We start from the raw sequence: 56972 nt of genomic DNA on the forward strand, positions 1-56972 counted from the left end.
TCACCGCAAACCACCCACGAGGGGCTGCGCCGTTGGCGGGAATCCCCCACGGATTCGTTAGCCGGAAGTTAAAGATCCGTAAGCATTCTGCTGCGATCCCGCAGTCATCTGCATGCAACCGATCGTCATTAGCCTTCGTGACGTTCCAGTCAGGTTCGACGCGGTAAGCTCTCCCTCGATGAGCTCGCAGCATCGCTCATCGAGTGCAGTACGCAGTAGCAATTTGGAGGAATACATCACATGGCAATCGTTCTCTATGTCGGTGGTAGCAAGGATGGCGAGAAGGGCGTGGTGCCCTACGGCTTCAGCAAATCCCGCGCCGACACCGCGCTGGGGCCGGAGTTCTACACGGAGCGGTTCATGGAACTGCAGGGTGTCGGCAAGGTCCGCCTGATGGCCCTGGAAAGCATGCGTGACGACATCGTCATGCAGCGCGCCGCCCGCCACTACCGCTGACCTTCGCAACACGCGGCAGGGCGCGCCCACCATCGTGCGCCCGCGCCGGCATCCCAGCCCAGGGCCGGTCCGAGCCCTCTCTCCGCCAGGATGCCGGCGTCCACTCCGGGTACGCCGCTGAACCTCGCCGCCTGTCAATGCCTTGTCCGGCTCCGTCGTCGGTTGCCAGAATGGGGTCTTCCCGTAACGCGGCACAGACCTGAAGCAATGCACGACGCCAAGAACGCCCAGAGCGCGCTCGCCCAGCAGATCGCCCAGACCATCGCCGACGAGATCGGTGCCCAGTCCGCCCAGGTACGTGCCGCCGTCAGCCTGCTCGACGAGGGCGCCAGCGTTCCGTTCATCGCGCGCTACCGAAAGGAAGTGACCGGGGGCCTGGACGACACCCAGCTGCGCAACCTGGAAGTGCGCCTGACCTACCTGCGCGAACTGGAAGACCGGCGCGCGGCGGTGCTGGCCAGCATCGGCGAGCAGGGCAAGCTCAGCGACGAACTGCGCAACGACATCCTGGCGGCCGATACCAAGAGCCGGCTGGAAGACCTGTACCTGCCGTACAAGCCCAAGCGCCGCACCCGCGCGCAGATCGCCCGCGAGGCGGGGCTGGAGCCGCTGGCCGATGGCCTGCTGGCCGACCCGACGCAGGACCCGCAGGTGTTTGCTGCCACCTTCGTCGATACCGAAAAGGGCGTGGCCGATACCAAGGCAGCGCTGGAGGGCGCGCGCGCGATCCTGATGGAGCGCTGGGGCGAAGACGCCGCGCTGGTGGGTGAGCTGCGCACCTGGCTGGGCGAAACCGGGGTGATCCGCGCCCGCGTGGCCGAGGGCAAGGAAACCGAGGGCGCCAAGTACCGCGACTATTTCGAGCATGCCGAGGCACTGGCGAAGATCCCGTCGCACCGGTTGCTGGCGCTGTTCCGTGCGCGGCGCGAGGAAATCCTGTTCCTGGAGCTGGACCCGGGCAACGATGCCGAGGCCGGCCACCAGTACGCCGAGGGGCGCGTGGCGCGCAAGGCCGGCATCGCCGACCAGGGCCGAGCCGCCGACCGCTGGCTGCTGGATGCCTGCCGCCTGACCTGGCGCGCCAAGCTGCACACCCACCTGTTGCTGGACCTGTTCAACCAGGCCCGCGAGAAGGCCGAAGCCGAGGCCATCGCAGTATTCGGCGACAACCTCAAGGATCTGCTGCTGGCCGCGCCGGCGGGTCCGAAGACCGTGCTCGGCCTGGACCCGGGCATCCGCACCGGCTGCAAGATCGCCGTGGTCGACGCCACCGGCAAGCTGGTCGCGACCGACACCATCTATCCACACGAGCCGCGCCGGCAGTGGGAGCAGTCGCTGCAGACGATCAAGCAGCTGTGTGCCAAGCACAACGTTGAGTTGATCGCGATCGGCAACGGCACTGCCAGCCGCGAGACCGACAAGCTGGCCGGTGAAGCAATCACGGCCGTCGCCAACCCGAAGCTGCAGAAGGTGGTGGTCAGCGAGGCCGGCGCGTCGGTGTACTCGGCGTCCGAGTTCGCGGCCAAGGAATTCCCGGGGCTGGACGTGTCGCTGCGTGGCGCGGTGTCGATTGCACGCCGCCTGCAGGATCCGCTGGCCGAACTGGTCAAGATCGAACCCAAGGCGATCGGCGTCGGCCAGTACCAGCATGACGTGGACCAGTACCGCCTGGCGCGGGCGCTGGATGCGCGGGTCGAGGACTGCGTGAACGCGGTCGGCGTCTACGTGAACACTGCCTCGGCGGCGCTGCTGTCACGCGTGTCCGGGCTGTCAGCCACGGTCGCCGAGAACATCGTGCGCCATCGTGACGACAACGGCCCGTTCAAGCGCCGCAAGGACCTGCTGAAGGTCGCGCGCCTGGGCGAAAAGACCTTCGAGCAGTGCGCCGGCTTCCTGCGCATCGCCGATGGCGACCAGCCGCTGGATGCCTCAGCGGTGCACCCGGAAGCCTATCCGGTCGTCGAACGCATCGTGGCCAGCACCGCGCGCCCGATCAAGGCGCTGATCGGCGACGGCAGTTTCCTGCGCGGGCTGAAGGCAGAGCAGTTCACTGATGCGACCTTCGGCGTGCCGACCGTGCGCGACATCCTCAAAGAACTGGAGAAGCCGGGTCGTGACCCGCGCCCCGAGTTCAAGGCGGCGCGTTTCGCCGAGGGCGTGGAGGACATCAAGGACCTGCGCGAGGGCATGGTGCTGGAAGGCGTGGTCAGCAACGTGGCGGCCTTTGGGGCCTTTGTCGATATCGGCGTGCACCAGGACGGCCTGATCCACATTTCCGCACTGTCCGATACGTTCGTGAAAGACCCGCGTGAGGTGGTCAAGGCCGGCGACATCGTCAAGGTGAAGGTGCTGGAGGTGGACGTGGCGCGCAAGCGCATCGCCCTGACCCGGCGCCTGGACGACACCCCCGGCCAGGCCACCAGCCGCCCGGGCCAGCGCGACGAGCGCGGCCAGGGGCAGGGGCCGCGCCGCGACGCGGGCGGCCAGAACCGTGGGCCGAACCGCGGCCAGGGCAATGGCGGCCGCCCCGGCCCGTCGGCAGCGCCGGCCAACAATGCCCTGGCCGAAGCGTTCGCCCGCGCCAAGCGCAGTTGAGGATCGTGGCCCCCGTCACGGTTGATCCGGGGCGGGGGGCTTGTCGGTTTTCCCCGTGATTGCGCACACTGGCGCTTGAGGGGAGGCGTTCGCCCCCCCCGCTGTCGCTGGGGAGGGCCATGACGCCAGCACGACCCGCCGTCTTCGTTGCAGGCTGCAGCGCGCCGCTGCGGCAGACGCGTGCCTGCGCGGGCCGGGGAACGGGTTGATGGTGGGCCAGGTAAACAACGGCAACGGGCTGCTTGAACGACGCCTGCAGGAGTTGGCCGAAGAGCGCCGCCGGCTGGCGATGATCATCGACGGCACGGCGGCCGGTACCTGGGAATGGAACGTGCAGACGGGCCAGATGCGGGTCAATGCACGCTGGGCCGAGATCGTTGGCTACCGCCTGGAAGAGCTGCAGCCGATCTGCCAGGAGACCTTCCTGAAGCTGGTGCATCCGGATGACATCGCGTTGTCTGATGCCGCGCTGGAGGATCATTTCGCGGGCCGCAGCGACAACTACGCCTGCCTGCTGCGCATGCGGCACAGGAACGGCCAGTGGATCTGGATCCAGGACCGCGGCCGGGTCTTCGAATGGGACGGGCAGGGCCGGCCGCTGTGGATGGCCGGCGCACATGCCGACGTGACCGAGCTGCAGCAGGCGCGGCAGGATGCGGCCGAGACCCGCCAGCGCCTGCAGGCGGTGGTCGATGCGTCCGATGAGGTGGCGGTGATCGCCACCGATATCGATGGCACCATCACGCTGTTCAATACCGGTGCGCAGCGGCTGCTGGGCTACAGCGCTCCGGAGGTGGTCGGCCAGCGCCGGCTCGACGCCTTCCATGATCCGGCCGAGCTGAAGGCCTGGCTGCAGCCGCTGGCCGATGCCGAGGGCAATCTTCCGGGCGTGTTCGAGGCGCTGAGTGCGCGCGCCGACGGGCAGACCTACTCGCGGCAGTGGACGCTGCTGCGCAAGGATGGCCAGCCACGGCAGGTGCGCCTTTCGATCAGCCGCATGGATGGGGCCAACGGGGTGCGCATCGGCTATGTCGGCATGGCCATCGACATCACCGAGATCCTGCAGGCTCGCGCCGAGGCCCGCCTGTCGGCGGAGAAGTTCGCCGGTGCGTTCACGTCCGCCGCGCTGGGCATGGCCCTGGTTTCGCTGGAAGGGCGTTGGCTGGACGTCAACGACGCGCTGTGCCGGATCCTGGGTTACCCGCGCGAAGAGCTGTTGCAGGTCGATTTCCAGCGCCTGACCCACCCTGACGACCTGCAGGCCGATCTGGCGCTGGTGCACGACCTGCTGGCCGGGCGGCGCAGCCACTACCATCTGGAAAAACGCTATCTCGATCGCGATGGCCGGGTGATCTGGACTCGGTTGTCGGTGTCGCTGGTGCGCAACGAGCATGGCCAGCCGGTGCATTTCGTGTCGCAGATCCAGGACATCACCGCCCAGCGCAGCAGCGAGCAGCGCTTGTTCGAGAGCGAGCAGCGCAGCCGGCTCACCCTTGATGCGGTGGCTGACCTGGTGCTCAGCGTCAACCTGGATGGCCGTATCGACTATGCCAATGCCGCGGCCGTGCGCATGCTGGCCGGCGATGGCGCACTGTCGCTGGCCGGGCACAAGGTGCAGGACGTGCTGGAGCTGACCACCGAATACGCACCGGGCTCGGTGCTGGACGTCTCGGTGCTGCTGGACCCGGAAAGCAATGCCGTGGACCTGCATGCCGATCTGCTGCTGCGGCTGGGGGCGGCAACGGTACCGGTGGACCTGACCCGCGCGTGGCTGCGCGATGACGAAGGCCATGTGCGCGGCGCGGTCTGGGTGCTGCGCGACGACACCCAGCAGCGTGCGCGCCAGCGCGAGGCGCGACACCTGGCCGAGATCGACCCGCTGACCGAACTGAGCAACCGCCGTGGTTTCGAAGTACACCTGCAGCAGGCCATCACCCGCGTCGAGCGCACCGGCCAGGCGGCCTCGCTGATGTACATCGACCTGGACCGGTTCAAGCCGGTCAACGACACCTGGGGCCATCTGGCTGGTGATGCCGTGCTGTGGGCGGTGGCCAGTGTGCTGCGCCACGGCGTGCGTGACTCGGACGTGGTGGCGCGGCTGGGCGGCGACGAATTCGCCGTGATCCTGTCCGGCTGCACGCCGCGCCGCGCCGCGCGCATCGGTGGTGAACTGCTGCATACGCTGGCATCGCTGTCCATTCCCTGGGACCAGGACCGGCTGCGGGTCGGCGCCAGTATCGGTGTCGCGCCGCTGGCCGGCGGCATGAGCGTGGACCAGGCGGTGGCCGCGGCCGACGCCCAGTGCTACCGGGCCAAGGCGATGGGCCGCAACAACGTGCAGGTGCAGGGCGAGCTGTCCGAGCTGCCGGGTGACGACGGCGAAACGGGCTGAACCGGCCCGCACCCGCGGGCGCGGATGAAGGATGTTTCATTTGCCCGCGCCGGCTGATTTGGCGAGCATGGGCCAGTCTCGACTCCAGCGGTGCCCATGTCGCGCGTATTGACCATCGAGGATGACGCCATCACTGCCCAGGAAATCGTGGCCGAGCTGAGCAGCCATGGCCTGCAGGTGGACTGGGTGGCCGATGGTCGTGAAGGCCTGGTGCGCGCGGCCAGCGGCGACTATGACGTGATCACGCTGGACCGCATGCTGCCTGGCCTGGACGGCCTCGCCATCGTCACCACGCTGCGGCGGATCGGCGTTGCCACGCCGGTGCTGATGCTCAGCGCGTTGTCCGACGTGGATGAGCGCGTGCGCGGCCTGCGCGCCGGGGGCGATGACTACCTGACCAAGCCGTTCGCCTCCGACGAGATGGCGGCGCGGGTGGAAGTGCTGCTGCGTCGCCGCCAGCAGCCGGCCAGCAACGAGACCGTGCTGCGGGTGGGCGACCTGCAGCTGGACCTGCTGGCGCGCACCGCCCACCGTGGCGGGCGCAGCCTGAGCCTGCTGCCGACCGAGTTCAAGCTGCTGGAGTACCTGATGCGCAACGCCGGGCAGGTGCTGACCCGGATGATGTTGTTCGAGGAAGTGTGGGGCTATCACTTCGACCCCGGAACCAACCTCATCGACGTGCATATCGGTCGCCTGCGGCGCAAGCTGGACCAGGCCGATGCGCCGTCGCTGATCCGAACCGTGCGCGGCAGTGGCTATGTCCTCAGCGAAACTCTCTGACGGCTGGCGTTCGTCCAGCAGCCGACTGCTGGGCCTGTACAGCCTGCTGTTCGTGGCCTGGTCGTGCGTGCTGCTGGGCGTGCTGTACTGGCGGGTATCGTTGTACCTGGACGAGTTGGCACAGTCGGCAGTGTTGCAACGTGCGCACCTGTTCGAGCACTTCACCGGCGATGGGTTGACCGCAGCGCTGCGCGAGAATCGCCGCTACGATCTGCACGGCATCGATGCCTATGGGTTGTTCACGCCCGATGGAAAACCGCTCGCGGGCATGCTGAAGTCACTGCCGGCGCAGCTGCCGCTGGATGGCAGCGCGCACCCTGTATCCGGTTTGCCGATCACCGACGCCTACGCACGTGGCAAGCGCGGCTTCGGCCTGGCGATGCCGACCCGCGACGGCCGCATCCTGGTGCTGGTGCGCTACAGCGGGCCGTTGAACGAGGTCAATCATCTGATTCTCGACGCGCTGCTGTGGGGTGTTTCGCTGACCCTGTTGCCAGGCCTGCTGGGATGGCAGTTGTTGCGGCGCAGGCCATTGCGCCGCATCCAGGCCATCGAGCAGGCCACTGCGCGCATCGTCGCCGGTGATCTGGGCCAGCGCCTGCCGTTGGCCAACCGCCGCGATGAACTGGACATGCTGGCGACCATCGTCAACGCCATGCTCGACCGCATCGAGCAGCTGATGACCGAGGTCAAAGGAGTGTGTGACAACATCGCCCACGACCTGCGCACCCCGTTGACGCGCGTGCGCGCGCAGCTGTACCGCATGCGCCAGCAGGTGGCCGATGGCGATCCACAGTCGCTGCCGCTGGAGCAGGTACTGGAGGAGACCGATACCCTGATGGCACGCTTCCGCGCGTTGCTGCGGATTTCCGAGCTGGAAGACCATCAGCGTCGTTCCGGGTTCAGCATGCTGGCGCCGGACACGCTGCTGCAGGAGATCCACGCCTTCTATGCACCGCTGGCGGAGGAGAAAGGGCAGGTGTTGCTGCTGGAGTTGGCTGCCGATCTGCCGGGCGTGATGGGGGATCGCGGCCTGCTGTTCGAAGCGATCGGCAACCTGCTCGACAACGCGATCCGGTTCGCACCGGAGGGCGGCCGCGTGCAGCTGTCGGCGCGGGTGGAAGACGGCGCGACCTGCATTGCGGTGGAGGATTCCGGGCCGGGCATACCCGAGACGGAGCGCAGCCTGGTGTTCCAGCGTTTCCATCGGGCGGAGGCCAGCAAGGGCGGTGGCTTCGGCCTGGGCCTGTCGATCGTGGCCGCCATTGCGGGGCTGCATGGGTTCCGCCTGCAGGTGACGTCGTCCGCGCTGGGCGGCGCACGCTTCAGCCTGCTGTGCCGGCCGCAGGTGCTGTAGGGGTGTTTTTCTGCAGGGCTTGCAGCCCTGCACCTGCCGCAATCAACGTCAACGTCAAAAGCGGGCAGTCCGTGGGTTGGCGGGGTGGGTCCGGTTGCGGGGGACGCCGTGAACCCGTCCCTGGGGGCTTGGCCGCGGCATCCATGCCGCGGACACCCCCGCAACCGGACCCACCCCGCCTTCGACAGATTTCTGCGATCTGTCGGAATGGCGCTCTGCTCTGGTGGGTGTCGACCTTGGTCGACACGGTAGATCTGATCAAAGTTTGACTATCGATATCTGATGGATGTGTCGACCCAGGTCGACATCCACCAACAGCCACGGGAATCTGTCAGAGGTGGGGCGGTGTCGGAGTGCGGGGTGTCAGCCGCATGGATGCGGCTGCCAAGCCCCCATGGACGGGTTCACGGCGTCCCCGCACTCCGACACCGCCCCACCATCCCACGGAATGCTGCTGTTGCTGTTGCTTGAAGGCCTCGGCAGGTGCAGGGCGCAGCCCTGCCGAACCCACTCCCTTCATGAAATATGTTTCATCTGCGGCACAGCCTTGTTTTAGCCGGCAGCCACGATACTTGGCGGCCTGCGCTGCCCGCGGTGGGCAGTGGCACCGTTGGAGAGCCGCATGCTCGGGTTGGTCAGGACCGCGCTCAACAAGCCTTACACCTTCGTGGTGATGGCCATTTTCATCTGCATCGTCGGTCCGCTCAGCGCGCTGCGCACCCCCACCGATGTATTCCCCGATATAGGCATCCCCGTCATCGCCGTGGTCTGGCAGTACACCGGCCTGTCGCCGGATGCGATGGCCGGGCGGGTGATCTCGCCCTACGAGCGTGCGCTCAGCACCACCGTCAACGACATCGAGCACATCGAATCGCAGTCGCTGGCCGGTATGGGCGTGGTCAAGGTGTTCTTCCAGCCCGGCGTGGACATCCGCACTGCCAATGCGCAGATCACCGCAATCTCGCAGACCATCGTCAAGCAGATGCCGGCCGGCATGACCCCGCCGCTGATCCTCAACTACAGCGCCTCCACCGTGCCGGTGCTGCAGATGGCGTTCTCCAGCCCGACGCTGGGTGAATCGCAGATCCGTGACCTGGCGCAGAACACCGTGCGTCCACCGTTGACCTCGATTCCGGGCCTGGCCATTCCGGCGCCCTATGGTGGCAGGCAGCGCCAGATCACCCTCGACCTGGACCCGCAGGCAATGGCGGCCAAGGGGCTGTCCGCGCAGGACGTGGGCAACGCGCTGGCCGCGCAGAACCAGATCACCCCGGTCGGCACCGCCAAGCTGGGCAGCAACGAATTCACCGTGCTGCTCAACAACAGCCCCAGCGAGATCGAAGCGCTCAATGACCTGCCGATCCGCACCGTCAACGGTGCGGTGGTGACCATCGGCCAGGTCGCCCATGTACGCGATGGCTCGCCGCCGCAGACCAACATCGTGCGGGTCAACGGTGGCCACTCGGTGCTGATGGCCGCGCTGAAGAATGGCGACGCCTCGACCCTGACCCTGGTCAGCCGCATCCGCGCCATGCTGCCGCAGATCGGCGAAACCCTGCCGCCGTCGCTGAAGATCTCGTTGCTCGGCGATGCGTCCACCTTCGTACGAGAATCGATCAGCAGCGTCGCCCGCGAGGGCATCATTGCCGCGCTGCTGACCAGCGTGATGATCCTGGTGTTCCTCGGCAGCTGGCGCTCGACCGTGATCATCGCCGCCTCGATTCCGTTGGCGGTGCTGTCGGCCATCGCGCTGCTGTCCGCCGCCGGGCAGACCCTCAACGTGATGACCCTGGGCGGCCTGGCACTGGCGGTGGGCATCCTGGTCGACGATGCCACCGTCACCATCGAGAACGTCAACTGGCACCTGGAGCAGGGCAAGGGCGTACGCGAGGCGATCCTTGATGGCGCCGCGCAGATCGTCGGCCCGGCATTCGTGTCGCTGCTGTGCATCTGCATCGTGTTCGTGCCGATGTTCCTGCTCGACGGCATCGCCGGTTATCTGTTCCGACCGATGGCGCTGGCGGTGATCTTCGCCATGGCCAGCTCGTTCGTGCTGTCGCGCACGCTGGTGCCGACCATGGCGTTGTACCTGTTGCGTCCGCACCGGGTGGAGGGCGGGGTAGGCCATCATCCCGAGGACGCGTTCCTCAACCATCACGAGGGCGATCACCCGCAACCGCGTCGCGCGCGGATGGCGGCCACGCTGGTGCGCTGGCAGCAGCGCTTCGAGGCCGGATTCTCCGCCACCCGCGACCGCTACCACGCGCTGCTGGGCCTGGCACTGGCGCACCGGGGCCGCTTCCTGCTGGGTTTCATGGCCTGCGTGCTGGTGTCCTTCGCGCTGCTGCCAACCCTGGGCCAGGACTTCTTCCCGGCCACCGAGGCGAGCGCGTTGTCGCTGCATGTGCGCCTGCCCTTGGGCACGCGCATCGAGGAAACCGCTGCAGCGTTCGACCGTATCGAAGCGCGCATCCGCCAGGAACTGCCGCCACAGGAGATCGATGCCATCGTCGACAACCTCGGCCTGCCAATGACCGGCATCAACATGGCTTACAGCGCTACCGGCACCATCGGTCCGCAGGATGGTGACATCCAGGTCTCGCTGAAACCGGGTCACGGCGATGCCGCCGAGTACGCGCGACGCCTGCGTGAGGTACTACCGTCGGCCTTCCCGGGCGCCAGCTTTGCGTTCCTGCCCGCCGATACCAGCAGCCAGATCCTCAACTTCGGTTCGCCGGCACCGTTGGACGTGCGCATCGCCGGACCTGATGCGGCCGGCAACCGCGCCTATGCGCAGGAACTGCAGCGCCGCCTGCGCCACGTGCCGGGCCTGGTCGACCTGCGCCTGCAGCAACCCGATGGCTATCCGACCCTGAAGGTGGATGTCGATCGGCTTCGCGCCAATGGGCTGGGCATCACCGAGCGTGATGTCACCAACAGCATGGTGGCGTCGCTGGCCGGTAGCGGCCAGGTCGCCCCGACATTCTGGTTGAGCCCGAAGAACGGCATCTCCTACAGCGTGGTCGCCGCCACGCCGCAGTACCGCATGGACAGCCTGGCCGCACTTCAGGCGCTGCCGGTCACCGGTAGCGGTGGTGGCGTGCCACAGGTGCTCGGTGGCCTGGCCGAGATCCAGCGCGGCTCCAGTTCGGCGGTCGTTACCCATTACAACGTGCAACCCACGCTGGACGTATATGCCAGCGTGCAGGGCCGCGATCTCGGCGCAGTGGCGGCCGACGTGCAGAAGGTCATCGATGGCATGGCGGGCCAGCGGCCGCGCGGCACCGAGGTTGGCCTGCACGGCCAGATCGATGCGTTGCACGTGGCCTTCAGCGGCCTCGGCTACGGCCTGCTGGCCGCGATCGTGCTGATCTACCTGCTGATCGTCATCAACTTCCAGTCCTGGACCGATCCGTTCGTGATCATCACCGCGCTGCCGGCGGGCCTGGCCGGCGTGGTCTGGATGCTGTTCCTGACCCACACCACGTTGTCGGTGCCGGCATTGACCGGTGCCATCCTCTGCATGGGCGTGGCCACGGCCAATTCGATCCTGGTGGTCAGTTTCTGCCGCGAGCGCCTGGCCGAGCACGGCGACGCGGTCAAGGCCGCACTGGAAGGGGGTTTCACCCGCTTCCGCCCGGTCTGCATGACCGCGCTGGCGATGATCCTGGGCATGCTGCCGACTGCACTGTCCACTGAACAGAATGCGCCGCTGGGCCGCGCGGTGATCGGCGGCCTGCTGCTGGCCACCTGCGCCACGCTGCTGTTCGTGCCAGTGGTGTTCGCATTGGCTCACTCCCGTCAAACCCGTACTGCTCCTGCCGGAGAACCCCTGCATGTCTGAGTCTTCGCTGCCGCAGCATTCGCTGCGCCGTCCTCTGGTCCTGGCCGCCGCTGTGGTGGTCATCCTCGTTGCCGGTGGCCTGGCCCTGCGCGCGCAGCAGGCACACGCCGTGGTCGAGTGGACCGAGCGCCAGGCGGTGCCGTCGGTGCAGGTGGTCACCGCCGGGGCGCAGGGCGCCGCGGGCACGATGACGTTGCCGTCGCACCTGAGTGCCTGGACCGAAGCGCCGATCCACGCGCGTGTGGGTGGCTACCTGAAGTCGTGGAGCGCCGACATCGGCCAGCCGGTGAAGGCGGGGCAGGTGCTGGCGGTGATCGACAGCCCGGAGCTGGACCAGCAGATCGCGCAGGCGCATGCCCATCTGCTGCAGGTGCAGGCCGACGCGGCGCTGGCCAAGGTCAGCGCCGAGCGCTGGCAGGGCATGCTGGGCAGCCATTCGGTATCGCGCCAGGAAGCCGACGAGAAGCAGGCCAATGCGGTAGCCGCACAGGCGAGCGTGGAAGCAGCGCAGGCCGACTACGCGCGGCTGCAGGAGCTCGGTCGTTACCGCACCTTGCGTGCGCCGTTCGAGGGCACGGTCACCTCACGACAGACCGACGTCGGTCAGTTGATCCGCGCCGATGACAGCGGGCGCGAGTTGTTCAACATCGCCGATACCCGACGCCTGCGCCTGATGGTGCCGGTACCGCAGAACAGCGCGGCCAGCATCCGTCCCGGGCTGCAGGCAACGTTGCAGGTACCGGGCGAGGAGGGGCGCCATTTCACCGCCACCCTGCAGGGAGACTCCAGCGCGATCGACCGCAGCTCCGGCACCCTGCTGGCACAGTTCGTGGTCGACAATGCCGATGGCGCACTGCTGCCCGGCAGCTACGCGGAAGTGACCCTCCCGCTGCAGGGCGGGGGAGCTGGCGTGAGCGTGCCAGCGGAGGTGTTGATCTTCCGGGCCAAGGGCACCCAGGTGGCGGTCGTCGACAGCAAGGACATCGTGCACCTGCGCGACATCCATATCGCCAGTGACCTGGGCAGCACGCTACGCGTCGACCGTGGCCTGAAGGCCGGGGATAGGGTCATTCCCAATCCGCCGGATGCTTTGCGCGAAGGCGATCATGTGCGAGTGGTGGCCGGCAATGCGGAGCCTGCGCATGCCCGCGGTTGAGCGCACAGCGACGCTGGTCGTGATGGGCTTGCTGCTGGGAGGCTGCTCGCTGGCACCCACCTATCAGACGCCGGTCCTGGCGATGCCTGGAGCCTATGAGCACACGGAAAAAGTGGACACCCGCTCGCCGCTGCCACAGGCGTGGTGGCAGGCCTTCCAGGACCCGGTGCTGGACCAGCTGCAGCAGCAGTTGAGCGCAGCCAACCCGAGCCTGGCGCTGGCCGTGGCGCACTACGATGCAGCGCGTGCCGCGGCGGGTGAAGTGGCATCGGCGCGGGCGCCGCAGGTCGGCTTCAGCACCGGCCCGGTGCGCCAGCGGCAGTCCGATGACAAGCCGCTGCGCAGCGCCACCCAGCCGGCGATCTATGACAGCAATTCCGCCACGTTCTCGCTGTCGTTCGACCTTGATCTGTGGGGCCGCCTGCGCAACGCGGCTGCCGCGGGCAAGGCGCGTGCCGAAGCCAGTGGAGATGACCTTGCCGCTGCGCGGCTGAGCCTGTCGCAGCAGTTGGCCGGGCTCTATCTGCAGCTGCGCGGCGCCGAAGCGCAGCAGGCGATCCTGCATGACAGCATCGAGGACTACCGGCAGGCGTTGGCGCTGACCGAAGACCGTTTCCGTGGCGAGATCGCTTCGCAACTGGATGTATCGCGGGCGCAGCACCAGCTGGCCAGCGCGCAGGCCGATCTGGATGCGCTCGACGGCCGCCATGAACTGCTGCGGCATGCCATCGCCGAACTGGTTGGCGCGCCGGCCACCGGCTTCGTCATCGCCGACGCGGGTCTGCCAGCCCTGCCATCGGTGCCAGTCGATCTGCCCAGCCGCCTGCTGCAGCGACGGCCGGATATCGCTGCCGCTGAGCGCCGGGTGTTCGCCGCCAATGCGGGCATCGGTGTGGCGCGCGCCGCGTGGTTCCCGCAGCTCAGTCTCAGCGGCCTGCTGGGTGGCCAGACCTCGGGTGGCAGTGCCCTGCTCGACGCGGGTAACCGCTACTGGGCGCTGGGGCCACTGGCGGCGCTGCCGGTGTTCGATGGCGGCCGTCGCAAGGCGGCCAAGGCCGAGGCCTATGCCGAGTTCGACGCGGCCTCGGCGCAGTACCGGGCCACCGTGCTGGCCGCGATCCGCCAGGTGGAAGACCAGTTGACCCTGCTGCGCCAGCTCGATGCGCAGCGCGGCCACGAGCAGGATGCGGTGACTGCGGCGCGGCGTGCCGAGCAGATCGCCAATGACCGTTACACCGGTGGTGCGGTGAGCTACCTGGACGTGGTCAGCGCGCAGACCGATGCCCGCCAGGCGCAGTTGGGATTGCAGGACATCCAGAGCCGCCAGCTGCAGGCCAGCGCGGCGTTGATGGCGGCGCTGGGCGGAGGCTGGTCGCGATAGCCGCTGGAGGCGGTCTCAGCCTGTGAGAGGGCGGGGCGGAACAATCGCCCCATCCACCCCGGACAGGAGAGTGCACGATGATGGCCTGGAATCGAACTGTCGTTGCCGCCTACGCACCGGCGATGATTGGCTGGTGCCTGGCGCTGGCCGGCGGCTTGCGCCTGGAGCAGCTGCGAGGCGACCTGCATGCGCAGGCGTTGCTGCCGCTGCTGCACGGCGGCGTTGTGGCGTTGCTGGTGCTGACACTGGCCTGCACGCTGGCCGCAAGCGCGGTGCTGTGGCGGGCCAATCGGCCACCACAGCGAACCGCCGCCCCGTGATCTACAGCGCAGCGGCTTCCATCAGCACGAACCGGCAGGGCGCACGCTGGAAGGCGTTGATCTGTGGCACCAGGCGCTGGAAGTGTTCGCTGGCGCAGTGGAGGTCGAGCGCGGCGCGGTCCGGCCAGAGCTCAATGAAGATGAAGTGCCCGGGATCCTTCTGGTCAACGAACAGTTCGTAGCTGATGCACAAGGGCTCGCGCTGCGTGCACGCGACCAGCTCCCGGTACAGCGGAAGGACGGTTGAAACGGCCTCGGGATGGATGAAGTCCTCGGCGATCACCTTGAGCATGTCGGTACCTGCAACGCGGGGCCTGCAGGATAGTGCCGGCGCAGGGCCGGCACCATCCACCGTCAGCGCAATACTGAGTCCGCACTGACCAGCTGCACATCGTGCATCTGGTTGAGGTAGGCCTCGTAGTAGCCCTTGTGCGAGGCGCCGACGATGGCCAGCATACGGCTGCCGGGGTGCAGGCCCAGCACGTCGCGCATATTGGCGACCATGCGCAGGTTGCGGGTTTCCCAATAGCCGACATACATCCTGCCGAACGCCTTGGCTGACGGCTCGACGAGTGTCGCGCCGAAGTCGCTCCGGTACGCGTCCATCGCCGCCGCAGGGCTGTTGTAGGCCCTGTACAGCGCCAGCACGCCGTCGGGCTTGTCCAGGTCGGCCACCAGGCGCTTGTCGGCTTCCCGCCGCGCCTGCGAGTGCGCGTTCTTCCAGGCGCCGGTGATGGCGGCGCTGGCCGCCGCTTCGTCCTCGGCAGGTGTGGGTGAATCGGCGGTGTGGTCGTCCACGGCCCAGAGGCGCTCATGGCCGAGGCGCGCAGCGACTTCGGCAGCGATCAGATTGGTTTCATTGCGGCGAGCCAGGCCTTTGTCGAGGAACTCGACCAGGGCCGCGCTCAGCCCGTCGCCGTCCTTGCGTTCGGCGGCGGCCAGGCGCAGCCACTGCACCTGGGCCGATCCCCGTTCGCCCGCGGCCAGGAACAGTGCGGCCAGCCGACGACGCTGGGCAGGCGTCGGATCATCTGGCCAGTTCGAGAGCAGGCGCTCGACCTCGGTGTTCGCAGCGGGCACGTCCAGTCCGGTGGCGGCCTGTGCGGCCGAAGTGTCGAAACAAGTAGGTGGCCACGCTTTCCGCGTAACGGGTGGGGTAGCGGCGCATGAAATCACACTGCAGGCCGGACAGGTCCTCGGTGGCGATCAGCTCGGGTTTCCAGGCGACCAGCCGCTGCAGCAACGGCTCAAGCAGGGCCGGCTGGAAGGTCTTGGGAAGCCCGGACAAGTGGGTGCTGCCCAGTACCAGCACTTCGTTCGGGCGCCCGGCGGGCGGCCCCTTCAACTGGTCGGGATGGAAGGCCGGGCGATAGGTGGCATCGGCGGCCAGGGCGCCGGCGCTGCACAGGCCCAGGATCAGGAAGCTGGCCAAGCGTGTGAACATGCGATCTCCGTGTCAGTGAACGTCCTGCAGTCCGCTGCATGCTGGCCATTTTCATCAGCCGCGGAATCTCCCGTTGGTCATGCAAACCTTTTCGGCGTGAACTGCATCGTCGTTCGGGCGAGGCGGTGGCTCATGACAGCAACCCTGCGCGACATGCCTCCACGGTACGGGCCACACCTTCCCTGGGCGGGCAGGCCTGCATCCGTGAGCACGCTGTGAAGTACATCGCCGTTGCCTACTGCCTCGCCGCGGTAGCATCGCAAGTTGCGACGGAGGTCGCGGAATCCCGCTAAAGCCGCCCGCCCCATCGCCGATATCCCCTCTGGATCCCGCTCCAGTCACCCGCTGCAGGACCCCAGGCTGCCCCCGATGGGCGGCCCGCGCTGTGTGTTCCGCCGCTCCCAGATGCCGATCGCACCCGCACCAGATGTTCTTGCCAGCCGCTCGAGGGGTGCCCACCCGGTACCTGTAGTCCCAAGCAACTGAAGTTGCCGCCGGGCATCCCGCCCGTCGGGTCGCAACCGCTTACCGGACACCGAGGATCAGACAATGCTCATTCCAGGCTTCACGGCGGGCGCGCAGGCGCCGGCCGAGCTGCATACCCGTTGGTCGCCGTGGCGTGCGCTGCTGGGCGCGCTGGCCCCGCAGCAGCGCACCCGCACCGAGCCGGCGGCGACCCACCGCGCCGAGCTCGAAGCCCAGGTTGCGGCGTTGCATCGTGTGCAGGCGGTCATCGAGTTCGCACTCGACGGCACCATCCTGCAGGCCAATGACAACTTCCTGCAGGCGATGGGCTACCGGCTGGACGAGATCCAGGGCAAGCACCATTCGCTGTTCGTCGATGCCGAACTGGCAGGCAGCGCCGAATACCGTGATTTCTGGGCGAGGCTCGGGCGCGGCGAATACGATGCCGGGCAGTACCGTCGCTTCGGCAAGGGCCAGCGCGAGATCTGGATCCAGGCGTCGTACAACCCGGTGCTTGACCCGCAGGGGCGGCCGTACAAGGTGGTCAAGTTCGCCACCGACATCACGGCGCAGAAGCTGCAGGCGGCCGATTCCGCGGGGCAGCTGGCGGCGATTGCAAAGTCGCAGGCGGTGATCGAGTTCAGCATGGATGGCCGCATCCTCTCGGCCAACGACAACTTCCTCGCCACCACCGGCTACAGCCTTGACGAGGTGCGTGGCCAGCATCATTCGCTGTTCGTCGAGCCGGGGCATCGCAGCAGCGATGAATACCGGCAGTTCTGGGAAAAGCTCGGGCGCGGTGAATACGATGCCGGGCAGTACCGCCGCCTCGGCAAGGGCGGGCGCGAAGTCTGGATCCAGGCCTCCTACAATCCGATCCTCGACCTCAACGGCAAGCCGTTCAAGGTCGTCAAGTACGCCACCGACATCACCGCGCAGGTGCATGAGAACCAGGCGATGCAGCGTGCGGTTGCCCAGACCCGCGAGGTGGTGGCCGCTGCCAAGCAGGGCGATCTGACCCGGCGCGTGGCCACCGCCGACAAGCAGGGTGCGATCGCCGAACTGTGCGACGGCGTCAACTCGCTGGTCGAGGCGATGGCCGCCATCATTGGCCAGATCAAGTTCGCCGCCGATACCATCGCGGTCGGTGCGACCGAGATCGCCCAGGGCAACAGCGACCTGTCGCAGCGCACCGAGCAGCAGGCGGCGTCGCTGGAGGAAACCGCGGTGTCGATGAAGGGGCTCGCCGAGACGGTGCAGCGTACCGCCACCAACGCGCGCCAGGCCAGCCAGCTGGCCGGTGGGGCGGCCGATGTCGCTGCACGGGGCGGCAGCGTGGTGCACGAGGTGGTGGAGACGATGGCGGTGATCAATGCATCTTCGCGGCGCATCGTCGACATCATCGGAGTGATCGATGGCATCGCCTTCCAGACCAACATCCTCGCGCTGAATGCTGCGGTGGAAGCGGCACGTGCCGGCGAGCATGGACGCGGCTTTGCGGTGGTCGCCACCGAGATCCGCGAGCTGTCGCAGCGTTCGGCCAGCGCCGCCAAGGAGATCAAGCAGCTGATCGATGAGTCGGTGGCCAACGTCGGGGCCGGTACTGCCCAGGTCGAGAGTGCCGGCCGCACCATGGACGAGATCGTGAGCAACGTGCGCCGTGTCAGCGATCTGATGACCGAGATCAGCACTGCCTCGCAACAGCAGAGCGATGACATCCAGCAGATGAACCATGCGGTGGACCTGATCGACCAGGGCACCCAGCAGAACGCGGCCCTGGTCGAAGAGGCCTCGGCTGCGGCGCGCAGCATGGAGGAGCAGTCGGCGCACCTGTTGCAGACCGTGGCCAGCTTCCGTGTCCAGGAAGGGGCCGGCCATGCGCATGGGGCACCGGCCCTGCGCGCGGTCTAGGCGCGCTGGCCCGACGGCACCTCGGCGGTGCCGGGCGCCGGGGCGAGGTGCACGCAGTTGCGCCCGCCGCGCTTGGCGCGGTACAGGGCCTGGTCGGCGTGAGCGACCAGGTCACTGGGTTCGCGCTCATCGCCGGCGGCCTGCCAGGCCACGCCCACGCTGATGGTCACCTGGCCGTCGGCAGCCGGCAGTGCGGCGCTTTCGACGGCGGCGCGCAGCCGTTCGCCCAGCTCCAGCGCGTGCGTGGCTTCGGCCGAGGGCAGGGCGGCGATGAACTCTTCGCCGCCGTAGCGGGCCAGCAGGTCGTCGCCGCGCTGCAGGCAACCGTCGAGGATCGCGGCAACCGCGCGCAGGCGGCGGTCACCCTCCGGGTGCCCATAGGTATCATTGAGCCGCTTGAAGTGATCGATGTCGATCATCAGCACCGCCAGGCCCAGGCCCTGGCGGCGGGCACGGCGGTGGGCGGCGCCGAGTGATTCATCGAAGCTGCGCCGGTTGCCCAGCCCGGTGAGCGCATCGCGCCGGGCCAGCGTTTCCAGTTCATCGCGCTGGCGCTGGATGTCGACCTGGCTCAGCACACTGCGCAGGGCATAGCCGAGCAGGGCGCCGAGGAAGCCCACCGTGGCCAGGGTCGGCTGCAGGCGGGCGACCAGCAGCGCCACCATCATCAACAGCAGGGGCAGCATCAAGGGCACGCCGGCATCGACGATGCGCCGCAGAGTGAGGGAAATCTCCGCTGCGGGGCGGCGACGACGGCTGCCGGCCATCAGCGCCAGCAGCACGAACAGTCCGCTGATCAGCAGGTCCCCCCAGCTGCCATCGGGCAGTTGCGGCTGGTAGGTGTTGATGTAGAGCGCCAGCAGGAAGTAGCCCAGCGCGTAGAGGGTCAGTGTCCGGAAGAAGTCGCGGCGGTCGGGATTGTCCTCGGCAATGAAGCGGATCAGTGCGAAGCAGAACACCAGGCTGTTCTGCACGCTGCTCATCGTCTTCAGGCACTGAGTCCACAACGCGGGGTTCAGAGGGGCCATGGCCTGGGTGTGCACGTAGTACAGCAGCCACAGCAGCGCAATGATCGCCAGATCCACCGCACGGATGGCGCGGCTTCCGCCTCCTGGGCTGGCGGCCACGTAGGTCAGGGGAATCCGGTAGAACACGTACAGGATCAGCGATGACACGGTCATCTGCGCGGGATCGAGGCCGGCCACGTTGCGGTACAGCAGGGCCAGCAATGCAAGTGAGAACAGCGCGACGGCGGCGCCAAGCATCCGCCATTTGCAGGCCGCGCGGCTGTCACGTGCACGCCGCGCGCAGGCCAGTGCGGCCAGCAGCGGGGCGGTGATCAGCATCAGGTAGGAGCCGACCGGGTCCTGCGGGCCGATCAAGGCAATGACGAGCGCGTGCGTGACCACAAAAAACAGTGCAGCACGCAACGTCATGCATTCCCCCGCCCCGATCCGGCGCGATCACGATAGGCAGATGTACGTGAGGCTGGCAAGAAAAGTGTGCGCTGCGTCTAATGCCAACGTTGTCACAAGTCGCAGTTGTGTTTCAGCGAGGGGGCGTGGCCGTACCTTCGAGATGGGCGAACATCCAGAAATTGCGGGGCTGCCCCCGTACACGGCGATAGGCGTGCAGCAGCCCTTCCCGCTGCATGCCGAGGCGTTCCAGCACGGCGATCGAGCGGGCATTGCTGTCGAGGACAGTCGCCTGGATGCGGACCAGGCGGCGTACTGCGTGCCCCCAGTCGAGCACTGCGCGCGCCGCATGGGTGGCCAGCCCTTGTCCCTGCCAATGCGGGTCGAGGTCATACGCGAGCTCGGCGCGGCCGTGCAGGAGATCGATGCCGTTCAAGCCGATGGTGCCGATCAACCCGTCCTTGGCATCGGCCAGCGCCCAGCGCTGATCGGGGCCGCCCGGCATATAGCGGGCGACCTGCTGGCGCAAGGCGTGTTCCGAGATGTCGCCCCAGCTGGTGTGTTCGATCACGCCCGGCAGAGAGAGGTAGCGGGACCATGCGGCCGCATCATCGGTCCGCAGGGAGCGCAGACGTGCGGGCAAGGTGTCTGGAAGTGACGGCACATTCGACGCAGGCATGCCGGGCAGTGTGGACACCCTGGGCCTGGAAAAGCAAAAGGCCAGGTCATGGACCTGGCCTTTGATGCAGTGGTGCCGGTGAAAGGACTCGAACCTTCATGGGGTGACCCCCGGCTGATTTTGAGTCAGCTGCGTATACCATTCCGCCACACCGGCAGGCAGCGTGCGAGTGTAACCGAGGTCGGCAGGGCTTTCATAGGGGCAGGGCCATTCGGGGCGCTTCCTGTCGGCATCGGTCCCGTGGTGGCTATACTGCGGCGGCGTGAATACCTCCAGGAGCGGTAGCCGATGACAGTGTTGCAGGACCTGAGGGTGCTGGTGGTCGAGAACGACGAAATGAGTGCCGCGCTGCTGCAGATGCAGCTGGTGCATGCCGGCGCGACCGTGGTCGGATTGGCGGCAAGCGTGGACGAAGCGCTGCGCCTGCTGGAGGATTCGGCGCCGGACGTGGCCCTGCTCGACTACCGCCTGGCCCGCAACGAGACCAGCGAGCCCGTGGCGGCAGCGCTGTCGGCACGCGGTGTGCCGTTCGTGCTGGCCACCGGCATGCTGGCCGAGCAGTTGCCGGCGTCGATGCTGGCCGGGGTGCTGCTGGTCAAGCCCTACCTGTCGGCGGATCTGTCCCAGGCGCTGGTACGCGCGGTGGGGCATTCCCGCGTCAAGGCCTGATTGGCCCCCGGCGGAGAGGACCGGCGTATGCTGCCGTGGCCTGAATGCTCAGGCCTACAAGGAGAGTGGCATGAAGAAGTGGATCAAGCGCATGGTTGCCGCGGGTGTCCTTTCGATGGCGGTCTTCGGTGGTACCGCGACTGCCGCATGGTGCGGCCAGCCCTGCTTCCAGCTCTACAAGAGCTGCATCGCGCGCGGCGGTGAGGTCGAGCAGTGCCTGCAGGAACAAGCCTTCTGCGAAGAGGCGATGTGCGGCGGCAACCCCTGATCCAGGAACCCCGCCCAGGCGGGGTTTTTCATAGGCGTGTGGTGTTCATCCGGCTTCGTCGTACACATAGCGGATGTCCTCGCGGTCGTCGAGGATGCGGTATTGCAGGGCCAGGTCATCCGGGTCCGGATTGAGCCATGCGTCCAGGTGCTCCCGGCGGATCGGCACCACGCCGCGGTCATGCCCGGCGGCGGCGACATCGGGTGGCGGGGCGTCGGTGATCGTGGCAAATGACAGCAGCCGGCCTTCCGGCCCTTCCCATTCCGCCCACAGGCAGGCCAGCAGCAGGTCGCGGGGCGGATCGGGGCGGAATTCCAGCACCACGTCCTGTTCCTTCTCGTCGGCGTCCAGCGTCCGCGCGTCGATGGCGTGGCGGGGCACGTGCTCATAGAACGCCTGCACGACCACGACCCCATGGCGCAGCCCGAATGCGCCGCGCCAGTAGCCTTCCAGGCTGTCGCGCCGGGCATTGTAGGTACCGGGGTAGAGCACGTCGTTGCGTGCTGGCGTGTCCGGCAGCCGGCACTGGTAGCGCATCGGCTTGATCACCCGCTGGCCGTTGTCGCTGACCATGACCGGTGCGTAGGTACCCGGGAAAATGCGGTTGTCGCGCGGCAGCAGCTGCACCCGATGCAGGTCCTCCAGCCGGGCCTGCGCACGCTCGATGCGGTTGCCGGCCACACGCAGGTCATTGCGTGCCTTCTGGGTGGGGCGGGTCGCCAGCGTGGCGTGGGCGATATCGCGTCGTTCGCGCTGCCGGGCCAGCTCGGCCTCCAGTGCCTGCTGCTCCTGCGCATGCCATTGCTGGATCCTTGCCACGATGTCGCGGCCCTGTTCGGTGCGCGCGCCGGCAAAGCCGTCGTCCATGGCTTTTGGGGTTTTCGGGCGCTTCTTGCCGGGATCGTGCGCGTACAGTTCAGCGAATTCCTCCAGCGAGAGAATGGCGCCGAACTCGCGCACCAGCTTGGCGTAGTCGGCGCGGATCAGGGCGGAATAGCACATGGGAACTCTGCCGGCGTGGGTCGCAGCGGCTGCGACGTGGATGCGGCAGGATAGCCCGACCCATCAGGAGATGCCGCATGAATGAATCCGCCACCTGCCAGTTCCGCGAAGCCGTGCCCACGGTCGAGGACTACTGCCGGCTGCGTGTACTGGCAGGCCTCAGTGCCAAGCATCAGGAAGCCGCTGCGCGCGCATTGCCCAATACCCTGTTCGGCGTATGCGCCTACCAGGGCAATGAGCTGGTTGCGATGGGCCGCATCGTCGGCGATGGCGGCTGCCACCTGCAGGTGTGCGACATCGCCGTGCTGCCGCGCCTGCAGGGGCAGGGCCTGGGCAAGGAGGTAATGCGGCGGCTGGACGACTGGATGCGGGCCAGCCTGCCGCCGTCGGCGTACGTCAGCCTGCTGGCCGATGGTGAGGCACATCGCTTGTACGCGCAGTTTGGTTTCGCACCGACCGCGCCGGCGTCGATCGGGATGTATCGGCGGTTCTGAAATGAGTGCCTGGATTCCAGGCAAAGAAAAACCCCGGCCGAAGCCGGGGTTCTCAAGAATTGGCGTCCCCACGGGGATTCGAACCCCGGTCGCCACCGTGAAAGGGTGATGTCCTAGGCCTCTAGACGATGGGGACGCACGAAAAACTTCAAGTTGTAGAACCTTCGACGGCCTAATGTCGAAGTGGTGGAGCCAAGCGGGATCGAACCGCTGACCTCCTGCATGCCATGCAGGCGCTCTCCCAGCTGAGCTATGGCCCCAATGAAACCCCGGATGATCTGCCGGGAGCAGAGTCCGTTTGAAACTGGCGTCCCCACGGGGATTCGAACCCCGGTCGCCACCGTGAAAGGGTGATGTCCTAGGCCTCTAGACGATGGGGACGCACGAAAACTTCAAGTTGTAGAACTTTCGACGGCCTAATGTCGAAAGTGGTGGAGCCAAGCGGGATCGAACCGCTGACCTCCTGCATGCCATGCAGGCGCTCTCCCAGCTGAGCTATGGCCCCGTGTTACCGAGCCGCCTATCATACCTGCGTGTTCACGTTTGTGGAAGCCTTTTTCAACTTTTTTCGTTCCGGTTCAACCGAAGCCACAAGGGCAGGGGAACCGCAACGCCACAACCTGAATGCCGGTAGGCGGTGAACAAAAAAGACCCGGTTATCGGCCGGGTCCTCGTTGTTCGTGATGAGTGGCGTCCCCACGGGGATTCGAACCCCGGTCGCCACCGTGAAAGGGTGATGTCCTAGGCCTCTAGACGATGGGGACGCAATTCTCATCAATGTTCTTTAGCGACCTTTCGACGGCCTAATGCCGAAAGATTGGTGGAGCCAAGCGGGATCGAACCGCTGACCTCCTGCATGCCATGCAGGCGCTCTCCCAGCTGAGCTATGGCCCCACGTCGCTGAGGAGCGAAATAATAGCCTTGCCCCAGGGGGTTGGCAAGCTTTTGTTGCACTTTTCTTCACGCACGCTGCGCGGCAGATTCCTGTCGCCGTGGCTACGCGTTGTCGCCGGTCAGCGCCGCCAGGATCGGGCATTGATCCAGCGCACCATGCCCGGGGCAGGCGTCGACCAGCTGCGAAAGCGCAGCGTGCATGCGCTGCAGTTCGGCCATCCGTTGCGCGATGTCCTGCAGGCGGGCCTGTGCGGTGTCGCGCACGCTGCCCATGTCCTGCGAGTGACGATCACTGAGCGCGAGCAGTTCGCCGATCTCGTCCAGGCTGAAGCCCAGCGCTTTGGCGCGGCGGATGAAGCGCAGGCGGCGCAGGTCCGCCTCGCTGAAGATGCGGTAGCCACCGGCCGAGCGCACCGCCGTCGGCAGCAGCTGCTGCCGTTCGTAGTAGCGGACGGTGTCGATCGGCACGCCGGCCCGGCGGGCCAGTTGTCCAATGTTCATGGCGGATTCCTGCAGGTGCTGCCGGACATTGTGAAGCCTGGAGTCTGGTCAAGGGTCAAGACCGGGCCCGGAAGTGCGTATTCAGCGCACTTTGCAACTTTCTTCATAGCCCCGCCGCGGGACCAGTTCCTACCCTTCGCCTGAACCGGCCGTTCGATGGCCTGTAACAAACCGAGGAGGTGGTCTGTGGATGGAATCAGGAACGAGGGATTCGTCGAGGTCGCGGTGGTCGAGTACCCGGGGGGCGATCCGTCTGCCGCCTCCGTACTGGCTGAGATGGCTCATGTCGCAAATCGCCTGGCCCAGCAACAGCGCCGGCCGTTCAAGCGAGTGCTGGTCACGCGCTGGATCGTACCCGCCAGTCAGACCGGTGTGCACCGCATCGCCGGTGCGGAAATGCTCGATGCCGCCATTCCTGCGGTGATCGCCGTTCCCGGGCAGATCAGTCCCGGCACCTGCCTGCGTGCCGAAGAAGTCGTGTTGGACTGGCTGCGCGCCCACTATGACGGTGGCAGCCTGCTGGCTGCAGCCAGCGAAGGTGTGAGCGTTCTTGCGCGTGCGGGCCTGCTGGCCGGGCGAACGGTCAGCGGGCCTGATCTGGGGCGACACCCGGGGTTGCAGGCGCAGGCCGTGAGCTGGGTACCGAGCGAGCGTGCGCTGGTCGATGACGGCGATCTGCTGACCGTCGGCGGGTCGCAGGCGTGGCGCTTCCTGGGTCTTCGGCTGCTGTACCGGCTGCATGGACAGGGCGTGGCCAGCGCGGTGGCGCAACAGTTGGGCATCACGGTGCCGGATGGGGTGCAGCAGGATCTGGAGCGCTTCAGCGCCAATTTCGCGCATGGTGATCGCGACGTACTGAAGGCGCAGCGGTGGCTGCACACCACCGCAGCACGTGGCGCCACCCTGGCCGCGATCTGTGAGGTTTCCGGGCTGGAACCGCGGACGCTGCAGCGACGCTTCCTCCGGGCCACCGGTCTGCGGCCCATCGAGTATTGCCAGCGGCTGCGCATCGCAAAGGCGCAGACCTTGCTGCAACAGGGCGCCGGTATCGACGAAGTGGCCTGGGGGGTGGGCTACGCCGACCAGAGCGCGTTCCGGCGCCTGTTCCTTCGCATCGTGGGCATGACGCCGGCCAACTATCGCCGCCACGTCAACTGCAAGCGGCGCGAGCGGCCGCTGATGCCTTCGGTCGCAGGCAGCCTGCGCGGATTGCAGGTGCCGACGGGTGCGCAGTTGGGACGAAGCGCCGCGTGAGGCCTCATGCTGCAGTGGCGCTTGCAACCTGGGCGCGACGCTTCGACCATGAAGTGGTTGAATGATTGAACAGGTGGGTTGATGTCGAGTGTTGGCCCGGTCCCGATGCCGGTGGTATTGATTCTTGTATGCAGCGCGCTGGCCATGGCGGTTGCCCGCCTGTGGCCACGCGGAGCCGACCCGGAGCCACTGCCCCCGGCTGCCAGCATGGTGCTGGACATGCTCCTGATCGGCCTTCTGTGTGGTCGCATCAGTTTCGTGGCACTGAATTTCGCGCTGTATCGTGGTGCGCCGTGGAGCATTCTTCAGATCACCGATGGTGGCTATCACCTGGTGGTGGTGCTGCTGGCGGGGCTCGCGTGGGGGCTGTGGCGCCTGCGCCGTTGGCCCGCGTTGCGTGCGCCGGTGCTGACAGCGGCCCTGGTCGGCGTACTGCTCTGGTTTGGAGGGAGCCAGTTGCTGTCGCTGTGGCAGGAGCGGCAGATGCCATTGCCGACGATGCAGGTGACGGATCTGCAGGGTGGCCCGGTTGATCTGCAGCAGTTCCGCGGCTCGCCGCTGGTGCTGAATCTGTGGGCCACATGGTGTGGCCCCTGCCGCCGGGAAATGCCGGTGCTGGCCGCGGCGCAGCAGGCGCATGCCGACGTGCAGTTCGTATTCCTCAATCAAGGCGAAACCCTGGATGAGGTTCAGGGTTTTCTCGCCGACGAGCAGCTGGTGCTGGGAAACGTGTTGCTGGACGATGACGCGGCCGCATCAACCGTGCTGGGGGTGCAGGCCTATCCTTCGACCCTCTTCTTCGATGCCGACGGGCGCCTGCGTGAACTGCACCTGGGCGAACTGACCGCGGCCGGTCTTGAACACAAACTGCGCCGGCTGCGGTAGCCTGCGCGGGCATCTCACTACGGAGTTCCCATGTTGTCGACTTCCCTGCGCACCGCTCCGGCGTTGCTGTTGTTGCCGGTCATGCTGGCATTGGCCGCCTGCAGCCAGGCCCAGACTCCGCCAGGCAAGACTGCGGCGGCACCGGCCGCAAGCGCTCCGGCCGCTGTCAAGGGTGACCGTCCCGCAGTGTTGAAGGGCATCGAAAAGCACGGCTTCGAGGTTGTTGCCGAGTTCGATGCGCCGGGTGGGCTGCGTGGCTTTGCCGGCGTAGTGGGTGGCCAGCAGCCGGCTGCGGCCTACGTCACCGCCGACGGCAAGCACGTGCTGGTCGGCAGCCTGTTCGATGCCGAAGGCAACGACGTGGCTGCCGAGGCCGTGGAAAAGCTGGTCGCCGCACCGATGTCGGCCAAGATGTGGACCAAGCTGGAGGCCAGCGCCTGGGTGCGTGATGGCAAGGCCGACGCACCGCGTGTGGTGTATACCTTCAGCGATGCCAATTGCCCGTACTGCCACAAGTTCTGGGAAGCGGCCCGCCCATGGGTCGATGCAGGCAAGGTGCAGCTGCGCCACATCATGGTCGGCGTAATCCGCGAGGACAGCCCGGCCAAGGCCGCAGCCATCCTGTCGGCGCGTGACCCGAGCGCGGCCCTGCTGGAGAACGAGCACCAGTTCGACCGCGGTGGCATCAAGGCACTGCCAAGCATCAGCCGCGAGATTGCCGGCAAACTCGATGCCAACCAGGTGTTGATGATCGAAATGGGCTTCCAGGGCACACCGGGCATCCTGTTCCAGGACGCGCAGGGCCAGGTGCAGCGTCGCGCCGGCCTGCCGCAGGGGGCTGACCTGCAGACGGTGCTGGGCCCGCGCTGATCGGAACCCGCATCGCATGACGTGAACCGCAGGCCCGCATGGTGACATGCGGGCCTGCTGCGTTCACCGGCCCAGGCGGGCACAGCCACCTGCGCAGCACCTGTTCTTCGTCACGTCTGAATCGTGACTGACATCAAGCATCGTGCCTTGATTCCAATCAAGGCCAAAAACGACAGCCGGATTAGCCTGTGACGCATGGAATACAGCGTCACTACGCGATGGATGCCGCGTTCGCCAGCCCCCAATCGGGGTCGGCCGGCTCAGCCATTCACGACACTCTCACTCCCTGCTTGTTACCCAGACCGCTGCGGTCGCCACCTCTCTGGCAGCGCGGCCTTGATGGAGTCGACATGGGGGCAGGCAGGACGGTGTCATCGTTCTGTTGCCTGCCACGCGCAGGCTGACCGGTGTCGTCGACGCAGTACCTGCATTTCCAGCAACGGCAACGCGAGGCCAGGGTGGCGCATGCGTGCGCTCCGGGAACGTGATGCGAATGTTCGTCCGGGGAGGATGCAATGCGTGTGGCGGTACTGAGTCTGGCGTGTCTGGGTGCACTGGCGATCACGCCAGCGTATGCGCAACAGCACGATGCGGAGGATACGCAGGCACTGCGGCGCGAGATTGCCGCCATGCGGCAGGCGCTGGAAGGCATGCAGCAGCGCCTGGATCGACTTGAACAACGCGACGCGACGCCTGCGCCTGCGTTGGCGCAGATGCCGGCAGCGCCTGTAGCGCCTGGTGCTGCAACGGCGGCTGCGACCGATGTGATCCATCGCACCCAGGTGCCGGGTGTGGCACAGCCGGTGCTGCCGCAACGCGACTCCGTGGCTGACCCGTCCACCGCGGCATCGCGTCCGGACAGCGCCGCAGGCCCGACCGATCCCGATCTGAAGGGCTTCTTTGCCATCCCGGGAACCGACACGGTGATCCGCATCGGGGGCTACGCCAAGCTCGATGCCATTGCCGACTCGCGCGCGGCGGGTGACGAAGACCAGTTCATTCCTTCGTCGATGCCGGTGGGGGGCAGTCATCGCGACGTGTCCAACTTCAACATCCATGCCAAGCAGACCCGCTTCAGTTTTGAAGCGCGGCGACCGACCACGCACGGCAATCTGCGCTTCTACCTGGAAAACGACTTCTTCGGCAGCAGCGACGGTTATGAGTTCCGGCTGCGCCATGCCTATGGCCAGCTTGGCAATACCTACGCCGGCTATGGCTACTCCAGCTTCATGGACCCGGACAGCCTGCCCGACACGCTGGATTTCGCAGGGCCGGGCGGTGCCGGTTATCTGCTGGTGGCGGGCATCCACCACAGCTTCGCGATGGGCAAGGGCAACACGCTCACCGTCGCCGCTGAAGACCCGAAGACCGAACTGGCCGGCGCCACCGAGGAACGGGCCGCAGTGAACCGGCTGCCCGATGTGACGGTGACCGCTCGCATGGAGCGCGACTGGGGCCATCTGCAACTGGGTGCGGTGGCGCGCAGCCTGGCCTATGACGGTGATGGCGAGCGCGACCGGCGCATGGCCGGCGGCCTGCAGCTCAGCGGCTCGGCCTCGGTGGGCGAGCGCGACCTGTTGTTGTTTGGTGCCCTGGGTGGCCGCGGCCTCAGTCGCTACACCGCCGACCTGACCGGCTCCGGGCTGGATGCCGTGGTCGGCGCCGATGGCCGCCTGGATGCATTGGACCTGCATGGTGGCTTCGTGGGCTACACCCATTACTGGTCCGAGCTGTGGCGCTCGAACCTGATCTTCGGCCAGTTGACCCTGGAGCGGAATGCGGCACTGGCGGCCGACGCGTTCCGGCAGAGCCGCTACGGGGTGTTCAACCTGATCTGGAGCCCGGCGCCGTCGTGGACGATGGGCATGGAGCTGCTGTACGGCCGCCTGGAACAGCAGGGCGGCACGCGCGGCGACACGGTCCGGGTGCAGGGCAGCCTGCAATACAACTTCATCAAGTAAGCGCCAGCGGCCGTACGCCAGCGCAACCGTCCCCACGCCCGGTCGCACCGGGCTCATGCCAGTACAGGAGATTGTCATGGCAGAAGCAAAGAAAATCGGGGTGGTCGGAGCCACCTTCCTCGTCGCCGGCAACATGATGGGCTCGGGTGTGTTCCTGTTGCCGTCCAGCCTGGCCAAGATCGGTACCGCCTCGATCTGGGGCTGGCTGATCACCACTGCCGGCGCACTGCTGCTGGCCTTCGTGTTCGCCAAGCTGGGCAAGCTGGCACCGAAGGCGGGTGGTCCTTATGCCTACGCGCGTGACTGGTTCGGGCCGTACATGGGCTTCCAGACCAACACCATCTACTGGTTCGCCAACTGGATCGGTAATGTCGCCATCCCGATCGCCGCGGTGGGGTACTTCAGCTACTTCTTCCCGATCCTGTCCGAACCGCTGGTGCGCTGCATCGCGGTGCTGGTGCTGGTATGGGCGCTCAGCTTCGCCAACATGATCGGCCCGGCCTTCGTCAGCCGTGTGCAGACGGTCACCACCAGCTTCGCGCTGGTGCCGATCCTGGGCATCGCCATCTTCGGCTGGTTCTTCTTCGATGCCGACATCTTCAAGGGCGCCTACAACGTGTCCGGTGAGTCGAACTTCGGCGCGATCTCCAGCGCCGCGGCACTGACCCTGTGGGCCTTCATCGGCGTCGAATCGGCCTCGGTGACCGCCGGCGTGGTCGAGAACCCGGAAAAGAACGTGGCCCGGGCCACCCTGGCGGGCGTGTTCCTGGCCGCGATCGCCTATATCGCCAGTTCCTCGGTGATCATGGGCATGGTGCCCAATGGTGAACTGCAGACCTCCGATGCCCCGTTCGCATTGGCCGCGGCCAAGGCGGTCGGTGGCTGGGGCGGTGCGCTGGTCAGCCTGTGCGCCTTCATCGGTGCTGCCGGTTCACTGGGCGGCTGGATCCTGCTGACCGCGCAGAGCGCCAAGGCGGCGTCGGATGATGGCCTGTTCCCGAGCATCTTCAGCAAGACCAACAAGGATGACGTGCCGGTCAAGGGCGTGCTGATCGTGGCCGTGCTGATGACCCTGGCGGTGCTGGTCACCTCCACCTCGGAAACCGCGTCCGCGCAGTTCGACGTGATCACGTCGGCGGCGGTGGTGCTGACGCTGCTGCCCTACATCTACTCGTGCGTGGCGTGCTACTTCGTGGTCGAGCGTTCGCACACTTTGGTCCACACCGGAGCGTTCTGGACCCTGACCAGCCTGACCGTCGTGTACTGCCTGTGGGCGATCTACGGCTCGTCGGGAACCATCGTGCAGTACGCGTTCCTGTTCGTGCTGTTCATCACCGTGTTCTATCCCTTCTTCAGCGAGGAGCGCCGCCAGCAGCGGCAGCGCGCCCGCGAGGCTTCGGCGATCAGCGCCGGCGCCCAGCGTTCCTGAGTTAGACAAGGAGAATCAACATGTACTTCAAGTCCCTGGACTACCCGGTCATTGTCATCGACAACGACTACGAGTCGCCGCGCATCGGTGGCATCCTGATCCGTGCGCTGGTGGAGGAGCTGCGCAGCAACGACCAGCGCGTGCTGTGCGGCCTGAACCTGGATGATGCCCGTGCCGGTGCCCGCACCTATGTGGCCGCTTCGGCCGTGCTGATCTCGATCGATGGAAGCGAAGAGGTGGACGGCGAGTTCCAGCGCCTGACCGCGTTCCTGCGTGAGCAGAGCGCGCGCCGCGCCAATCTGCCGGTGTTCCTGTACGGCGAGCGCCGTACCATCGAGAAGGTGCCGAGCAAGCTGCTCAAGTACATCCACGGTTTCATCTTCCTGTTCGAAGACACCAAGAGCTTCATCTCGCGGCAGGTCATGCGCGCGGCCGAAGACTACATGAAGAACCTGCTGCCGCCGTTCTTCAAGGCGCTGATCCACCATGCGGCCGAGTCGAACTACTCCTGGCACACGCCGGGCCATGCCGGCGGCGTGGCGTTCACCAAGTCGCCGGTCGGCCGCGCCTTCCACCAGTTCTACGGTGAGAACACCCTGCGCAGTGATCTGTCGATCTCGGTGCCGGAGCTGGGTTCACTGCTTGACCATACCGGCCCGATCAAGGACGCCGAGAACGAGGCGGCGCGCAACTTCGGTGCCGACCATACCTTCTTCGTCACCAACGGCACCTCCACCGCCAACAAGATCGTCTGGCATGGCACGGTGGCGCGTGGCGACGTGGTGTTCGTCGACCGCAACTGCCACAAATCGCTGCTGCACGCGCTGATCATGACCGGCGCGGTGCCGGTGTACTTCACCCCCAGCCGCAACGCGCACGGCATCATCGGGCCGATCAGCCTGGACCAGTTCACGCCGGAATCGCTGCAGCAGCGCATCGCCGCCAACCCGCTGGCCAGCAAGGCCTATCAGGCCGGCTCCAAGCCGCGCATCGCGGTGGTCACCAACTCGACCTACGACGGCCTGTGCTACAACGCCGAGAAGATCGCCGACGAGATCGGCAGCGCGGTTGACTTCCTGCACTTCGACGAAGCCTGGTACGCCTACGCGGCGTTCCATCCGTTCTACGAGAACCACTACGGCATGGCCAAGGGCAAGCCGCGTGAGCAGGATGCGATCATCTTCACCACGCATTCGACCCACAAGCTACTGGCCGCGTTCTCGCAGGCCTCGATGATCCACGTGCGCAATTCGGCGCAGCGCGACCTGGATGCCGAGCGCTTCAACGAGTCGTTCATGATGCACACCTCGACCAGCCCGCATTACGGGGTGATCGCGGCCTGTGATGTGGCCTCGAAGATGATGGAGGGCGATGCGGGCCGTTCGCTGGTGCAGGAGATGCACGACGAGGCGATCGCGTTCCGCCGCGCGATGCTGCACGTCCGCGATGACCTCGGCCGCGACGACTGGTGGTTCAGCGTGTGGCAGCCCACCAAGGTCGAGCGCAGCCTGGACAAGGGCGATACGCCGGCACCGCTGGTGGCCAAGTGCGAGGAGTGGTACCTGCAGCCGGATGCGCACTGGCACGGCTTCGAGAACCTGGTTGACGACTATGTGCTGATCGACCCGATCAAGGTAACCCTGCTGACCCCGGGTCTGGCGATGGACGGCAGCATGGGCAAGCTGGGCATCCCGGCGGCGGTACTGAGCAAGTTCCTGTGGGGCCGCGGCATCACCGTGGAGAAGACCAACCTGTACTCGGTGCTGTTCCTGTTCTCGATGGGCATCACCAAGGGCAAGTGGAGCACGCTGGTCACCGAGCTGATGGCGTTCAAGGAACTGTACGACCGCAACGCGCCGCTGAGCCAGGCACTGCCGTCGCTGGCCGCCGACTATCCCAATGCCTATGCCGGCTGGGGACTGCGTGACCTGTGCGATGCGCTGCACGCGTTCAACCAGGAATTCTCGGTGGCCAAGGTGATGCGCGAAATGTACGTGGACCTGCCGACGCCGGTGATGACCCCGGCCGACGCCTACAATCACCTGGTGAAGGGCGAGATCGAGCGGGTCGACATCGAGCAGCTCAGCGGCCGCGTCGCCGCCACCATGCTGGTGCCGTACCCGCCGGGCATCCCGACCATCATGCCGGGCGAACGCTTCGGCGACAGCGACGAGCCGATCATCCAGTCGCTGCGCATCGCCCGCGAGCAGAATGCCCGTTTCCCAGGCTTCGAGTCGGACGTGCACGGGCTGATCATCGAGCACGATGGCGATGAGACGTCGTACAGGGTGGAGGTGCTGAAGGCCTGACCGGCGACGGTCGGCCCTTCGGCGAACGATGGATACCGCGCGCGAGCAACGCATCCTGAAGTTCTCGATCGGGGTGACCATCGCGGTCAGCGCGGTCGGCTTCATCGGTGGCCTGCTGGTGGGATCGCAGGCCATCCTGTTCGATGGTGTCTACAGCCTGGTCGACGTTGCCCTGACGCTGGTGTCGTTGTCGGTACTGCGGCTGGTGGCGCGGGAGCAGAGCCCGCGCTTCCAGTACGGCTACTGGCACCTGGAGCCGATGGTGGAGGCACTCGGTGGGGTGATCCTGTCGCTGGCCTGCGTGTATGCGCTGGCCAATGCGGTGATTGGCCTGACTACGGGTGGGCACGAAGTGAAGTTCGGGCCCGCACTGTGGTGGGCGGCCTTGCTGAGTGCCAGCAACCTGGCAATGGCCGCGTTCGTCGCGCAGCGTGCGCGGCGCCTGCGCTCCGCGTTGCTGTGGCTGGACGTGCGCGGCTGGCTACTGGGCGGATTGATGAGCCTGGCGGTGGTGATGGCCTTCGTGCTGGCGCTGGTCCTGCACGGCGGCCAGTGGCACCACTGGGTGCCATACCTGGATTCGATCGTGCTGGCGTTGATCAGCCTGGCGGTACTGCCGGTGCCGGCGCGCAGCGCGTGGAAGGCCATGCGTGAAGTGCTGCAGGTGGCGCCGGATGATCTGGACCGGCGGGTGCAGCAGGTGATGCAGGCGTTCGTGGCCGAGCGTGGCTATGCCGGTTTCACCAGTCATGTGGCGAAGATGGGGCGGATGCGCTTCATCGAGATCCATGTGCTGGCTGACCCGGCGACACCGCTGGGCTCGGTGGGCGAGGTCGATGCGATGCGTGATGAGATCGCGGTGCGGCTGGATGCCCGCGGCAGCACGTTCTGGCTGACCATCGATTTCACTGCCGATCCGGCGTGGACCTGACCCGGCATCGGTAGCGTCGAGCAAGTTCGACGCTACGAAGAACCGCGATCGTTGCGCGGGCCGGACTACTCTGTTGCGTCGGATGCATTTGACCTCAACCGGAGTTGAGGTCGCAGACTGCTGCGCAATCCCGGTCATCCATACGAGGCCTGGAGCTTCTAGCGCAGGTAGTACTCCACCGGTACCACCAGTTCCTGCGGCGCCTTCAGTTCAGCAGGAATGGGCGGCAGTGGCTGCGCGCGGCGGAAGGTCTGCAGCGCGGCGTCATCCAGCATCGGCTGGCCACTGGACTGCTCCAGCCGCAGCGCCAGCAGCCGCCCCTCACGGTCGATGCTGGCCCTGACCCACGCCGTGCCCTGCTGGCGTCGTGAGCGCGCGGCGGCAGGGTAGTAGCGGTAGCGCTCCAGCCGCGCCATCAGGCGGGCTTCCCACTGGTCGCTGGCGGCGCCGGCCTGGAAGTCCGCAGGGGGGGCGTCTGGAGCGGGCGGCGCGGCCGTGATCGATGCCGGTGCGGGACTTGCATCGGTCGCGGCCGCAGGCGGGGCGATCGGCAGCGGCTGCCGGCCACGGCCACCGGTCTCGCTGGCCGCCAGCTCACCCTCGCGTGCTGCGGTGGGGGTGGGCGGTGGGGGCGATTTCGTCGGCTGCGATGCACGTGCCTGCTGCGCCTGGCTGGGCGTGTCGGCCTGGCGTTCCTCCACCGGTTGCGGCGGCGTGGCCGGTGCCAGCAGGCGCAGGCTGATGCGTACGTCCTGTTCCGGTGGTGGCAGCGAGGGCGGCGTGGCGACCCAGTGCACCAGCAGCAGCAAGGGCAGCAGGTGCAGGCCGATGCTGATGACAACGGCCTGCCAGTGGTGGCCACGCTCAGTCATCGCCCAGCACCCACAGCAGGTCGGCATCGGTGGCGTCGACCTGTTCGCCTGGAGACGCCAGCACGATCACCAGCGCCGAAGTGCCCGGTGGCAGATGGCCCGGCACGCCGGTGCCGCGCAGCACATGCCAGCGCCCGGCGACCAGCAGCGCCGGGGCCGGCGCATCGGTCAGTACCTGTGCCATGCGGCGATCGCGGGCGTACTGTACGGCCAACATCCCGTCCAGCATCGGCGCTGCGTCTGCATGCTGCGCCAGCACCACCGCCGACAACCGTTGCCGAGCCGCAGCAACCGGAAATGCTACCGGTTCTGTAGAGGCCAGCAGGCGGTTGACCTCGGCGCGCGACAGGTTGCTGCCGACCAGCGCAATGCCTGCAGCCGCGGCGTCCTGCACCAGCCCGCCGTAGGCGGCCCACGGCCAGCGCGCATCCCAGCCCAGCAGTTCCTGCAGGCGTGAGCCGTCGGCGTGATTGCCCTTGGCCAGCCAGCGCTGCACGCGTTGCAGGCGGGGCTGGCGTTCGCTGGCGATCATCTCCATCACCAGCGCACCCTGCGGGCGCTGCTGGTGCAGTGCCTGCAGCAACCAGCGCTGGGCGGCATGGTCGCCCGCAAGGTCATGACGCTCGCCCAGCAGCAGTCGCTGCGCGCCGGCCGCGCGCTGGATGAACATGGACTCGTCCAGCGGCTGGCCGCTGGCCAGGTCGATCACCGTGCCGGGCATCGGCTGTGCGCTGGCCAGGGAGGTCAGCGCAAGCAGGCACAGCAGCAGCCAACGGCGGCTAGAACGCCACATTGACGCCCATCGAGACGGTGCGGCCACGGCCGTTGCCGCGGTCCAGGATCGGGCTGAAGATGCTGTCGATCGAGGCATTGTTGTCATAGGCTTTGTTCTGCAGGTTTTCGATGTTCAGCCACAGCGTGGTGTTGGGCTGCGGCTTGAAGCTGGCGTAGAAGTCCAGCAACACGCCGGTGCCGCCGGTCTTGCGGGTCTGGAAGAAGTCGTAGCCTTCCTCGGTGGGACCGGAATACTCGGCGCGCAGGCCGGCCTGCACGCGCTGCTGCCACCAGTGGCCGCCGACGTCCAGCGTCCAGTAGCGGTCGGGCAGGGCGGTGATGTCTTCCAGATTGACGAACTCGATGGCCGGCGCGCTGGTCTGCGAGCGGGTCCAGCTGAGGGTGGCGTGGTAGTGCTCGCTGGCGTAGTGCGCCTCCAGCTCGATGCCGTGCATGCGTACGATGCCCTGGTGGTTCATCCATCGCGTGGTGGTGCTGAAGTCGTCGGCATCCAGCGTATCGGTCCAGGCATTGAGCTGCGGATCGCTGTCGATCGGCACCACGAACGGCGCCACTTCCGGCGGATGCACGATCAGCAGGTACTGCGGCTTGATGTAGTCGCGGATGCGGTTGTCGAAGCGGGTGATGCGCAGCTGGGCCAGGTCGCCGTCAACCAGCAGCGAGTCGGTGCTGAGGTTGGCGCCGAACTGCAGGTTGCGTGAGCGCTCGCGACGCAGGAACGGATTGGCGCCTACGCCATCGGCATCACTCATGCCCTCCAGCGGAATCTTCTCGAAGAACATTTCCTGCACCCGCGGCGGCCGCGAGGTGCGCGAGACTTCGGCGAACAGCTGCAGCCAGTCGGTGGCCTGCAGAGAAACCGCCAGGCTGGGGCTGAGTGCACGCTCGGTGCGGCGCACATCGATGTCGCCGCCGTTGATCTCCGCGCACTGGCCCGGCACATCGGAACAAGCGGGGATATGGCCACGGATGCCATAGCGGTCCTGGCGCAGGCCGGCGGTAAGTGCATAGATGTCGTACTGCAGTTCCAGCGTGCTGAACATGCTGTCGAGCTGGCTGCGCCCCTGTGGGTTGGCGCCGCGCAGGGTCGGCGTGTCGGCCACGAAGATGTCCGACTGGTGCTTGATGCCGGTGTTCCAGCGCGCCTGCAGCGCGCCGATGTCGAAGCGGCTGGTGTTGTCGAGGGTCCAGCTGCTCAGGCTGCTGTGGGTACGGCGGCCGATGTAGCTGGAGTCCTCCACCGGCGGGTAGAACAGCCGGGTCTTGTTGCCGGCGAAGGTCGCACGCAGGTCGATCCACGGTGAGTACGGTGTGTAGCGGTAGCTGGCGCGCTGGTTGCGTGCGGAAATCTGCCACGGGTAGTTGTGGTAGAAGTCGTTTTCGTAACGCATGTGGCTCAGGTCGAGGCGATGCTGGTCGCTGGGCTGCAGGCGCGCTTTCAGCAGCCAGCTGCTGGGCTGCTGGCTTCCAGGGTCGGCCTTGTTGGTCTGCCCGCGTGCCGTCGCGTATTCGCCGCTGCGGCTGCTGCTGGCGGCGGCGAGCAGACCGAACTGGCGGTCGCCACCGTCTTCGCTGTGGCGCCATGCGCCGGCAAAGGTGCGGCCACTGCCATAGCCGTTGTTGCCATGCCGGTAGCCTGCCCGCAGGCCCCAGTCACGGCCTGCGCCAAGCAGATCGTCGATGTCCAGGGTGCGGAAGTTGGCGCTGCCGGCCAACGTACCAGCGCCATCGCCACCGGCGACCGCGCCGCGTTGCACGTCCACGCCGGCCAGCAGGAACGGATCGACGTAGGCGAACGGACCGCCCGAGCCATGCCCGGCATTGTTGCGGAAGGTCTGGGTGACACCGTCGATCATGGTGTTGACCCGGCCGGCGCCGGTCATGCCGCGGATGTTGACCTGCAGGCCGGGCTGGCTGCGCGAATGGAAGCTGTGGGTTCCGGGCATCGAGCGCAGCAGGCTGTTGCCATCCTGGCGCTCGGCCATCGCCACCCGCTCACTGCCTACAGCGGGAGCGAAGCCATCGCGGGTGGCGGGCACGTACTGGCTGGCGCCGGTGCCTGGTGCCTGGCCATGCGCGGTGTCGCCCTGCACGCGCAGTGGCCCGGTACGGCGGCTGCCATCGCTGCGATCAGCGGGCGCCGGTTCCAGGGTGGCACGGCGTGCATCGATGAAACGTGGGCGCAGGCCGCTGCCGGCCAGCAGGCGCGACAGGGCCTGCGCATCGTCGAAGTCGCCGCGCAGCGCCGGTGCGGCGTGGCCGGCGGGAAGCGCCGCGGCAACGACCAGATCGATGCCGGTCAGGCGGCTGTACGCATCCAGCGCGGCAGGCAGCGGTTGGGCGGGCAGGTCATAGGTGCGGGTGGCGGCCTGCGCGAGAGCGCTGGTGGGCAGCAGCGGAACGGTGCTGGCGCAGGCCAGCGACAGGGCAAGGACAAGGGGGCGGGGGCACAGCATCGGGGGCTCCAGGGGCTGACGCAGAGCGTCGTCATCCTGGGGAGACGCAGCCGCAGGCCCGATGTCAGGGTGCATCAGGATGTTCCCTGCGCGGCGGCAACCAGACCTGCACGCCCGCGCCAAGGCGCAGCACGCGCACGTGCAGCTGCGTGGCCAGTTGATCGCGGTTGTTGGCTGCGCCGTCGGCACTGCCCAGCAGGGTGACCGGTTGCTGGCGCAGTCGCGCGCCGACAATCCAGGTGTGCCCGCCATGCCAGCGGTCCAGGCCCTGGGTCACTTCGGCGAGCGGAGCGGACACCCAGTGCAGACGACGCTCGCGCCAGGCCAATGCACCTGCATCGGTGGCGTGGGGGAGGGTCAAGGTCAGGCCGTCGAAGCGCAGCTGCTGCCCTTCGACGGCCTGCAGGTTGCCGCTGCCGCCTTCCACGCGGACGCGATGCTCGGTGACCGTGACCACGCTGCTGGTGCCCTGCACGGCGAGGTCGAAGGCGGTACCCAGCGCGGTGACGGTGCCGTGCGGCGTATGCACCTGGAAGGGCCGGCGCGGGTCGGCGGCGACCTTGAACCAGGCCTGGCCGCGTTGCAGCTGCAGCTGGCGATGTTGCCCATCAACGCGCGCATGCACTTCGCTGCCCGGCGACAGCAGGACATGCGAACCGTCCGGCAGCGCTTCGTCGCGGATTTCGCCAGCGGCGGTGCGCAGCACCTGCGCGGCCGGCGTCGCGGCAGGGCGGCTGTAAAGGCCAAGCGCGCACAGCAGCAGCACCGCAATACCGGCTTCACCCAGGTGGCGGCGCCGTCTGCGCTGCTGCTGGCGCTGCAGGCTGGGGGTGTTCGCCCCGGCCTGCCACAACTGCTGCAGATGCTGGTACTGCACGGCATGGCGCGGATCGGCCTGGCACCACTGGTTGAACGCGTTCTCATCGCGGTCGCCGTCGTGCCCGTCCAGCCACCAGCGGGCGGCTTCGCGTGCGATGGTGTCCTGGCTCATGCGCCCGGCACCTGCTGCAGGGCGACCAGGGCGCGCAGCAGATGGCCGTGCGCGGTCTGCCGGCTGATGCCGAGCTGGCGCCCGATCTCGGCCAGGGCCATCTGCTCGACACGGGCGAGCAGGAACACCTGGCGCGAGCGTGGTGGCAGCGCGGCGATGATCGCATCGAGATGACGCAGTTGTTCGGCGTCGAGCAGGCGCTGGTCCGGCAGCGGTGCGGGATCGGCGATGGCATGCAGCTGGGTGTCATCCAGCGCCTCTTCGCGCCGGCGCTGGCGCTGCCGGTAGTGGTCGGCGATCAGGTTGTGGGCAACGCGATACAGATAGGCGCGGCCATTGTTCAGCAGGCCGCTGGCGGCGACCTTGACGATACGCAGCCAGGTTTCCTGGACGACGTCATCGGCATCGCTGCGTTGCGGGAGTTTGCGACGGACATGGGCGTGCAGCGGCCGGTAATGGGCCGCGCACAGCTGCGCGACATCCGTCGGTTCGACAGGCGTGGACACGGGGCGGGCGACAACTGGGAAAGGGAACAGCCCGCGGCGGCAAGGGCAGCGGCAGCACCTTACAGCAAAAGAGAATCATTTGCATAAATGGGTGGCCATCAGCCAGCGATGGACCCGCCAGCCGTTGGCCGGCATGCCCCCAAACGGGTCAGAGGTCGCGGTACTGGATCTGCGCGGCGAGCACGCGCAGGCCGTCAGCGTTGCTGGACAGGATGCGCTCCTCGCCGACACCTTTCTGCCGCTTCAGCAGGAAGCCCTGCTCGGCAGGCAGCTGCGCCGCGATGGCGTCCAGGCGCTGCAGGGCGTCGGGCCCGCTGCAGTCGAAGTGGCCCCAGTAGGCGCCGTGGCGGTAGACCTGCAACCGGTAATTCATCGTGGCATCTCCGGCAGGTCCTGCAGCCAGTGATCGAACATCGCGGTGGCGGCGGCTGCCAGTGGCGCACCGTAGCGGCGCGCCTGCGCGCGCAGGTCGTTCGGGTCGATGCCGGCCTGGGCCAGTTCCAGGGTGTGGCCGATCAGCCAGCGTTCGAACTGGCGCGCGTCCAGCTCCGGATGGCATTGCAGGCCCAGCGCGTGGTGACCGATGGCAAATGCCTGGTGGCGGCAGGCGGGCGTGCTGGCCAGGCGGCGTGCGCCGGGCGGGAGTTCGAAGCCTTCACCGTGCCAATGCAGTACCGGAATGCCCTGCAGGGCCTGCAGGGGCGAGCGCTGGCCGTCATCGGTGAGCAGCAGTGGCGCGAAACCGATCTCCTTGCCGCCACTGGCAACGACGCTGGCGCCGAGCGCACGCGCCATCAGCTGCGCGCCGAGGCAGATGCCCAGGGTTGGCCGCTGCTGCTGCAGGCGACGCTGCAGCAGGGCGATGCTGTCGGTGACGAAGGGATAGGTTTCTGTGTCATTGGCACTGATCGGGCCGCCCAGCACGACCAGCAGGTCGGCCGCTTCGGCATCACCGAGCGCATCGACACCGGCCTGCAGCACCTTCAGCTGCCAGCCCTGCGCCAGCAGCAGCGGTTTCAGGGTGCCGAGATCCTCGAAGGCAACGTGCTGCAGGACCACCGCGTGCTTCATGCCGGTGCTCCGCTGTTGGGCCAGTAGAAACTGTCCGGGGTGGCGCGGGCGCCGAAGATGGCCTGTCCGACGCGGACCACGGTGGCGCCTTCCTCGATGGCCACTTCGAAGTCACCGGACATGCCCATCGACAGCTGCGAGAGGTCGATACCGGCGGGCGCGGAGTGCTGCAGCTGGTCGCGCAGTTGGCGCAGGCGCACGAAGCAGGCGCGCACGCGCTCGACCTCCGGGGTGAACACGGCCAGGGTCATCAGGCCGCGCACGCGCAGACGATCGAAGGCCGGCAGCTGCTGCACGAAGTCCTCCACCGCGTCGGGTTCGAGTCCGTACTTGCTGGGTTCGGCCGAGGTGTTGACCTGTACGAATACATCCAGCGTGCGGTCTTCCAGCTGCAGGCGCTGTTGCAGGGTCTCGGCCACGCGCAGGCTGTCCAGCGCCTGGAACTCGCTGGCGAAGCGCGCCACGTAGCGCGCCTTGTTGGTCTGCAGGTGGCCGATCACCGACCAGTGCACGCCCAGGTCGGCCATGGCCTCGGCCTTGCGTTGTGCCTCCTGGACCTTGTTCTCGCCCAGTTCGTGGCAGCCAGCGGCCACGGCCATGCGGATGCGGGCGTCATCGACGGTCTTGCTGACCGGCAGCAGGCGCACGCTGGCCGGATCACGGCCAGCGCGGATGCAGGCGTCGGCGATACGCTGGCGCACCGTGGCCAGGTTGGCGGCGATCTGTTCAACAGACTGGGCCATCGGCCAGTCGGCGGCGGCAAGGGGCATGCGGGCACCTCCAGTGCGGAATGGCCAGGGTGGGATACACTGGCACAGGACAAGATTTATTTTGGCATAGGACAAAATGAAAATCACCGGGCATAGCGCCGAGTCGATCTTCGACAACATCCGCGACGGTATCGGCAAGGGCCGCCTGCCGGCCGGCAGCGTGCTGCCGCCGGTGCGTGAGCTGGCCGAGCAGCTGGGGGTGAACCGCAACACCGTGGCCGCAGCGTACAAACGGCTGGACGCGGCAGGACTGGCCAGTACCGCGGGTCGGCGCGGCACGGTGGTGCGTGGCTTGCCGCCGGCAATGGCACGCGAAGGCAGTACGCCTGGAGTGGCCCTGCATGACCTGGCCGGTGGCAACCCGGATCCGCGCCTGCTGCCGAACCTGCGACTGGCTCCAGCGGCGCCACGGTTGTATGGGGTGGGCACGGTCGACCCGCGGTTGCAGGCGCTGGCACGGGCCTCGCTGGATGCGGATTGCCCCGAGGGTTACGAGCTGGAGCTGACCCATGGCGCGGTCGATGGCATCGAGCGCCTGCTGGCGGCCTGGCTGCTGCCGGGTGATCGCATCGCGGTGGAAGATCCATGTTTCCTCGGCAGCCTCAACGTACTCAACGCGGTAGGCCATGCGCCGTTGCCGGTGGCGGTGGATGCGCATGGCATGCAGGTCGAATCGCTGCGTGCCGCGCTGGAGGCCGGCGCACGCGCGGTGCTGCTGACCCCGCGTGCGCACAATCCGACCGGGGCCAGCCTGGATGCGAAGCGCGCACGGGCACTGCGGCAGCTGCTTGCCCACTATCCGCAGGTGGCAGTGCTGATCGACGATCACTACGCGCTGCTCTCGCAGCAGACCTATCACTCGGTACTGCCGCTCGATGGCCGGCGCTGGGCACTGTTGCGCTCGCTGTCCAAGCCGCTCGGCCCTGACCTTCGGCTGGCCTGGTTGGGCTGTGATGAGGAAACTGCGGCGCGGTTGCGGCTGCGGTTGGCCTCGGGCACGGGCTGGGTCAGCCACCTTCTGCAGGATGCGGCGACCTCGGTGCTGGGCTCGGCGTCGCAGCGGGCGAAGATCGCGTCGGCAGGCGAGCGTTACCAGCAGCGCCTGCAGTCGCTGCAGGAACTGCTGCGTGCACGTGGCGTGGCGACGCCGCAGCCGATGGAAGGATTGAACCTGTGGCTGCCACTGCCGGCCGACAGCCATCCGCAGGTGCTGGCACTGGCGTCGCGCGGATGGCATGTGCGCGCGGGCGAGGTATTCGCGGTGGCGGCGCCCGGGCATGGCCTGCGCATCACCTGCGCGGCGCTGGGACAGGTGCAGCAGCGGCAGCTGGCCGATGATCTGGCGGCGGTGTTTGGACTGTAGAGTCGAGCTTGCTCGACTGCTCGTGCCAACAACAGTCGAGCAAGCTCGACTCTACAAAGGTGAAGCAAAGTCGAGCAAGCTCGACTCTACAAAGGTGAAGCAAAGTCGAGCAAGCTCGACGCTACAAAAGCAGATCAGGGCGCGGCGTTGGCACCCGGGCGCACGTAGTAGGACTGGCCGCTGTCATCGACGAACATCAGTTCCGGCTTGCCCTGCCAGGAGGTGAGCATGGCGCCGGTATTGTTCTGGTGCTTGACCATCAGGCTGGCGCCGCGGTCCGGGTTGGCCACCACCTTGAACACTTCAGTGGTGCCGGTGGCATCGTCCAGGGTCAGCAGGGCCTCGCCGCCGCGGTCGCTGGTGCCATAGCCACCGCGTTCGGAGCCGTCCGGGCCGAGCAGGATCAGGCCTGACAGGGCGGTCGCACGCGGCCCCTGGGAGCGGCCCTGGCTGAGAGGATCGGGAACCGGTGCGCCGAGGATCACCCGTGGTTGTCCGCTTTCATCGTGGATGACCAGCCCGCGTGCTTCGATGATGCGCTGTGGCGATTGGCTGCGATGCAGGCTCCAGGCAGTCCAGCCGGAAACCAGCAGGGCGAGGGTGGCGACCACCAGCGTGGTCAGCAGCAGTGCACGGGGCATCGTGTCGTCCTTCCTTGGATGTGCCGACGATAGCGGATGCGGACCGGCAATGGCCAGTTCGTTGTGTGACGTTGTGTATCGTCAGTGGAAATCGCGGCTGTGGCTGCGCAGTCCCTGCAGCAGTTCATCCAGGCAGTGCATGCGCTGCACGATGACATGCTGCACGCCATCGACGCGCTCCAGGCGGCCGTCGATCTGCATCAGCTGGGTATCAACCAGCACCCGGTGCTGGCGATCGGCGAGGTGGCGCCAGACCACCGCGTTGACCATGCCGGTTTCGTCCTCAAGGGTGAGGAAGGTCACGCCACTGGCGGTCTGCGGACGCTGACGCATGCGTACCAGGCCGGCGATGCGCACGCGGCGGCCATGGCCGTGAGCCGCCAGTTGCGCGGCGTCCAGGCAGCCACGAGTGCGCAGCTGTGCGCGCAGGAACGAGATCGGGTGGCGGCCTAGCGTGGTGCCGGTGCTGCGGTAGTCGGCCTGCATGTCTTCCCAGGCGCTGGGCAGCGGCAACGGCACGCGGGCCTCGGCGGTGGCGCGGGCGTGGTCGAACAGCGGCAGCCGGTTTTCCACGCCGGAGATGTCCCAGCGCGCACGATGGCGATGGCCGCTGAGCCCACGCAATGCGCCGGCATCGGCCAGCAGGCCCTGTTGGCGACGGTCCAGCGCGGTGCGCTGGCACAGGTCCCCCACGTCATCGAAGGGGCGTCGCGCGCGCTCGCGCATGATGGCCTGCACGGCAGGTTCGTTGCAGCCATCAATCAGGCGCAGGCCGAGCCGGATCGCGGTCGCGCCCTTGCTGATATCCAGCGTGCAGTCCCAGTCGCTGTGGCGCACGTCCAGCGGCAGCACGCGGATGCCATGCCGGCGCGCGTCCTGCAGCAGCTGGTCGGGGCTGTAGAAGCCCAGCGGCTGGCTGTTGATCAGGCTGGCGGTGAACGCGGCCGGGTGGTGGCACTTCAGCCAGCAGCTGGCATAGGTCAGCAGGGCGAAGCTGGCGGCGTGGCTTTCCGGGAAGCCATAATCGCCGAAACCCTTGATCTGTTCGAACAGGTGCTCGCCGTACTCGCGGCTGAAGCCGTTCTTCAGCATCCCGGCCAGCAGTTTTTCGCGATGCGGTTCCAGGCCGCCACGACGTTTCCACGCGGCCATCGAGCGGCGCAGGGCATCGGCCTCACCCGGGGTGTAGCCGGCTGCATCCACCGCCAGCTGCATCACCTGTTCCTGGAACAGCGGCACGCCCAGGGTGCGCGCGAAAACGCGCTCCAGCTGCGGCGGGTACAGCGGCTCCTCCAGGTTGTCCAACGCCTCTGGACCCTGTTCGCGCAGCAGGCGGCGCCGCTCCAGGTAGGGGTGCACCATGTCGCCCTGGATCGGGCCGGGGCGCACGATCGCCACTTCGATCACCAGGTCGTAGAAGTTGCGCGGCTGCATGCGTGGCAGCATCGCCATCTGCGCACGCGACTCGATCTGGAACACGCCGATGGTATCGGCGGCGCTGATCATGTCGTAGGTGGGTGTGTCGTCATCCTCGATCGCATCCATGCGCCCACTGTGCAGGCCATGCTGCTGCAGCATCGCCAGGCATTTGCGGATGGCGGTGAGCATGCCCAGTGCCAGGCAGTCGACTTTCATCAGGCCGGTGGCATCCAGATCGTCCTTGTCCCACTGGATGACGGTGCGGTCGGCCATCGCCGCGTTCTCGACCGGCACCAGGGTCGACAGCGGATGCTCGGAAATCACGAAACCGCCCGGGTGCTGCGACAGGTGGCGTGGGAAGTCGATCAGCTCGGCGGTCAGTGACAGCAGCCGGCGCATCAGCGGGGTCTCCGGATCGAAGCCGCGTTCGCGCAGGGTCTCCGGCAACGGCACGTGGCCGCCCCAGTGATCCATCGCTGCCCCCAGTTCGTTGACCTGGTCCATCGGCAGGCCGAGCGCACGGGCCACATCGCGGATCGCGCTGCGGCCACGGTAACTGATCGCCACCGCAGTCAATGCAGCACGTTCACGCCCATAGCGATTGAACACGTACTGCAGCACTTCCTCGCGGCGCTCGTGCTCGAAGTCGATGTCGATATCCGGTGGTTCGTCGCGCTCGGCGGAGATGAACCGCTCGAACAACAGATTGCTGCGTGCAGGGTCGATCTCGGTCACGCCCAGCACGAAGCACACCGCCGAGTTGGCCGCCGAGCCACGGCCCTGGCAGAGGATGTCCTTGCTGCGCGCGAAGCGCACGATGTCCTGCACGGTGAGGAAGTAGGAGGCGTAGTTCTTCTGCCGGATCAGCGCCAGTTCGTGTTCGATCTGCTTGCGCTGCGCCGGTTCGATGCCGTTCTTCCAACGCCAGGGAATGCCACGCTCGACCAGCACGCGCAGCCAGCTGTCCGGGTCATGCCCTTCCGGCACCAGCTCGCGCGGATAGGTGTACTGCAGCTGCTCCAGGGTGAAGTGGCAGCGTTCGGCGATGCGCAGGGTTTCGGCCAGCAGTTCGCGCGGATACAGCTGGGCCAGTGCGGTGCGCGGGCGCAGATGGCGCTCGCCGTTGGGGAACAGGCGCCAGCCGGCTTCGGCCACGCTGCAGCGGTGGCGGATCGCGGTCAGCGTGTCCTGCAGGGCGCGGCGGCGGCGTACGTGCATGTGCACATCACCACTGGCGACCAGCGGCAAGCGATGGCGCTCGCCGAAGGCCTGCAGCAGCTGCAGGCGATGCGCGTCGTCATGCTCGTGGTGCAGCTCCACCGCCAGCCACAGGCGATCATTGAAGCCGGTGCGCAGCAGCTCCAGATCGGTAGCGGCCGGCTGCCGGTCCAGCCACAGGCAGAGCAGCCCGTCGGGCAGGCCGAGCAGGTCGTCGCGCAGGCAACGGTATTCGCCCTTGGCCGCGCGTCGCCGGCAGGTGGTGATCAACTGGCACAGTCCGGCATAGGCGGTCTGGTCGGTGCACAGCAGCGCCAGCTTCGGCCCGTCCTCGACCTGGAATTCGGCGCCGACGATCAGTGCCACGCCATGCGTCTTCGCCGCCTGCCAGGCGCGCACGATGCCGGCCAGCGAGCACTCGTCGGTGATCGCCAGCGCCCGGTAGCCCTGGCCGGCGGCGCGCGCGAACAGCTCTTCGGCAATCGAGGCGCCGCGCTGGAAACTGAACGCCGACAGGCAGTGCAGTTCGGCGTAGCCGGGCAGTTCGCTGTGCATGGCGGCTCAGCCGAACCAGCCGTGCAGCATCCACGGTGCATGCGGATCGTTGCGTGTGCGGAAGGCCCAGCCACGCTGGCCATGCGCGGTTTCCACCACGTAGTAGTCGCGCCGTGCGTCGGACTGGTCCCACCAGCCCGATTCGATCCGCTCAGGCCCAGCGACGATGCGCAGGCGTGGATCACGCAGCGGTTGCGGCGTATCCAGCAGCCAGCCCGGGCGTAGCGGCCAGTACGACGGCGGTTTGACCGCCGGCTGGGTACCACTGGCGCGTTCGGGGCGATGGTCGGCCTGCACCGCCAGTGGCTGCACGGCGTCATCGCCCAACCGCGCACGCAGGCGCTCGCGCAGCTGGGTCCAGGGCATCGCCTGCGCCGGCCGGGTATCGAACAGGTCGCGCGCGGCGGGCACGAAGGGCGGCAGCTGCTCGGCCTGCAGGCGCAGTGCGCGGCTGCCGGCGGGCAGGGCGAAGGCCTCCATGCGGTTGCGCGCGATTTCGAACAGCAGCGCGGGATCACGCTCCGGCGCCAGCAGGCCGATGGTCAGCACGCTGGGTGGCAGCAGGTCGTGCTCGAAATGCAGGTCGAAGCGCTGCACGCCACCATCGCGGGAGCACAGGAAGGCGGCGAGGTCCAGCAGCAGGCGACGCAGCGGGAACAGCAGGGCCTGGCTGGATTCGATCTCGTATTCGAATTCGATGCGCGCATCGAAACGGTCGGGAGGCTGGTAGTAGCGCAGTGGTGCGGTGGGCAGGCCGCGCAACGCGTCCAGCTGCTGCAGCACGTCGGGGGCGAAGCGCCGGGCCAGGCTGTCGCGCGGCAGCGCGAGCACCGCACCCAGCGTGCGCAGGCCGGAGCGGCCCAGCACGGTCACTGCTTCGCTGGTCAGCCCGCAGCGCGGCAACGGCAGCTGTGCGAGTACCGCCGGCAGCTGCTCCGCATCGATGCCGAGGCCATCGTGCACGTTGGCCAGCACGCGCGCGGCATGCGGCGTGGGCGCGGCCACCAGGCGATGGCGGAAACCCAGTTCGTGCAGTTCACCGCGCAGGCGTTTCTCGATGGTCAGCCAGTCACCGAACAGGGCACGGCTGGCGCCGATCTCCAGCACCAGCGCATGCGGAAAATCGAGGCTGACCTGCGAACTGTAGGCATAGGCCCAGCTGGCCAGCAGCTGCCGGGTGTGCTGTTCGGCGTTCGGGTCGTAGTCGTGCAGATGCATGTCCTGCACCAGCACCTGCGCGGCCGACAGCAGCATGCCCGGGCGCAGCCCGGCTGCCCGTGCGGCCGGGCTGACCGCACGCAGCACGCGGCGTTGTGCCGGACCCTGCAGCAGCACCAGCGGCCGCTGCGGGTCCGGCTGCTGGCGCAGCACGCTGTCCAGCGCCAACTGCGGCAACAACAGGCAGGCCCAGTTCACGGCGCGGCCTCAGTGGCTGATGGCCAGGGGCAACGGCTGCGCCGGCGGCAGGCCGCCACGGCATTTCAGTACTCGCACCTGGCCGTGGTCGAGCTGCAGGCGCAGGCTGGCCGGGGAGGGGTTGCGCGCTGCCTGCGCCTCGCGGAACACGAAGCCCAGGCACTGGCCGCTGTCGGCGGCGACCTGCAGCCGGCGCAGGGCGCGGTCGTCGGCCTGCTGTGGCCAGCACAGCACCGCGGCGCAGGCGGCCGAGCGCAGGCACTGCTCGGCCGCCCACAGCGCCTGCTTCGGCGCGGCGTGGATGATCTGCAGCTGGGCCAGGTCCAGCCCGGCCGCCGCCCAGGCCGGCGCATGCGGGCGGTACGGGGGCGCGACCAGCACGATCGGGCGTCCGCGCTGGCTCAGCTTCGCCAGCGCTGGCCAGACCAGCGCCAGCTCGCCCACGCCGGGGGCTGCCTGCAGCACCTCGCACAGCCCGCTGGCCGGCCAGCCACCGCCGGGCAGGCGTGCATCCAGTGCCGGGTGGCCGCTGGCCAGGTGGTCGCTGGCGGGCCCTTGGCGGGCCGGGCCGCGCCACAGCTGGCGGCCATCCAGCAGTCGGTCGAGGGCGACGACGGCGCCCATCAGCCGGTCCTCCAGGGGAGGCGCCGGGCGGGCTGGGGGCGACAGGAATGGGAGGAAACGGCGGGCATGGAGCGAGTATCGACAGGCCGGTATCAGGGGCTGAGACCGGACATGCTACTCGCGTTGTAAGTAGAATTACTAATGAAATTGGAGGGTCGGGTTTCAGGTTGCTGAAGGGGGAAAGGAGTGCCGACCAAGGTCGGCACCCACAGGCCCCGGTTAAGGGCGGACCGGCAGCGCCACCGGGCGCAGCGGCGCGGCATCGCCACCGCGGATCTTCAACGGACCACCGATGAAGGCGAACTCGTAGACCTTGTCGCGGGCCAGTTCGTCCAGCGCCACCAGTTCGATGATCGGTGCGCCCTGCTGGGCCAGCAGGTAGGTGTGCAGCGGCACGTAGTCATCGGAAACTTCCGAAGGGAAGGTCTCGAAGCTGAGGTTGTCGGCGCCGACGATCATCGCGCCGCTGTCTTCGACCAGGAAGCGTGCGGCGTCCAGGCCCATGCCCGGCGGGTTGGCCATGTACGCCCTGGGCTGTTCGAACAGGCGCATGCGGCCGGTGCGGATCAGCACGATGTCACCCTGCTGCAGCTTCACCTGCTGGCGTGCCAGCGCATCCTTCAGGTCCTGGCGGGTGACGCGGTAGCTGTCCGGCAGCATGTCCACGCCCTTGGCACCGGCCACGTCGATCAGTACGCCACGCGCGATCAGCGGCGGGAATTTCTCGATGCCGGTGACATTCCAGCCACGATCGCCGAGGTGCTTGTCGGCCTCGAAGCCGTTCCAGATCTTTCCGTGGATACCGAAGTGGTTCAGCGCATCGATGTGGGTGCCAGTGTGGCTGTACATCGAGAACGCCGTGCCAGTGTAGCTGCGGGTGAGGTTCATGGTCTCGCCCACGCCCATCGGGTCGTCCATCACCGTGCCGCGCGGGGTGTGGGTCATCCAGAACTGGTAGTGCGGGTCGCCGGCGTCCTGCCAGCTGGGCATGCCGACGTAGTACTCGGTGGCCAGGTCATAGGCCTTGCCGCCGCTGACCCGCGACAGGATCGCTGCGCGCGAGGCCTCGGTGATCAGGTTGAGGCGGCCGATCTCGTCCTTCGGCCCCCAGGGACTGGTGCCGACCTGCTGGCCGGAAGGAACGCGTTCGTGTGCGGACACCGTGGTGGAAGCAGCGGTGCCGGCCAGCAGCAGGGCCAATGCGGTGGCCAGGGTACGTGGGGTCATGGGGAATCTCCTTGCAGGGGGGAATGGTGCGGCTCAGGCCGCGACCAGCGGCGCCAGGGCCTGGCGCAGGTGCGGCAGCGGCAGGGTCTGCAGGCGCAGGCCGTTGCCGCCGATCACGGTGGGAATGGAACGGATGCCGAGCGCAGCGGCTTCGGCGCGGTCGGCCTGCACGCGCTGGCGTACTGCGTCGCTGCGCATGTGGTCAGCGAAGGCACCACGCGGGTGGCCGAGCGCTTCGGCGATGTCCAGCAGCACTTCGGCATCGCCGATGTTGCGGTGCTGGTGCAGGTGCGCCCACTGCACGGCATCGAACATCACGCCGTGGGCCTCATTGCCGCCAAGCATGCCGGCGGCCTGGCAGGCCAATGCGCCCAGCCAGCCGGAGGGATATTCGAAGTCCTGTGCACGCATGCCTTCGATATCGATGCGCGCGCTGTCTTCATGCGCGGCGCAGTCGGTCCAGTGGCGCAGGATGATCGCCTTGGCACGCTCCATCGAGCCGAATACCTCGACCATCTGCGCGCGCGAGTCCTGCAGCACGAAGCTGCGGTGGCGCACCTGGATGCCGAGTTCGGCCGAGACCTGCTGCAGGCGCGGGGCCAGCACGAAGCACCAGCCGCAGACCACGTCGTGGAAGAAATCGACCACTGGCGCTGCAGCGGTGGGGGAAGAAGCGGAAGACATCGGCCTGCCATCGGTGAGAGGGGAGGCGGCAGAGTAGGCAGCGCGGCGTGGCTGAAACAGCACGCCACGGGCAGCTCAGTTTTCGCTGGCGGTTACGAATCCAGGCCGGCGCAGGCGGGCAGCTCGGCGTGCAGGAAATCGATGAAGGCACGCACCTTGGGCTGCAGGTGCCGCGAGGTGGGGTAGACCGCATGCACGAAGCGCGGTGGATAGCGGTGGTCGGGCAGCACCTGCTGCAGTTCGCCGCGGGCCAGTGACGGCGCTGCAAGGAACGAGGGCAGGGCGCCGATGCCCATGCCGGCCACCAGCAGATCGCGCAGCATCAGGCTGTTGTTGACGGTGACGCGTGCCGGCAGGGTGATCGTCACCTGGCCATCGGGGCCAAGCAGCGGCCAGCTGCCCGGTGAATCGGGCAGGCTGTAGGCCAGCACGCTGTGCGCCTGCAGATCGTCCACCGCCTGCGGTACCGGATGCTGCTGCAGGTAGGACGGGGCCGCGCACAGCACCTGCTGCAGCGAGGCCAGCCGGCGCGCCACCAGTCGCGAGTCGTCCAGCTCGGCGCGCAGCCGCAGCGACACATCGAAGCCTTCGCCGACCGCATCGAGCAGGCGGTCTTCCATCACCAGGTCCAGCGACAGCTGCGGATGCTGCTGCAGGAAACGCGGCAGCAGCGGCGACAGCGTGCTCAGCGCGAACGACTGCGGCGCATTGACGCGCAGGCGCCCGGCCACTTCGCCACGCTGTTCGGCGATGCCACGTTCCAGCGCGTCCAGCTCGTCGAGCAGGCGGCAGCACTCACGGTAATAGGCATGGCCGGTTTCGGTCAGGCTCATGCGGCGCGTGGTCCGCTGCAGCAGCACCACGCCCAGGTGGGTCTCCAGCGTGCGCAGCTGCTTGCTCAGCCCGGCTGGCGACATGCCCAGGTCTTCGGCGGCACGGGCCAGGCCGCCACGTTCGACGATGCGGCGGAAGGCACGCATCAGGTTGAAGGAGTCCATGCCGGTCCCGGGCGCGATGAGGGCGCCATTGTAGATCCACGCCATGCGTGGATGCTGGAATGACGGTGCCGATCAGGATGGGCATCCAGCAGGCGCGTGCCGGGTTGCGCCGTTTGTTCAAGCCGGCAACCGTCGCATCGCGCCAGCATGTAGGCCCCTCACGTTTCGGGTTGTCCATGAAGCACTGGATCCTCCGCCTGTATGCCCCGTTGTTCCTGCTCGGGTTCGTTGCCACCGCCATCGCCTGGGTGGGCCACCTGCATGGTGATCCGCTGTGGCTGCTGGCCTTGCTGCTGGTCGCCATCGCGGTTTCGTTCGGCGCCGAACGTGCGTGGCCCTACGACCCTGCGTTCAACCACGACCAGGGCGACAGCCTGCGTGACACCCTGCATGCGCTGGTCAACGAAAGCCTGAACCTGCTGTCGATCGCCGCGGTGCCGCTGCTGGCGGCGATCATTCCATGGCAGGCTTGGCCGGTGCAGTGGCCCTTCGCGCTGCAGGTGCTGCTGGCCATCGTCTGCGCCGATCTCGGCATCACCCTGGTGCACTACGCCAGCCATCGCATCGGCTGGCTGTGGCGGCTGCATGCGGTGCACCACAGCGTCACCCGCATGTACGGCTTCAACGGCCTGATGAAACACCCGCTGCACCAGGCGGCCGAAGCAGTGGGCGGTGTGCTGCCGCTGCTGGTGCTGGGCCTGCCGATGCCGGTGGCGGCGGTGCTGGCGTTTGCCATTGCCATCCAGCTGCTGTTGCAGCATTCCAACGTGGACATGCGCCCCGGTGTGCTGGGCCGGGTGATGGCGTGGGCGCCGCTGCACCGTTTCCACCACATGCGCTACGGCACCGCCGGCGACGTCAACTTCGGCCTGTTCCTGACCGTCTGGGATCATCTGCTGGGAACCGCCTTCGATGCACCGGGCTATCGGCTACGGCAACGCGATCTGGGCATCGGCAGCCAGCCGGATTATCCGCGCGATTATCCCAGGCAGCTGCTGGCACCGTTCCGTGAGCTGCCACATGGCGAGGTACCGGAGCTGCCCGAAGGGTTGCGCAGGCGCGGATGATCCCGCATGTCAGGTCGCGCGCAGCTGCAGGCCCTGCAACTGCGCGGCACCGATGCCGAACATGCGGTGCAGGTTGCGTGACAGATGGGCCAGGTCGGCGAACCCGGCCGCGTGGGCGCTGTCGGTCAGGCTGTGTCCACGCAGATGATGCGCGAGCGCATTGCGCAGTCGTTGCCACAGTACCCAGCCGCGCAGGGTCACCGACAGGTCTGACTGGAAGCGCCGATGCAGCTGGCTGGTCGACAGGTGGGCCGCTTCGGCGATATCGGCGGCCGGCACCGGGCCAGGCAGGTAGTGGGTGATACGGGCCAGTGCCGCCTGCACGCGTCGATCCAGCGGCTGCGGATGGCTCAGTCGTGGCAGCCAGTCCTGCAGTGCCACCGCGTTGCCCGGCAGAGCGTGCAGATACCGCTGGATCTGTGTGGGATCGGCATGCGCGGGCTCAAGAAATACCGTGCAACCGTCCTGTGGTGCCGACAGGATGGCATGCGACTGGAAGGAAGGCAGCCACAGGCGTTGACCCTGCTGCCGCACGCCATCGACCTCGACCTGCCACGCTGCACCGTCGCTCAGCAGCAGTTGATGGGCGTAGTGCGCATGCGCAGCGCTGCCACCGGCATGGCCCTGCAGCACGGCCACGTGGGCATCCAGCAGCAGCGTGCCATTCCAGGGCAGGGCGGGAGAGGACATGGAGGAATTGTAGATCCACGCCATGCGTGGATGAATCTACATCGAAATCGATTAATTCGACGATTGATCGAAGAGCATCCACGCATGGCGTGGATCTACTGCAGATTGCGGCGAATTGTCGAAGGCGGGGTGGGTCCGGTTGCGGGGGCGTGAGCGCCATGGATGGCGCGACCGAGGCTACATGGACGTACTTGCGCCGTCCCCCGCAACCGGACCCACCCCGCCACCCCACAGGAGCCCAGCTTTTGCTTCTGCTGTTGCATTGGCCGTTGCCTCGGCGGGTGCCGGGCGCGGTCCGGCCGTGCGTACCCTCAGCGCCCGTGCGGGTCGGGGCGGTGATGCACGTACTCGACCACCGTGCCATCGGGATGCACTGCGTTGAACGCCGCACCGGTCGGCACCACCTGCAGCGGGAAGATGATTTCGGCCCCCGCCGCGACCAGTCGGTCGTGATAGGGCCGCACGTCGTCGACCAGCAGCGTCCCGGTGGTCGAAGTGAAGGGGGCCAGCGCTTCCTCGCACCCTTCGATCAGCAGGAAGGCTCCGACCATCGCCAGGCGCAGGCCGGCATCGGGAAACGGGAAGCCCGCATCGGCCACGACGCCCTGCAACTGCTCGTAGAAAGCCACGCTCTGCTCCAGCTGGCCCGGGGCCACGAACACCCGGATCAACACGCGTGGGCTGCGTTGGCTCGAGGTATCACAGCGGTCGCGCCAGAGATGATCGAAGTCGCGGTGTATGTTCATGGGCGGGTTTCAGGGCCGGTGACGCCCCATTATCGGCAGCCCCGTGCGGCCTGCTGATGACTGCCGGTGATGGCCTGATAACCGGCGGCCAGGTTGCCCCTGTGACTTAGGTCCTGTTGACAGGTGTGAACGCCCTCGCACAATCTTCACATGATTGGGTCGCCCTGCGCGGCCCGGACAGGCAGGTTGTCACGCCGGGAGGAGGGTCCCGCGCGCAGACCGGCCCGTCCTTCGGCCTGCGGGACGTTGCTTGGCAACCCCTGCGCGGCATGAACGCTGCACCCTTCGGCGGCACTTTCCCTGGACCGATTGCCTTGGCAACGGAATTACGCCTGCCGATGAAAACGTTTACAAAGCCGCTCGCACTGTCCCTCGCCCTGTCTGCTGCGCTCGCCGCCCCGGCCTGGGCCGACCCTGCGGCGTTCACCGTGTTGACCCTGGAACAGGCGCCCGGCGCCGAAGCAATGCCGGCGCTGGCTGCGCAGCTGAAGAGCCTGAAGGTGGACGCGGTGAGCGTGCGGCAGGTGCAGCGCGGCATCGGCCAGGTCGATCCGCTGCAGGTGCTGGCCGACGGCCTGGGCTATGAGTACCGCTTCATTGCCGCAGGCAAGGACGATGGCCAGACCCAGCGCGGCCAGGCCGTGCTGACCCGGCTGCCGATCGCCGCTGAGTCCGGCCCCGACCAGCCGGGCCTGAACTACCTGCGCCTGGACGATGGCCGCCACACCGTCGCGGTCTATACCGATGCAGGTGCAGGCGCGGCCCAGCTGCCAGCGCTGGTCACGCGCTCGCGGCTGGGTGCGCCGGCGGTGCTGCTCGGTGCGGTGGCTGGCGAATCGGCCACGGCGGCCGGCTTCGATCCGGCGCGTGTCGCACTGGAAGCAGACGCCAGCTACTTCAGCGATGGCTTCCAGGCTGCCAGCAGTGCGCCGTTCAAGGTGGAAGGCAGCAGCCTGCGTGCCACGCTGCTGACCCTGGCCTATGCCGCCGACACGCATGGCGACACGCCGTGGATGGACACCACCCTCAACGCCGACGCGCGCGCTGCGCTGCTGCTGAAGGCGATGACCGAGGATGAGAAGTTCCAGATGCTGCACAGCTACTTCGGGCTGGGCAAGGACGGTGGTCCGCTGCCGGAAGGCGCGGTCGGTTCGGCCGGCTTCGTACCTGCGGTGCCGCGCCTGGGCATTCCCGCGCAGCAGTCGGCCGATGCCGGCGTCGGCGTGACCAATCCGGGTGGCATCCGTCCGGGCGACTTCGCCACCGCGATGCCGTCGGGCCCGTCCACTGCGTCCAGCTGGAACCGCGAAGTGGCCTTTGCCGGCGGCGCCACCATGGGCCGCGAGGCGTGGCAGCAGCGTTTCAACATCCTGCTGTCGGGCAGCGTCAACCTGCAGCGCGACCCGCGCAATGGCCGCAACTTCGAATATGCCGGTGAAGATCCGCTGCTGGCCGGCTCGATGGTCGGTGCGCTGATCCAGGGCGTGCAGAGCCAGCACGTGATCTCCTCGATGAAGCACTTCGCGCTGAACGACATGGAGACCCGTCGCAACTTCCACGACGTGCGCATCGGCGAACAGGCCATGCACGAGTCGGACCTGCTCGCCTTCGAGATCGCGCTGGAAGCCGGCCGCCCGGGCGTGGCGATGTGCTCGTACAACAAGATCAACGGTACCTACGGCTGCGAGAACGGCTACCTGATGAACCAGGTGCTGAAGCAGGAATGGAAGTTCCCCGGTTTCGTGATGTCCGACTGGGGTGGCGTGCACAGTGGCTCGAAGGCGGCGCTGGCCGGCCTGGACCAGCAATCGGCCGGTGAAGTGTTCGATGCGGCGGTGTTCTTCGACGAACCGCTGCGCCTGGCCGTGCACGGTGGCGTAGTGCCGCAGGCGCGCCTGAACGACATGGTGGCGCGCATCCTGCGCACGATGTTCCTGCACGGTAACTTCGACAACCCGCCGCAGCACCAGAAGGTGGATGCCGAGGCTGGCTTCGCCGTTGCCCAGCGCACCGTGGAAGAAGGCAGCGTGCTGCTGCGCAATGAAGGCAATCTGCTGCCGCTGGCCGACAGCGTGAAGCGCATCGTCATCATCGGTGGCCACGCCGACAAGGGCGTGATCGGTGGCGGCGGTTCGTCGATGGTGGGCGTGACCGCCAAGGGCACCAATGCGGTGCCGGGCGTGATGCCGACCACCTGGCCGGGCCCGGTGATCTTCCACCCGTCTTCGCCGCTGGAATCGCTGCGCGCTGCACGCCCGGACGCGACCATCGAGTATGTGGACGGTTCCAATGCCGCCGCTGCAGCCAAGGCTGCCGCGCAGGCCGACGTCGCCATCGTGTTCGCCACCCAGTGGGCGGCAGAATCGGTGGACCTGCCGGACATGCAGTTGCCGGACAACCAGGACGCGCTGATCTCGGCCGTGGCCAAGGCCAACCCGAAGACCGTGCTGGTGCTGGAAACCAACGGCCCGGTGCGCACGCCGTGGCTGGCGCAGGTGCCGGCGATGCTGCAGGCCTGGTACCCGGGCATCCGCGGTGGCGAAGGCATTGCCGCGCTGCTGACCGGCCAGGTCAATCCGTCCGGGCGCCTGCCGGTCACCTGGGTGGTGGACGAATCGCAGCTGCCGCGCCCGCATATCGACGGTCTCGGCTTCAAGCCGGCCAAGCCGTTCGATGATGTGTTCGATTTCGATATCGAAGGTGCCAACGTCGGCTACAAGTGGATGGCGGCCAAGGGTCTGACCCCGACCTTCGCCTTCGGCCATGGCCTGTCCTACACCTCCTTCGCCTATGAAAACCTGAAGGTGAGCGTGGAAGGCTCGCGCCTGGTCGCCAGCGTCGACATCCGCAACACCGGCAAGCGCGCCGGTGCCGACGTGGCCCAGCTGTACCTGAAGCTTCCGGCCGGCAGCACCACGCCGATCCGCCTGATCGGCTACGACAAGGTAAACCTGCAGCCAGGCGAACAGCGCCGTATCCGCATTGAAGCCGAGCCGAAGACGCTGGCCCATTACGATGCGCAGGCCCGCCAGTGGAAGATTGATGGCGGTACCTACCAGGTGCAGCTGTCGCGCAACGCGGCCGAGCCACTGCAGAGCGTGGACGTGCAGCTGGTGGAGCAGGTGCTGCGCTGATGCTGAGGACACGGCCCCTCACCGGGCCGTGTCTGAAAAAGGGGACGGAGGGAATCAAGTCGTTTTC

Annotated in this window: 45 protein-coding genes, 7 tRNA genes and 1 pseudogene; 23 read left to right on the top strand and 30 right to left on the bottom strand. The window is 67.4% G+C overall.

What is annotated here, in order from left to right; genetic code table 11:
* Positions 1-240: 240 nt before the first annotated feature.
* The 9 genes from SSKA14_RS10950 (at position 241) to SSKA14_RS10990 (ending at position 14281) form a co-directional block, all read left to right on the top strand.
* Positions 241-456 (top strand): hypothetical protein, encoded by a 216-nt coding sequence (locus SSKA14_RS10950; RefSeq protein ID WP_006452005.1) that lies wholly within the window; start codon positions 241-243, stop codon positions 454-456.
* A 207-nt stretch (positions 457-663) separates the two neighbouring features.
* Positions 664-3051 carry a Tex family protein gene (locus SSKA14_RS10955; protein ID WP_008266139.1) on the top strand — a complete coding sequence of 796 codons (2388 nt, stop codon included), beginning with the start codon at positions 664-666 and terminating at the stop codon, positions 3049-3051.
* 208 nt (positions 3052-3259) lie between these two features.
* The gene (locus SSKA14_RS10960; protein WP_008265889.1) at positions 3260-5443 is read left to right on the top strand and encodes a PAS domain S-box protein; all 2184 of its coding nucleotides are present in this window, start codon (positions 3260-3262) and stop codon (positions 5441-5443) included.
* Between the two features lie 96 nt (positions 5444-5539).
* Positions 5540-6223, top strand: coding sequence for a response regulator transcription factor (locus SSKA14_RS10965; protein ID WP_008266734.1), 684 nt, complete (start codon positions 5540-5542; stop codon positions 6221-6223).
* The gene (locus SSKA14_RS10970) at positions 6201-7580 is read left to right on the top strand and encodes an ATP-binding protein (protein WP_008266023.1); all 1380 of its coding nucleotides are present in this window, start codon (positions 6201-6203) and stop codon (positions 7578-7580) included. Before SSKA14_RS10965 ends, SSKA14_RS10970 begins: the two co-directional genes overlap by 23 nt.
* Before the next feature lie 622 nt (positions 7581-8202).
* Positions 8203-11424 carry an efflux RND transporter permease subunit gene (locus SSKA14_RS10975; protein WP_040007476.1) on the top strand — a complete coding sequence of 1074 codons (3222 nt, stop codon included), beginning with the start codon at positions 8203-8205 and terminating at the stop codon, positions 11422-11424.
* Positions 11417-12580, top strand: coding sequence for an efflux RND transporter periplasmic adaptor subunit (locus SSKA14_RS10980; RefSeq protein WP_008268122.1), 1164 nt, complete (start codon positions 11417-11419; stop codon positions 12578-12580). The genes SSKA14_RS10975 and SSKA14_RS10980 overlap by 8 nt, the downstream gene beginning before the upstream one ends.
* Positions 12567-13961 (top strand): efflux transporter outer membrane subunit, encoded by a 1395-nt coding sequence (locus SSKA14_RS10985; RefSeq protein WP_040009568.1) that lies wholly within the window; start codon positions 12567-12569, stop codon positions 13959-13961. Before SSKA14_RS10980 ends, SSKA14_RS10985 begins: the two co-directional genes overlap by 14 nt.
* Before the next feature lie 77 nt (positions 13962-14038).
* Positions 14039-14281, top strand: a complete 243-nt coding sequence (locus tag SSKA14_RS10990) for a hypothetical protein (protein ID WP_008267410.1) — start codon at positions 14039-14041, stop codon at positions 14279-14281.
* Position 14282: 1 nt separating this feature from the next.
* Here the strand turns inward: SSKA14_RS10990 and SSKA14_RS10995 are convergent, their stop codons facing one another.
* Complete coding sequence (locus tag SSKA14_RS10995; protein WP_008268006.1) at positions 14283-14573, bottom strand: putative quinol monooxygenase; 291 nt, start codon at positions 14571-14573, stop codon at positions 14283-14285.
* Between the two features lie 62 nt (positions 14574-14635).
* A pseudogene (locus SSKA14_RS11000) lies at positions 14636-15725 on the bottom strand (DUF5694 domain-containing protein).
* Between the two features lie 549 nt (positions 15726-16274).
* Between SSKA14_RS11000 and SSKA14_RS11005 the strand changes: the two are divergent.
* Positions 16275-18101 carry a methyl-accepting chemotaxis protein gene (locus SSKA14_RS11005; protein WP_008266182.1) on the top strand — a complete coding sequence of 609 codons (1827 nt, stop codon included), beginning with the start codon at positions 16275-16277 and terminating at the stop codon, positions 18099-18101.
* On the opposite strand, the gene SSKA14_RS11010 is transcribed toward SSKA14_RS11005, so the two are convergent.
* The 3 genes from SSKA14_RS11010 to SSKA14_RS11020 form a co-directional block, all read right to left on the bottom strand.
* Complete coding sequence (locus SSKA14_RS11010; protein ID WP_008265255.1) at positions 18098-19537, bottom strand: GGDEF domain-containing protein; 1440 nt, start codon at positions 19535-19537, stop codon at positions 18098-18100. The two genes, SSKA14_RS11005 and SSKA14_RS11010, sit on opposite strands and share 4 nt — an antisense overlap.
* Before the next feature lie 112 nt (positions 19538-19649).
* Positions 19650-20213: a GNAT family protein gene (locus tag SSKA14_RS11015; RefSeq protein ID WP_232281377.1), complete on the bottom strand. Its 564-nt coding sequence runs from the start codon at positions 20211-20213 to the stop codon at positions 19650-19652.
* 52 nt (positions 20214-20265) lie between these two features.
* Positions 20266-20351: transfer RNA gene (locus tag SSKA14_RS11020), tRNA-Leu, on the bottom strand.
* Positions 20352-20483: 132 nt separating this feature from the next.
* Here SSKA14_RS11020 and SSKA14_RS11025 point away from each other — a divergent pair.
* The gene (locus SSKA14_RS11025; protein WP_040007479.1) at positions 20484-20864 is read left to right on the top strand and encodes a response regulator; all 381 of its coding nucleotides are present in this window, start codon (positions 20484-20486) and stop codon (positions 20862-20864) included.
* 70 nt (positions 20865-20934) lie between these two features.
* On the top strand, positions 20935-21132 hold the full coding sequence (locus SSKA14_RS11030; RefSeq protein WP_006461763.1) for a hypothetical protein: 198 nt from the start codon (positions 20935-20937) through the stop codon (positions 21130-21132).
* 45 nt (positions 21133-21177) lie between these two features.
* Here SSKA14_RS11030 and SSKA14_RS11035 read toward each other — a convergent pair whose 3' ends face one another.
* The gene (locus SSKA14_RS11035) at positions 21178-22134 is read right to left on the bottom strand and encodes an SOS response-associated peptidase family protein (protein WP_008267185.1); all 957 of its coding nucleotides are present in this window, start codon (positions 22132-22134) and stop codon (positions 21178-21180) included.
* Positions 22135-22211: 77 nt separating this feature from the next.
* On the opposite strand from SSKA14_RS11035, the gene SSKA14_RS11040 reads away from it, so the two are divergent.
* Positions 22212-22628 carry a GNAT family N-acetyltransferase gene (locus SSKA14_RS11040; RefSeq protein ID WP_008267409.1) on the top strand — a complete coding sequence of 139 codons (417 nt, stop codon included), beginning with the start codon at positions 22212-22214 and terminating at the stop codon, positions 22626-22628.
* Positions 22629-22688: 60 nt separating this feature from the next.
* Here the strand turns inward: SSKA14_RS11040 and SSKA14_RS11045 are convergent.
* The 7 genes from SSKA14_RS11045 to SSKA14_RS11075 all read right to left on the bottom strand — a co-directional run bounded on the left by SSKA14_RS11045 (position 22689) and on the right by SSKA14_RS11075 (position 24023).
* Positions 22689-22764: transfer RNA gene (locus tag SSKA14_RS11045), tRNA-Glu, on the bottom strand.
* Between the two features lie 48 nt (positions 22765-22812).
* Positions 22813-22888 (bottom strand) — tRNA-Ala (locus tag SSKA14_RS11050).
* A gap of 45 nt (positions 22889-22933) precedes the next feature.
* A tRNA-Glu gene (locus SSKA14_RS11055) sits at positions 22934-23009 on the bottom strand.
* A 48-nt stretch (positions 23010-23057) separates the two neighbouring features.
* Positions 23058-23133, bottom strand: a tRNA-Ala gene (locus tag SSKA14_RS11060).
* 183 nt (positions 23134-23316) lie between these two features.
* Positions 23317-23392: transfer RNA gene (locus SSKA14_RS11065), tRNA-Glu, on the bottom strand.
* A 54-nt stretch (positions 23393-23446) separates the two neighbouring features.
* Positions 23447-23522, bottom strand: a tRNA-Ala gene (locus SSKA14_RS11070).
* Between the two features lie 102 nt (positions 23523-23624).
* The gene (locus SSKA14_RS11075; RefSeq protein ID WP_008265200.1) at positions 23625-24023 is read right to left on the bottom strand and encodes a heavy metal-responsive transcriptional regulator; all 399 of its coding nucleotides are present in this window, start codon (positions 24021-24023) and stop codon (positions 23625-23627) included.
* Between the two features lie 186 nt (positions 24024-24209).
* Between SSKA14_RS11075 and SSKA14_RS11080 the strand changes: the two genes are divergently transcribed.
* The 7 genes from SSKA14_RS11080 (at position 24210) to SSKA14_RS11110 (ending at position 33662) form a co-directional block, all read left to right on the top strand.
* The gene (locus SSKA14_RS11080; protein WP_040007480.1) at positions 24210-25277 is read left to right on the top strand and encodes a helix-turn-helix domain-containing protein; all 1068 of its coding nucleotides are present in this window, start codon (positions 24210-24212) and stop codon (positions 25275-25277) included.
* A gap of 81 nt (positions 25278-25358) precedes the next feature.
* On the top strand, positions 25359-26162 hold the full coding sequence (locus SSKA14_RS11085; RefSeq protein ID WP_040007482.1) for a TlpA disulfide reductase family protein: 804 nt from the start codon (positions 25359-25361) through the stop codon (positions 26160-26162).
* 30 nt (positions 26163-26192) lie between these two features.
* A complete protein-coding gene (gene dsbG / locus SSKA14_RS11090; protein WP_008267920.1) occupies positions 26193-27032 on the top strand; it encodes a thiol:disulfide interchange protein DsbG in 840 nt (279 codons plus the stop codon).
* 515 nt (positions 27033-27547) lie between these two features.
* The gene (locus SSKA14_RS11095) at positions 27548-28993 is read left to right on the top strand and encodes a DcaP family trimeric outer membrane transporter (RefSeq protein ID WP_008268408.1); all 1446 of its coding nucleotides are present in this window, start codon (positions 27548-27550) and stop codon (positions 28991-28993) included.
* Between the two features lie 76 nt (positions 28994-29069).
* Complete coding sequence (gene adiC, locus SSKA14_RS11100) at positions 29070-30422, top strand: arginine/agmatine antiporter (RefSeq protein ID WP_006461445.1); 1353 nt, start codon at positions 29070-29072, stop codon at positions 30420-30422.
* Between the two features lie 20 nt (positions 30423-30442).
* A complete protein-coding gene (locus SSKA14_RS11105; protein WP_008268240.1) occupies positions 30443-32731 on the top strand; it encodes an Orn/Lys/Arg decarboxylase N-terminal domain-containing protein in 2289 nt (762 codons plus the stop codon).
* Between the two features lie 28 nt (positions 32732-32759).
* Positions 32760-33662, top strand: a complete 903-nt coding sequence (locus SSKA14_RS11110; protein WP_008265428.1) for a cation diffusion facilitator family transporter — start codon at positions 32760-32762, stop codon at positions 33660-33662.
* A gap of 158 nt (positions 33663-33820) precedes the next feature.
* On the opposite strand, the gene SSKA14_RS11115 is transcribed toward SSKA14_RS11110, so the two are convergent.
* The 8 genes from SSKA14_RS11115 to SSKA14_RS11150 all read right to left on the bottom strand — a co-directional run bounded on the left by SSKA14_RS11115 (position 33821) and on the right by SSKA14_RS11150 (position 41123).
* A complete protein-coding gene (locus SSKA14_RS11115) occupies positions 33821-34534 on the bottom strand; it encodes an energy transducer TonB (RefSeq protein ID WP_008266050.1) in 714 nt (237 codons plus the stop codon).
* Positions 34527-35327: a ChaN family lipoprotein gene (locus SSKA14_RS11120; protein WP_008266396.1), complete on the bottom strand. Its 801-nt coding sequence runs from the start codon at positions 35325-35327 to the stop codon at positions 34527-34529. The genes SSKA14_RS11115 and SSKA14_RS11120 overlap by 8 nt, the downstream gene beginning before the upstream one ends.
* The gene (locus SSKA14_RS11125) at positions 35314-37785 is read right to left on the bottom strand and encodes a TonB-dependent receptor (RefSeq protein ID WP_008268751.1); all 2472 of its coding nucleotides are present in this window, start codon (positions 37783-37785) and stop codon (positions 35314-35316) included. Before SSKA14_RS11125 ends, SSKA14_RS11120 begins: the two co-directional genes overlap by 14 nt.
* A gap of 64 nt (positions 37786-37849) precedes the next feature.
* The gene (locus tag SSKA14_RS11130; RefSeq protein WP_008268180.1) at positions 37850-38776 is read right to left on the bottom strand and encodes a FecR domain-containing protein; all 927 of its coding nucleotides are present in this window, start codon (positions 38774-38776) and stop codon (positions 37850-37852) included.
* The gene (locus SSKA14_RS11135) at positions 38773-39282 is read right to left on the bottom strand and encodes a sigma-70 family RNA polymerase sigma factor (protein ID WP_008264711.1); all 510 of its coding nucleotides are present in this window, start codon (positions 39280-39282) and stop codon (positions 38773-38775) included. Before SSKA14_RS11135 ends, SSKA14_RS11130 begins: the two co-directional genes overlap by 4 nt.
* 148 nt (positions 39283-39430) lie before the next feature.
* Positions 39431-39655 carry a hypothetical protein gene (locus tag SSKA14_RS11140; RefSeq protein ID WP_040007484.1) on the bottom strand — a complete coding sequence of 75 codons (225 nt, stop codon included), beginning with the start codon at positions 39653-39655 and terminating at the stop codon, positions 39431-39433.
* The gene (locus SSKA14_RS11145) at positions 39652-40353 is read right to left on the bottom strand and encodes a glutamine amidotransferase (protein WP_008264552.1); all 702 of its coding nucleotides are present in this window, start codon (positions 40351-40353) and stop codon (positions 39652-39654) included. Before SSKA14_RS11145 ends, SSKA14_RS11140 begins: the two co-directional genes overlap by 4 nt.
* Positions 40350-41123 carry a YggS family pyridoxal phosphate-dependent enzyme gene (locus tag SSKA14_RS11150; protein WP_008268164.1) on the bottom strand — a complete coding sequence of 258 codons (774 nt, stop codon included), beginning with the start codon at positions 41121-41123 and terminating at the stop codon, positions 40350-40352. The genes SSKA14_RS11145 and SSKA14_RS11150 overlap by 4 nt, the downstream gene beginning before the upstream one ends.
* Before the next feature lie 76 nt (positions 41124-41199).
* Between SSKA14_RS11150 and ptsJ the strand changes: the two genes are divergently transcribed.
* Positions 41200-42486 (top strand): transcriptional regulator PtsJ, encoded by a 1287-nt coding sequence (gene ptsJ, locus SSKA14_RS11155; protein WP_008266867.1) that lies wholly within the window; start codon positions 41200-41202, stop codon positions 42484-42486.
* A gap of 134 nt (positions 42487-42620) precedes the next feature.
* On the opposite strand, the gene SSKA14_RS11160 is transcribed toward ptsJ, so the two are convergent.
* The 7 genes from SSKA14_RS11160 to SSKA14_RS11190 all read right to left on the bottom strand — a co-directional run bounded on the left by SSKA14_RS11160 (position 42621) and on the right by SSKA14_RS11190 (position 51313).
* Entirely contained in the window at positions 42621-43127 is a 507-nt protein-coding gene (locus SSKA14_RS11160; RefSeq protein ID WP_008268804.1) for a hypothetical protein, read from the bottom strand.
* A gap of 81 nt (positions 43128-43208) precedes the next feature.
* Positions 43209-46319 (bottom strand): error-prone DNA polymerase, encoded by a 3111-nt coding sequence (locus tag SSKA14_RS11165; RefSeq protein WP_008266854.1) that lies wholly within the window; start codon positions 46317-46319, stop codon positions 43209-43211.
* 6 nt (positions 46320-46325) lie between these two features.
* On the bottom strand, positions 46326-47735 hold the full coding sequence (locus SSKA14_RS11170; protein WP_008268000.1) for a DNA polymerase Y family protein: 1410 nt from the start codon (positions 47733-47735) through the stop codon (positions 46326-46328).
* 9 nt (positions 47736-47744) lie between these two features.
* On the bottom strand, positions 47745-48359 hold the full coding sequence (gene imuA, locus SSKA14_RS11175) for a translesion DNA synthesis-associated protein ImuA (RefSeq protein WP_008265413.1): 615 nt from the start codon (positions 48357-48359) through the stop codon (positions 47745-47747).
* 219 nt (positions 48360-48578) lie between these two features.
* The gene (locus tag SSKA14_RS11180; protein WP_008266828.1) at positions 48579-49586 is read right to left on the bottom strand and encodes a cyclase family protein; all 1008 of its coding nucleotides are present in this window, start codon (positions 49584-49586) and stop codon (positions 48579-48581) included.
* Between the two features lie 33 nt (positions 49587-49619).
* Positions 49620-50270 carry a DsbA family protein gene (locus SSKA14_RS11185; protein ID WP_008264454.1) on the bottom strand — a complete coding sequence of 217 codons (651 nt, stop codon included), beginning with the start codon at positions 50268-50270 and terminating at the stop codon, positions 49620-49622.
* Positions 50271-50362: 92 nt separating this feature from the next.
* On the bottom strand, positions 50363-51313 hold the full coding sequence (locus tag SSKA14_RS11190; RefSeq protein ID WP_008265296.1) for a LysR family transcriptional regulator: 951 nt from the start codon (positions 51311-51313) through the stop codon (positions 50363-50365).
* 131 nt (positions 51314-51444) lie between these two features.
* Here SSKA14_RS11190 and SSKA14_RS11195 point away from each other — a divergent pair, with 131 nt between their 5' ends.
* On the top strand, positions 51445-52335 hold the full coding sequence (locus SSKA14_RS11195; protein ID WP_040009571.1) for a sterol desaturase family protein: 891 nt from the start codon (positions 51445-51447) through the stop codon (positions 52333-52335).
* A 9-nt stretch (positions 52336-52344) separates the two neighbouring features.
* Here SSKA14_RS11195 and SSKA14_RS11200 read toward each other — a convergent pair whose 3' ends face one another.
* Together SSKA14_RS11200 and SSKA14_RS11205 are read right to left on the bottom strand one after the other, a co-directional pair.
* Entirely contained in the window at positions 52345-53025 is a 681-nt protein-coding gene (locus tag SSKA14_RS11200) for a helix-turn-helix domain-containing protein (protein ID WP_232281379.1), read from the bottom strand.
* A 311-nt stretch (positions 53026-53336) separates the two neighbouring features.
* Positions 53337-53771, bottom strand: a complete 435-nt coding sequence (locus SSKA14_RS11205) for a glyoxalase/bleomycin resistance/dioxygenase family protein (RefSeq protein WP_040007487.1) — start codon at positions 53769-53771, stop codon at positions 53337-53339.
* Positions 53772-54109: 338 nt separating this feature from the next.
* Between SSKA14_RS11205 and SSKA14_RS11210 the strand changes: the two genes are divergently transcribed.
* Positions 54110-56905 (top strand): glycoside hydrolase family 3 C-terminal domain-containing protein, encoded by a 2796-nt coding sequence (locus tag SSKA14_RS11210; RefSeq protein ID WP_008266200.1) that lies wholly within the window; start codon positions 54110-54112, stop codon positions 56903-56905.
* Positions 56906-56972: the final 67 nt, after the last annotated feature.

The organism is Stenotrophomonas sp. SKA14 (genome assembly GCF_000158575.1).
Taxonomy (GTDB): Bacteria; Pseudomonadota; Gammaproteobacteria; order Xanthomonadales; family Xanthomonadaceae; genus Stenotrophomonas; species Stenotrophomonas forensis.

Bases quoted from the DNA above. Each gene is read 5' to 3' on its own strand.
- SSKA14_RS10980 (WP_008268122.1), top strand. From the start codon at position 11,417: ATGTCTGAGTCTTCGCTGCCGCAGCATTCGCTGCGCCGTCCTCTGGTC.
- SSKA14_RS11200 (WP_232281379.1), bottom strand. From the start codon at position 53,025: ATGTCCTCTCCCGCCCTGCCCTGGAATGGCACGCTGCTGCTGGATGCC.
- SSKA14_RS11195 (WP_040009571.1), top strand. From the start codon at position 51,445: ATGAAGCACTGGATCCTCCGCCTGTATGCCCCGTTGTTCCTGCTCGGG.
- SSKA14_RS10950 (WP_006452005.1), top strand. From the start codon at position 241: ATGGCAATCGTTCTCTATGTCGGTGGTAGCAAGGATGGCGAGAAGGGC.
- SSKA14_RS10990 (WP_008267410.1), top strand. From the start codon at position 14,039: ATGATGGCCTGGAATCGAACTGTCGTTGCCGCCTACGCACCGGCGATG.
- SSKA14_RS11030 (WP_006461763.1), top strand. From the start codon at position 20,935: ATGAAGAAGTGGATCAAGCGCATGGTTGCCGCGGGTGTCCTTTCGATG.
- SSKA14_RS11190 (WP_008265296.1), bottom strand. From the start codon at position 51,313: ATGGCGTGGATCTACAATGGCGCCCTCATCGCGCCCGGGACCGGCATG.
- SSKA14_RS11115 (WP_008266050.1), bottom strand. From the start codon at position 34,534: ATGACTGAGCGTGGCCACCACTGGCAGGCCGTTGTCATCAGCATCGGC.
- SSKA14_RS11075 (WP_008265200.1), bottom strand. From the start codon at position 24,023: ATGAACATTGGACAACTGGCCCGCCGGGCCGGCGTGCCGATCGACACC.
- SSKA14_RS10995 (WP_008268006.1), bottom strand. From the start codon at position 14,573: ATGCTCAAGGTGATCGCCGAGGACTTCATCCATCCCGAGGCCGTTTCA.
- SSKA14_RS11185 (WP_008264454.1), bottom strand. From the start codon at position 50,270: ATGTCTTCCGCTTCTTCCCCCACCGCTGCAGCGCCAGTGGTCGATTTC.
- dsbG (WP_008267920.1), top strand. From the start codon at position 26,193: ATGTTGTCGACTTCCCTGCGCACCGCTCCGGCGTTGCTGTTGTTGCCG.
- adiC (WP_006461445.1), top strand. From the start codon at position 29,070: ATGGCAGAAGCAAAGAAAATCGGGGTGGTCGGAGCCACCTTCCTCGTC.
- SSKA14_RS11210 (WP_008266200.1), top strand. From the start codon at position 54,110: ATGAAAACGTTTACAAAGCCGCTCGCACTGTCCCTCGCCCTGTCTGCT.
- SSKA14_RS10975 (WP_040007476.1), top strand. From the start codon at position 8,203: ATGCTCGGGTTGGTCAGGACCGCGCTCAACAAGCCTTACACCTTCGTG.
- SSKA14_RS11205 (WP_040007487.1), bottom strand. From the start codon at position 53,771: ATGAACATACACCGCGACTTCGATCATCTCTGGCGCGACCGCTGTGAT.
- SSKA14_RS11180 (WP_008266828.1), bottom strand. From the start codon at position 49,586: ATGACCCCACGTACCCTGGCCACCGCATTGGCCCTGCTGCTGGCCGGC.
- SSKA14_RS10985 (WP_040009568.1), top strand. From the start codon at position 12,567: ATGCCCGCGGTTGAGCGCACAGCGACGCTGGTCGTGATGGGCTTGCTG.
- SSKA14_RS11130 (WP_008268180.1), bottom strand. From the start codon at position 38,776: ATGAGCCAGGACACCATCGCACGCGAAGCCGCCCGCTGGTGGCTGGAC.
- SSKA14_RS11005 (WP_008266182.1), top strand. From the start codon at position 16,275: ATGCTCATTCCAGGCTTCACGGCGGGCGCGCAGGCGCCGGCCGAGCTG.
- SSKA14_RS10960 (WP_008265889.1), top strand. From the start codon at position 3,260: ATGGTGGGCCAGGTAAACAACGGCAACGGGCTGCTTGAACGACGCCTG.
- SSKA14_RS11085 (WP_040007482.1), top strand. From the start codon at position 25,359: ATGTCGAGTGTTGGCCCGGTCCCGATGCCGGTGGTATTGATTCTTGTA.
- SSKA14_RS10965 (WP_008266734.1), top strand. From the start codon at position 5,540: ATGTCGCGCGTATTGACCATCGAGGATGACGCCATCACTGCCCAGGAA.
- SSKA14_RS11110 (WP_008265428.1), top strand. From the start codon at position 32,760: ATGGATACCGCGCGCGAGCAACGCATCCTGAAGTTCTCGATCGGGGTG.
- SSKA14_RS11025 (WP_040007479.1), top strand. From the start codon at position 20,484: ATGACAGTGTTGCAGGACCTGAGGGTGCTGGTGGTCGAGAACGACGAA.
- SSKA14_RS11105 (WP_008268240.1), top strand. From the start codon at position 30,443: ATGTACTTCAAGTCCCTGGACTACCCGGTCATTGTCATCGACAACGAC.
- ptsJ (WP_008266867.1), top strand. From the start codon at position 41,200: ATGAAAATCACCGGGCATAGCGCCGAGTCGATCTTCGACAACATCCGC.
- SSKA14_RS11125 (WP_008268751.1), bottom strand. From the start codon at position 37,785: ATGCTGTGCCCCCGCCCCCTTGTCCTTGCCCTGTCGCTGGCCTGCGCC.
- SSKA14_RS11140 (WP_040007484.1), bottom strand. From the start codon at position 39,655: ATGAATTACCGGTTGCAGGTCTACCGCCACGGCGCCTACTGGGGCCAC.
- SSKA14_RS11010 (WP_008265255.1), bottom strand. From the start codon at position 19,537: ATGACGTTGCGTGCTGCACTGTTTTTTGTGGTCACGCACGCGCTCGTC.
- SSKA14_RS11145 (WP_008264552.1), bottom strand. From the start codon at position 40,353: ATGAAGCACGCGGTGGTCCTGCAGCACGTTGCCTTCGAGGATCTCGGC.
- SSKA14_RS11035 (WP_008267185.1), bottom strand. From the start codon at position 22,134: ATGTGCTATTCCGCCCTGATCCGCGCCGACTACGCCAAGCTGGTGCGC.
- SSKA14_RS11040 (WP_008267409.1), top strand. From the start codon at position 22,212: ATGAATGAATCCGCCACCTGCCAGTTCCGCGAAGCCGTGCCCACGGTC.
- SSKA14_RS11095 (WP_008268408.1), top strand. From the start codon at position 27,548: ATGCGTGTGGCGGTACTGAGTCTGGCGTGTCTGGGTGCACTGGCGATC.
- SSKA14_RS11165 (WP_008266854.1), bottom strand. From the start codon at position 46,319: ATGCACAGCGAACTGCCCGGCTACGCCGAACTGCACTGCCTGTCGGCG.
- SSKA14_RS11160 (WP_008268804.1), bottom strand. From the start codon at position 43,127: ATGCCCCGTGCACTGCTGCTGACCACGCTGGTGGTCGCCACCCTCGCC.
- SSKA14_RS11120 (WP_008266396.1), bottom strand. From the start codon at position 35,327: ATGTGGCGTTCTAGCCGCCGTTGGCTGCTGCTGTGCCTGCTTGCGCTG.
- SSKA14_RS10955 (WP_008266139.1), top strand. From the start codon at position 664: ATGCACGACGCCAAGAACGCCCAGAGCGCGCTCGCCCAGCAGATCGCC.
- SSKA14_RS11150 (WP_008268164.1), bottom strand. From the start codon at position 41,123: ATGCCCCTTGCCGCCGCCGACTGGCCGATGGCCCAGTCTGTTGAACAG.
- SSKA14_RS10970 (WP_008266023.1), top strand. From the start codon at position 6,201: ATGTCCTCAGCGAAACTCTCTGACGGCTGGCGTTCGTCCAGCAGCCGA.
- imuA (WP_008265413.1), bottom strand. From the start codon at position 48,359: ATGGGCGCCGTCGTCGCCCTCGACCGACTGCTGGATGGCCGCCAGCTG.